Raw genomic sequence first — 57,671 nt, 5'->3', positions numbered from 1 at the left:
CGAATTAGTAACAACTCATGATGCAATGGGTTATTATGCCAAAGCATACGGTCTTTCTTATACATCTGCTCTAGAAGCCATAAGCGATAGAGAAAAACCGAGTGCAACACGAATAGAATCACTGGCTACATACATTAAAGAATCTAAGATTCCTACGCTTTTTACAGAAACAACAACAAACAACTCTAATTGGATTAACTCTGTGACTCAAAATACAAAAGCGAAAGTGTCACAAAGAAAGCTATTTGTTAATAACTTAGGTGCGCCAGGAAGCGAAGCAGACACTTACCAAAAAATGATGGTTGCTAATACTCGCACAATTGTGGAAGGATTAGGAGGGACGTATCTGATTTTTGAACCAACACTCTCAAGTAGCCAACAAAAAAGTGATACCCAGAACCAGTAACTATTAAGGATTCGGTAATTGGTAATGGATAATGGGAAATAAACCCACCATTACCATCTTAACTGGAGTTATTCATGTATGACATGGTAAAGCCCATAGTTCATTCCCATGTCATACACCGTATAGGTTTGTCTTCAAATGTTAAGTAATGTTTCGCCAACAGTATCTTGACCGCTCACAATAGAATGATAACCTAGATGTTGAGCGAAGCAGTAAAAAAAGTAAGCAAGCTAGGCAAATAGACCTCAAGAAGGGACTGGACTCTATGAATAACAACCCTCCTACCAATCCTGCACAATGTCCTTTCCGTGGAAGCCGCATTGGCGGTGCGCTCGGCTCCAAGCCGCAAACTGATGATTGGTGGCCGAACCGACTTCAGGTCGAGCTACTTCACCAAAATTTGCCCCAAGCTAACCCGCTGCGAGATTTCGATTACAAGGGAGCCTTCGCGAAAATTGACTTCGAACAGTTGAAGAGCGATATCAAAGCGCTGCTAACCGATTCGAAGGACTGGTGGCCAGCCGACTATGGTAATTATGGACCTCAAATGATTCGCATGGCGTGGCACGCCGCAGGCACCTACCGGATCGCAGACGGTCGGGGCGGAGCGTCTCAGGGTATGCAACGCTTTGCACCAATCAATTCGTGGTGGGACAATGGGAACACAGATAAATCACGACGGCTGCTCTGGCCAATCAAGCAGAAATATGGTGCGGCACTAAGCTGGGCTGATTTGATGACTCTGACTGGCAACTGCGCGCTCGAAATCATGGGGTTTAAGACCTTCGGTTTTGGTGGCGGTCGCATTGATGCCTGGGAGGCAGATCGCGCGATCTACTGGGGACCGGAGTTCTGGAACGGCGATCCGATTGACGATATCAAGGAATACCCTGGTCATCCTGACGAGATGGTCACTCGCACGATTCGGTGGGTTGGGAAGCCGAACGAGGAATACTACGACCTTGAGAACCCGCTAGCAGCTTCGCACCAAGCGCTAATTTACGTCAATCCAGAAGGTCCAAACGCCGAAGGCGACCCCCATGGCTCAGCGCGAGACATTCGCGAGACGTTTGCGCGTATGGGCATGAATGACGAAGAAACTGTCGCGCTCATTGCAGGTGGTCATGCCTTTGGCAAAAGTCACGGCATGGTCTCGCCGGACAAGATCGGTCCAGCGCCGGAAGCCGCGCCGATTCAGGCTATGGGCTTGGGGTGGCAGAACCCTGAAGGCACTGGGTTTGCCCAATATACGATGACGAACGGGATTGAAGGATCATGGACTCCAAACCCAACCCAGTGGGACAACAGTTACCTAACCAATCTTTTTAAGTACGACTGGGAACAGACAAAGAGTCCAACAGATGCCATTCAGTGGAAGCCGAGCAATCCTGATGCGCCAAAGACACCGGATGCCCATCAACCGGGCGTCGAACACCCGTTGATGATGATGACTTCGGACATTGCCTTGAAGGTCGATCCGGTCTATCACGAGATCTGTCAGCACTTCTTGGATGATTTCGATTACTTCAGCGATGCGTTCGCACGCGCCTGGTATAAGCTGATCCATCGAGATATGGGTCCGAAAACGCGCTATCTCGGTCCGGAAATCCCAGCGGAAGATCTGATTTGGCAAGATCCAATTCCAGCACTGGATCATGAGGTTGTTGATGTCGCCGATATCAATTTTCTCAAGGATAAGATTTTAGCGAGTGGAATCTCTGTTTCGGCGCTCGTGTCAGCCGCTTGGTCAGCAGCATCGAGCCACCGCCATTCCGACAAGCGCGGCGGCGCAAACGGGGCGCGCGTTCGCCTCAATCCCCAGAAAGACTGGGAAATGAACCGGCCGCAGGAACTCGGCGAGGTCCTATCGACCCTTGAGGCAATTCAGGCGGACTTTAACAGCACTCAGTCGGGCAGCAAAAAAATCTCGATGGCGGATCTTATCGTCCTCGGTGGCTGTGCTGCGATCGAGAAAGCCGCGCAAGACGCTGGGGTTTCTGTTGCCGTCCCGTTTACGCCAGGTCGGATGGATACAACTCAGGAACTGACAGATGTTGAAATGTTTAATTGGCTGAAGCCAGTTTCGGACGGTTTCAGAAATTATCACAATGAGGCGGTTGGCTATAAGGTGAAGCCGGAGCGAATCTTCCTTGATCGAGCGCAGCTTCTGACGTTGACTGCGCCTGAGTGGACGGTTCTCGTCGGCGGACTTCGCGCCCTCGATCAGAATTGGGACTATTCAAAGCACGGTAGCTTCACTGATCGACCTGGTGTCTTGACCAATGACTTTTTCCGTGTCCTGACAAGTATGGACTATGAGTGGAAGCCGATAGACAATCGCGAGATGCTTTTTAACATCTGCGATCGCAAAACGGGTGAAACGAAGTTCACCGCGACACGTTGCGATCTCATCTTCGGTTCAAACGCGGAGCTTCGTCAAATTGCTGAAGTCTATGGCGCTGATGATGGTAACGAGCGTATGGTCAAGGACTTCGCCGCAGTCTGGAACAAAGTGATGATGCTTGATCGCTTCGACGTTGGCGCTTAACAGACTAGTGCAGCCTCACAGCTTATTTTTAGGGTAGGCAACCTGAGTTCGGGATAAGGAAAGGGACAGGTAGTAAGCTGAAAATAACGTCAAATCCAGCACCTGTCCTATGTTTAGTTTCTGGAGTTTAGACTAGTTAGGAGTGCGAAACTCTTTTTGACCCAAAGTTGACTTTCATTAAGCTGAGATAGTTGAGAAAAAGCAACGTTTTTTTTGCGAATAGCTTCTAAGTTTCGACTTGGCTGGGTCAACATCATGATAGTGCATTTGTTCTATTTTACGTTTAGCACCGCGAACTAGTCTAAACTCCAGATCTTAAGTCTAATTAAGTAGAGTGGACATTCCAATACCCAACGCCCTTCGGGTTCGCCAGTCGCCTACGGAGGGAAACCCTCCTGCAGCGCTGGTCTCACCAGATGCCTAGGGAGGGAAAACGCCAGGTGCTACAACGGGGCGGCAGCTTTTCGGGGGAAACTTCCCCCGAAAACGTGCCTTGGGAACCCCCCCCAGTCGCCACAACGGTCAAAGCTCGTCGGGGGAAGCTTCCCCCGACAGACTTTGGGGGAACCCCAACGCCAGGTCCCTACGGAGGGAAACCCCTTCGGGTGTGCGCAGAGCGCACGCCAGAAGGCGAACGCCAGATGCCTGCGGAGGGAGACCCTCCCGCAGCACTGGTCTCACCTCCTGCAGGACTGGCTCCGCAAGGCGCTGGCTCCCCTCCTGCAGGACTGGCTCCCCTACAGTACATGTGTATTTCACTCAATTGAGAAGCGCTATAGCAGCTACGCAGTACGAAAACGCGCCAACTCCTCACCTGTCTTGGCATCATGCGCGTGAACAGTACAAACTAAACAAGAATCAAACGATCGCGCCACATGACCGACTTCCACTGGATCGGTCGAGTCAAAAATCGGTGTCCCGACTAAAGCTTCCTCAATCGGTCCGCGTATTCCTTCTGCATCACGTGGTCCGATATTCCAAGTACTCGGTGCCATAATTTGGTAATTCTTAATCTTACCACCCTCAATCTCCAACCAGTGACACAGGGAACCGCGCGATGCTTCTGTTGCACCCCAACCGCGCCCATCTTTTTCTTTGGGTTTGATATACCAGGTGTCATTCAGGCGGAACTCGCGCAAGCAGCGTTCTGCTTGTCTGTATAGCTTGACAATTTCGTGGACTCGTGCTAGCTGTCGTATATGAATACTGGCACCACCCAACTCTTTGAATGCATCTAGGATAAACCCATCGTAGTGCTGCCAAGACTCGCCATGTTTACCACCAGCCACTAACTGACGTGCGAGTGGTCCTGCTTCCAAGCGTCCTAAGTCTTTGTGACGTACTGCTGTTGACCAAGTGTATTGTCCATTGAAGTCTTTGACATTATTTTTGCTTGGTTTGGTTACGCGGTCAAAGGGGTGAATGTCTGATGTCAGTTCCTCATACCAGGAGTAAGTTGTATTTTCCCGGACAAAAGTCTGATCCATGAGAGTGTGGGTGTCGCTGAAACTGTCGTAGACTCCACTCTTCATAATCAAGGCTGCATTTCGCCCTTCTATTGTTGGTTTCTGGTATTTTGCTTCATGAGGTAAATATCCCCAAGTAACATATCGACCTACACCAGCACCATATTTATCTAGACCTATATCTAAACCCATGCGCCAATAAAAACCTAAGTCAGAGTTTGCATGACTTGGGCTTTCGTCTAGCCAGACCATGAAGTCTTCATAAGTCTGAATTTGTTCGTAGCGTTCTAAAGAACAACCTAACCACAGGGGTTCTAACCAATTGGTGCGGAAGTATTCTAGAATTGACCACGCGCGAGTCACGTCTGTTAAGGTGGGGGCGCACATCACGCCACCAGGAACCATATAACTGCTGTGGGGCCATTGACCGCCAAATAGGGCGTAAATTTCGACAGGTTTAGCAGAAATTGTGATGCCAAGTTCGTAAGACTTGCCTGTGAAAGCGGCAAAGCGTCTGCAAGCTTCTAGATAATAAGGGCTGTATTGGTACTTTTTATTGGTTAAATCTATTGCAAATAGACCATAAAAGTAACGAGGTATGCTTTGGATTGTTTCGACAATTTGACCTAAGTTTCTTGCCAAAATTGCATTACGCGGGACTTCTGTTTCCCAAGCGGTGTCTAATGCCCAAGCTGCACTAGTCAGGTGAGAAGCGCCACAAATACCGCACACGCGAGGTGTGACAATTAATCCTGCTTGGGGGTCTTTTCCGCGTAGGATAACTTCAAATCCTCGAAAGAGTTCGGCATGTGTCCAAGCGTTGACGACTTGCCCGTCTTCTATTTCCACTCGGACATCTAAATCGCCTTCTACTCTCCCGACTGGGGAGATGTCTAATGTTTGATTTCCCATTTGTTTTTTGTCCTGTGTCATTTGTGCTTTGTGCTTTGAATGCTAATGACTAATGACCAAGCCTAAGCGCCCTGGGCGGCTGCGCCAACGGGGTGGGTGTAGGGGTGTAGGGGTGTAGGGGTGTACGGTGTAGGGGAAAAGATTAGAACTATTTTGCTAACAGATTGTTTAACTTTTCATCTCTTACCCCTTACACCCTCATACCCTTATACCCTTACACCCAGTGCGAAGCACTTTGACTAAACTGTAAAAAAGTCATCTTCTGCCCAGTGAGGCATTGTGTCTTTCGCCACAATGGAGAGTAGGGCATAATCTTTCTTATTCACTCCTGTGGGTAAGTCTTTGGGAACTCCCATGACGGTTTGTGTCTTAAATACGGTTCCTGGTTTGAGGTCGTAGAAGGGGAATTCGGGTTCGGTGCAACCTAAACAAGGCATCCCGGCGCGGGTTTTGGAGGAGACGCGGTTCCACAAGATGCGGTTGCAGGAAGAACGAGTCATTGGTCCGCGACAACCTAAGTCGTAGAACAAGCATCCTTTACGTTGACCAAAATCGGTGGTTGATGCTTTGTAGGCAAAGTGGATGTTGCGGGTGCAGCCTGTTTGGGTATAGGTGTTGAAGAAGGTTTGTGGACGATGCAACTCGTCAAGGACAATATCGCCAATTCTATTGGTGGCGATCGCCACTAATATTTGTGTGATCCAGTCGGGATGGGCGGGACATCCAGGAATGTTGATCACGGGTAATCCCGATTTTGTCCGGAATTCTTTTCCTAAAAAGCCCCCTTCTTTGCGTTTGAGAAATTGCAATCCTGTCGATTCACTAGGATTAGGTGCCATTGCGGGAATTCCTCCCCAAGTTGCACAGTCTCCCACTGCGACTATATAGTTAGCAACTTGGGATAGGTCGTTTAACCAGTCTTTCATGGGGCGATCGGCAAAACGGTTCCATTCTCCTGTACCATTAGGTGCGTTAATAACTGTGCCTTCAAAAACCAGGATATCCAAGGGAATCTTGCCCAAAAGACAGTCCCACAGCATTGTCTGCAAGTTTGTACCTAATTCCAGTCCTAAAGATGGATGCCAAAGGACGTTTATGCCAAAGTCAGTAACTAAATCACAAGCTGTGGGTTCTTCAGCGTTAAGAAATGACATGGTGTTGCCTGAACATGCACCACCTTGCAGCCATAGTAAGTTAGTCATCAGCTATCTTTTTTTTCTATTGTTTAGCCTGCATGATTCAGGTGACGTTATTTGTCGCGTCTCAACTGTTTTTCATCCTTTATTTTTTATATCATGTATTTTTTAATTCAATTGTTTATGTTTTACAGAAAGAGTTAGATATTTTGAAACGAAATCTCATCTATTTTTGAGAAAACAGTTAACCAATAACCTTTATTTGGAAAGATGATAGATAAAATAACCGTCAGATTATGTTAATATAAACTAAATCAGAGTATGGAAAAAATCATTTTTGAAAAAAAGTGTCATATAAATAATTTTTCGCTACAAAATGAAAATTTCCAGTATAAAGTAAAATTGAATATAAGTTAAGATATTTTTATCAAAATCCAACAAAAAAATATACTTTTTTCAATTGAAATGTTTTATCTTAAAAGAGCATAGATTTATTCAAACAGTGAACAGTGAGTCCAGTGCGCATGAGGAGCGTTTCCGCTCTCACGGCATCTGGCGTTCGCCTTCTGGCGTGCGCTCTGGGCACACCCGATAGCCGTAAGGCGTGGCGTTAGCCATAGGGTGAACAGTGAGTCCAGCACTGCAGGCGGGTCTCCCGCCGTAGGGGACGGGCGTTCCCGGAGGGTGAACAATTGATAACTGGTAACTGCTAACTGTTAACTGCAACGGGATTTACCAAGACATAACTCATTATCTGCGTAAATAAGCTTGGTTGGTACAACCCAAAAATGCAAGAAATATGCATCTTAAAGGTGTGCGAACTTGAAAGACTCAATTGTCCAACCTGCTATAGGAAGATGGTAATGACCCCCAGCATGACAGATTCTGCGGTGAAGGCGGCAATGGATATGATTGCTTCTTCCCCAGCAACGACACAAGAAAAAATCGAGATGCTGATTGAAATGGCGCAAGGCTTTCAAAAAAAGCCAAAAACTGCCCAAGATTTATGGAATGCAGTTTCGCTATGTCAGCAAGCGTATGATTTATGTGGTGAGGATAATTTACTTTGGCAAGCTAGGGCAAACGTAGGAATGGCACTTGCTTTGAAGGCTATTCCCGATGTTGGGGAACAACTGTTATTAGAAGCGAAACAACGATTAGATGAAGCCCTACCTGTTATACAACAGCTTGCAACACCGGTGGAAGTAGCAGAAACCCAAATGAATTTTGGGTTAGTGTTGCAGTCACTTGTGCCATTCAATTTAGCGCGGGTGACAGATAGCATCCAAGCTTATCAGAAAGCTTTGCAGGTGTTTACCTGGCAGAAATACCCGCAGGAATATGCGATTTTACACAACAACATTGCAATTGCTTACCTCTCGACGCCTTTGACAACACAAACAGAATACCTGCGTCAAGGGTTAGCAGTGCAGACATTTGAGGAGGCGCTGAAGCATATTGAGTTAATCAGCCATCCCAGGGAATATGCGATGTTGCAGAATAATCTGGGCAACGCTTTGCAATATCTACCGAGTTCTCATCCTTTGGAGAATGTTGTGCGGGCGATCGCCGCTTATGAGGAAGCGTTAAAAGTGCGTAACCCCAAAGACACACCCTTAGAATACGCCAACACAATTTCTAACAAAGCCAACGCCTTATTGAACTTACCAGACGACTCAGAAAAACCAGAAGCTGGGAATCTCAAAAATCTCTTGCAAGCGCGTGCCTATTATCAAGAAGCTTGGGAAATTTTTACTCAACATGGACAAATAGAACAAGCGCAAATTGTAGCACAGGTACTGCAAGAACTTGAGACAGAAATTGACAATGGTTAGTAGTTGGTAGTTTGAAAAAAAATAACAACTAACAATTTTCGTGCAGGAGATAAGAATGACAGACTTTTTGACAAATCCTGTTTTAAAAGATTTTTTCACAAGCTTAATGGCTGGCGACTTAAATCTGATGACGGGATTTGTGTGGTTTTTAGTAGCAACAGCCTTATCTATGATTGGCGGTGCAATTGGCGGAATCCTTTTAGCCAAAGAATATTTAGGCTATGAGTTAGCTGCACTACTTGGTGGATTCTTTGGTCCGGCTGGCGTCATTCCTGGAATAATCTTAGGGCTAATAGTCTTGAATGCGTTGAAAAATTTTTAGGAGGAATCATGTTAGAAATAGGATGGTTCAGCGCTAGGCTATTTTTTAAGGGAAAGCTACTGCGCGACCCCATGAACTTTGTCAAGCAAACTGCAATTGGTATTAGTATAAGTGCATCGTTGTTGTTTTTGCTTGCACAAACTCAAGTTAGCCTTTGGATACCAGTTACTGTCTCTAGCTTTTTGACTGGTATCTTAATGCCATTTCTACATAAAGAACTCAAGATGAAGTAAATGTCAGACAGAAAGCTAAAAAATTATAAAGTTTTCCGTCTCTTAAAATTAACTGAGGCTATTATGAGCCCGGAAGTTTAGTTCTAAACGGCTGAACACGCAAACACATTTCAACTCAGTAATTGCTTTTCGTCTCAAATTTTTTTTAGGCTTTTCAAACAGTAAACAGTAAACAGTAAACAACGGGACACGACACTGATAAACCCTAACTGTTAACTGATACCTGTTTGGAACCCAACGGAACACGACACTGGTAACTGATAACTGATAACTGGTAACTGATAAAACCAGCATTTCTTTATTCCAAAATCACCGATGAACACAGCAACTAAAATGACTCTTACACCTAAAGATGCAACAGAATCGGTAAAAGTTTCCCAACTTTCACCTTTTTTGTCTCAAGGTGCAGAAGTTATTTTAGGAACGACTCTTGATGTGGGTGAACTAGCAACACCTGTCTTACCCAGCAGTAGAGAAATGTTTGGTCCTCGTGGTGCTTGTTTGATATCTGAAACTGGACCATTGTGGGTATCAGACACAGGACATCATCGTTTATTAGGATGGCGGAATGTTCCCACTCAAGATAGTCAACCTGCTGATTGGGTGATTGGACAACCAGACTTTAACCATGAAGGACAAAATGCCAAAGGTAGTCCTGGAAGGACAACACTCAGTGTACCAACTGGAATTTGTGCTTGTGGTGAAGGTTTAGCAGTTGCAGATGCTTGGAATCATCGCGTTTTGATTTGGAAAAAATTGCCAGAAGATAGCAATGTTCCAGCAGATTTAGTATTAGGTCAAACTCATTTCACTGACAATGAACCAAACAGAGGAACTCAACAAGCAGCAGCTAATACTCTCAACTGGTGCTATGGAGTTTTCTATCATCAAGAAAAGCTATTTGTTGCTGACACAGGCAATCGCCGAGTTTTAATTTGGCATCAATTACCTGAAGAAAATGGTCAACCGGCTGATGTTGTTTTGGGACAAAAAGATATGATGTCCCGCGACGAAAATGGCGGTGATACTGCTTCAGCATCGAGTATGCGTTGGTGTCATGACATCACAGTTTGGGAAGAAAATTTAGTTGTCACTGATGCCGGTAATAACCGTGTGATGATTTGGCACGGAATTCCAACAGAAAACAATGCCCCTTGTGCAGTAGTGTTAGGACAAAAAACTTTTGATTTAGTTGAAATAAATCAAGGAGTTTATTTTCCTAGTGCTAATAGTTTGAGTATGCCTTATGGTGTCACTGCTGCTGGTGAGTGGTTACTTGTTACTGATACAGCTAATTCAAGGCTATTAGGCTGGAAAAAGCCAGAATCAATTTTGTCTTTGCACGGAAGCGAAAGTCATGCACTGGTTGGACAAAGAGATTTTAAAAGTAAAGGTGAAAATCGTGATTTTGGGTTAGCCAAACGAGATAGCTTGAATTGGTCTTATGGAATTAAAGTGTGTGGAAATACTGCGGTTATAGCAGATTCCGGAAATAACCGAGTTTTACTTTGGAAGATAACTACCAAATAATGGGCTGCGCCCTTGCACTCTACAGTAACTCCTGAAACACACAAGAAGCTTACGTTGTGTTAAGTCAAATACACAGTTTCCAAATAGATTGTACAAAGCCTTTATCTCAAGACAAGAAATCATTCTGTATTCTGAGTTCTGAGTTTTGAATTCTGTATTCTGAGTTCTGAATTCTGTCTTTAGCATCTACGAAATTAGTTCAAATATCATGTTTACTGAAGAAATCATCAGGGTTCGCGGTATCGTTCAAGGAGTGGGATTCCGCCCCACTGTATATAGACTTGCAAAAGCATACGGATTGCAAGGCGAAGTTTGTAATGACGGTCAAGGTGTCCTCATTAGGGTATCTGGCTGTGAAGAATTTATAGAAGAATTTGTTCAAAATTTACAGAAACAGTGTCCGCCATTAGCGAGAATTGATGAAGTAACGCGCAAGCGTTATGAAGGCAAATCTACCTTTGGTGATTTTGTCATTTCTGACAGTCTCAGCAGTGCAGTGAAAACAGAAATTCCTGCGGATGCTGCGACTTGTCCAAAATGTAAAGCAGAAATTTTTGACCCCCTCAACCGCTGGTATCGTTATCCCTTCACGAACTGTACTCATTGCGGTCCTCGCCTAAGTATCACTCGCGCCATACCTTATGATCGCGACAACACAAGTATGGCTGCTTTTGCTATGTGTGCAGAGTGTGGTCGGGAATACAACGATGTTGAAAACCGTCGCTTTCACGCCCAACCCGTAGCGTGTCAAATTTGCGGTCCTAAAGCCTGGTTAGAACGTTCAGATAATCAACCAATTACATCTTATATGTTTTCTATGCTTGACGATGTTGACGCCGTTTGTACCTTATTACAAAAAGGCGAAATAGTTGCTATTAAAGGGTTAGGTGGATTTCATCTAGCTTGCGACGCCACTCAGGAAAGTGCTGTACAAAAACTACGCAGCCGTAAACAGCGCAATCAAAAGCCTTTTGCTTTAATGGCAAAAGACATATCAGTTATTGAAGAGTACTGCACCCCCAGCGCCAAGGAAAGAGAATTATTAGAAAGTCCCGCCGCGCCTGTTGTGTTGATTCAGGCAAATGCGGGAGACGACGATGAAGAAAGGGGAAGTGGGAGAATACAATTCAAAATTCGTCTTGAAAAGTTTGCTACGGAGGGAAACCAACGCCAGATACCTACGGAGGGAAACCCTCCTGCAGTACTGGCTCCTCCTGGCAACTTTTCGCAAAATTCAAAGTTCAAAATTCAAAACCCAAAATCCAAAATCCAAAATCCAAAATCCAAAATTCAAAATCAAATTGCGCCTTCAGTTGCACCAGGGCAAAACACTTTGGGTTTCATGCTACCTTACACCCCCTTACACCACCTCATTCTGAGGCGGATGAATCGCCCGATTGTTTTGACAAGTGGTAATCTTTCTGATGAACCGCAATGTATTGATAATGTTGAAGCGCGTGACAAGTTAGGAAAAATTGCAGATTATTTTCTTCTGCACAATCGGGAGATTGTAAACCGAGTCGATGATTCGGTGGTGAGGGTTGTTGGTGAAAAAGTGCTAACAATCCGTCGTGCTAGAGGATACGCACCAACATCTATTAATTTACCATCTGGATTTGAAAGCGTTCCTCACATTTTAGCAATGGGCAGCCAGCTAAAGAATACTTTTTGTTTATTGCGAGATGGGAAAGCTATTCTATCTCAACATATAGGAGATTTAGAAAGTGCAGCGACTTTCAAATCTTATCAAGATACGCTCAATCTCTACTTGAATTTATTTGAGCATCAACCCGAAGCGATCGCTGTTGATTTACACCCTGAATATTTCTCAACAAAACTTGGAAAACAACTTGCACACAATCAGTACGGACACGGCACAGCCGTGCCCCTACTTCACATCCAACATCATCATGCTCATATTGCTGCTTGCATGGCAGAAAATGATATAAATATTAATTCACCACCTGTTTTAGGTATTGCATTAGATGGCTTGGGTTATGGTGAAGATGGAACACTCTGGGGCGGAGAATTTCTCTTAGCAGATTATCGCCATTTTAAGAGATTGGCGACATTTAAGCCAGTACCAATGATTGGCGGAACACAAGCAATGAGAGAACCTTGGCGTAATACCTATGCCCAGTTAATATCTGCCTTTGATTGGGAAGATTTAAAACAAAAATACAAATACTTAGATATTTTAGAATTTATTGAACAAAAGCCGCTGAAACTTCTCAATCAGCTTGTCCAAAAAGGAATTAACGCTCCTCTAACTTCATCCGTTGGGCGTTTATTTGATGCTGTCGCTGCTGCAATTGGTATCTGTAGAGAACAATGTAGCTATGAAGGACAAGCAGCAATTGAAATGGAAGCTTTGGCTGATACGCATTTATTAAATAAAAAAGAATATTTCAATTATAAATTTAAATTTTATTGGTCAGATAATATTTATTATATAGATTCATATCCAATGTGGCAAGCTTTGCTGAATGACTTACAGCAGCCAACTCCTCAAGCAGTTATCGCTGCCAAATTTCATACAAGCTTAGCTCATACCATTGTAAAAATGGTTAATAACCTGCTTCAAAAAAACGATATTTCTCAAGTTGTCCTCACAGGAGGAGTTTTTCAAAATTGCATTCTGTTAGAGCAAGTTACTCAAGGCTTAAAAAAATTAGGAATAAATGTACTTACTCATAGCTTAGTTCCAGCTAATGATGGTGGTTTATCACTAGGACAAGCTGTGATTGCAGCTGCTCAACTAATGAGTCAATAGTTACTGATTTTCGAGCGTAATTTGTTATCAAACACTACAAAATTTATTTCAAAAAAATGTGTTTAGGAATTCCAGGTAAAATTATCGAAATCACTGACGTGAAACAAAAACTAGCTGTTGTCAATGTTGGTGGTGTGAAGCGTCAAGTCAATATTGCTTGTATCGTTGATGAACAGCATTCAGTGGAATCATGTGTCGGCGATTGGGTGCTAGTTCATGTTGGCTTTGCGATGAATCGAATTAATGAAAAAGAAGCTATGGAAACACTGCAACTCTTGGAAGAATTAGCAGAAGCAGTAGCAATAGATTCATATAGGAATCCGGTTTGATTTCTGAATTTACTCGTGGAGGTAGGGAACGCTTAACAGGGAACAGAAAGTGTACTGAGTTTTTTTAAAAAATCACATATTATACTATATAGCAGTCCTAAATGATTCGTGAAAAAACAAGAACCACGACAACTTTTGCGAAGTCGGGGATCTGAACGCAATCAAATTTTTCTTCTAATTTTAATATGAAATACGTTGATGAATTTCGAGAACCTAAAAAAGCTGATGCTTTATTCCGCGCCATAGAAAAATTATCTCAACGGCTCAAAAAGCCTATCAAAATAATGGAAGTGTGTGGTGGGCACACTCATTCTATTTTCAAATATGGAATTGAAGAAATTTTACCTGAGACAATTGAATTAATTCATGGTCCAGGTTGTCCTGTATGTGTGATGCCAAGAGGAAGGCTAGATGATGCTATCTCTATCTCCCTAAAACCAAACGTTATCTTCACGACTTTTGGAGATGCCATGCGCGTTCCTGGTTCTAAAACAAACTTGTTGCAAGCGAAAGCACAAGGGGCGGACATTCGTATGGTTTACTCTCCCCTCGATAGTCTACAAATTGCTAAGGACAACCCTCATAAAGAAGTTGTCTTCTTCGCCTTGGGTTTTGAAACAACTGCCCCCAGCACTGCTTTGACTATCTTGCAAGCAGCATCTGAAAAAATTCAGAATTTCAGTATGTTTTCTAATCACGTCCTCGTGATTCCTGCCTTAAAAGCACTTTTAGATAATCCGGATTTACAGCTCGATGGATTTATTGGTCCGGGTCATGTCAGTATGGTGATTGGCAGTGACCCTTATCAATTTATTTCCCAACAATATCAAAAACCTATTGTGGTTTCTGGCTTTGAACCTTTAGATATTATTCAATCCATTTGGATGCTGTTGCAACAGATTGTCGAAAATCGTTGTGAAGTTGAAAATCAATATAACAGGTTGGTAGAGAAGACAGGAAATCAGGTGGCGATCACCACGATGAATAAAGTCTTTGAAAACCGAGAAAGTTTTGAGTGGCGCGGTTTAGGTGAGATTCCCAAGTCTGGATTAAAAATCCGTGCCCAATATGCTCAATTTGATGCAGAATTAAAATTTATCCTTCCCAACCTGCAAGTTGCTGACCATAAAGCGTGTCTTTGTGGAGAAATCCTCAAAGGAGTGTTGAAACCTTGGCAGTGTAAGGTCTTTGGAACAGCTTGCACTCCAGAAACACCGATTGGAACTTGCATGGTTTCTTCTGAAGGTGCTTGTGCAGCTTATTATAAGTATGGTAGCTTTTCTCACATGACTAAAAAAATGATGCTTGACAAAGAAAAACTAAGAGCATAGCAAAATCACAAGTCAAAAACCAAAGCTGAAAAAATCATTAGGGAATGCATATGCCATCTGTTACCGTCAAAATTGCTGAATGTGATTCTATTAGACTTAAGCGGAAACTGGCGCAAGCAGTTACTCACGCACTTGTTTCTACTTTGAACACTAAACCTGAATGGGTGACAGTTCACATAGAGAAATTTGAAAGCGAAAATTAGGCTGTTGAAGGTCTACTACATTCAGATAAGCATAGTGGTAGATACCATCACAAAACCACAAGATAATTCACGCATTCAAAAATGGGATTCTTGATTTTGAATTTTGAGAGAAGTTTGAGCGGAGAGCAGCGCCTTGCGGGGGTTCCCCCCGTTGTGGCGACTGCGGGAGGTTTCCTCCGTTCAAATCTATGCCCTAAGTCCTTACGGACACGCGCAAGGGACGCCCTTGGCGTGCGCTTGCGCTTACGGGTACGCGCTCGTCCCAAGGGGACACGCGCAAGGGACGCTATCGGTGATGAGCGAATTTTGAATTGGAGCGTTTGCGCAGCGCCAAAGTCTGCCGGGGGGATACTCCCCCCGGCGAGCTTTGCCCCTTAGGGGCTAGGGAGGGTCACTATCAGTGGTAGAGTCAAACCTGTAGACTTTAAGCAAGTGATAAAACTCTACAAAAGCATCTCCATGCAAGTCAAAGCGGACATCACACAACAAAACTCACAACCCCTCCGTGTGCTTATTGCAGGTGGTTCAATAAGTGGTTTATGTGCAGGCTTGGCGCTGCACTGTATTGGTTGTGATGTAGAAATTTTTGAGCGCGCCTCGTACCAAGGGGTAGCGCCTACATTTGGTGGTGTCCAAAGTCACGGTGCTGCTTTTGTTGTGCAGATGGAAATCAATCGGTTTCTGGCAGAACACGGTATTAGTACACCAGAAACGGTGGGTATGACTTCGTGCAAAAGACAATATATCAGCGGAGATGACAGCATCATTTGGGAAGAGTCAACACCCCAAGTCATGATTTCTTGGGATATGCTGTATCATCAACTGCGGAAAGTTTTCCCAGATGAACGTTACCATCAACGAAACAGTGTTATTGGTTTTCAACAGAGTGATAACTGCTTGGTGGTGCACTTTGAAGACGGACGCGAACAAAAGTGTGATTTACTGATTGGGGCTGACGGTATTGATTCAACCATACGTCAGCAACTGATATTGGATGCTATACCTCAGTATGCAGGCTATGTTGCATGGCGAGGGTTGGTAGACGAAAATGTATTTTCATTAGAGGTTGCAAAATTCTTTGCCGAGAAATTCACCTTCTTTCACGGACCTAGCATGCAGACACTGTGCTATCTGGTACCTGGACTAAACGGGGAGTTAGACGAAGGAAAACGCCGCCTCAATTGGCTTTGGTATTTTAATGTCCCAGACGGCGAACAGTTGAATGCAGTCATGACTAACCACCAAGGACGAGTACGAAAGTTTTTCATGCCTCAAGGAGAGGTTCGAGAAGAAGTTGTTCAACAGATGAGAGTAGTAGCAAAGAAATATTTACCAGAAATCTTTCAATATTTGTTTGAACTGACAGACAAACCCTTCATTCAACCCATCTACGACTTATCTGTACCACGTATGGTTTTTGGACGGGTGTGTTTAATTGGTGATGCTGCATTTGTCGTCCGTCCTCACACGGCTGCGGGAATTTCTAAAGCTGTGATGAATGCTATTGAACTCGCGCAAGGGTTACAGGAATCTGGCGGTGATGTGCTGGCGGCGTTAAAACAATGGGAACCAATCCAGTTAGCGATGGGGAATTACCTCAAAGTTTTGGGCGTAACTCTAGGAGATCGTTTTAGATTAGGTCATCCCTTTGGGGAATTCAAAATTATCAATTCCACGGATGAATCCGCTAAAATAACTAAGCAGAATTTGAGATGAACTTTTCCAATTCTCACTCAACACAGTATTCCTTATTTCAAAAAATCGAAAAAATCCGCCGTCAGAAAAATAAAGTGCCAGACACTCATATCACCCTCGCACATGGTAGTGGCGGTAAAGCAATGCGCGATTTAATAGATGATATTTTTATTCAGAATTTTGATAATCCAACTCTCTCTCAATTAGAAGACCAAGCCCGTTTTGACTTAGCAAGTTTTATAAAACAGGGAGACAGACTTGCTTTTACAACTGATTCTTATGTTGTAGACCCGTTATTTTTTCCAGGTGGTGATATTGGAACATTAGCCATCAATGGCACGGTTAATGATTTAGCAATGAGTGGTGCCAAACCATTATATCTTAGCTGTAGTGTCATTTTAGAAGAAGGTTTGCCTGTAGAAACTTTGCGGCGTGTTGCGCAAAGTATGCAAGCAGCAGCTCAAAAAGCTGGCGTACAAGTTGTAACTGGTGACACAAAAGTCGTCCATCGTGGTGCAGCAGATAAATTATTTATCAACACTTCTGGTATTGGTATTATTCCAACAGGAGTAAATGTTTCTGCCCACAATATTCAACCAGGAGATGCAATTATTATTAATGGTGAGTTGGGCAATCATGGTACAGCAATTTTAATTGCCCGTGGAGAATTAGCATTAGACACTGATATTGAAAGCGACTGTCAGCCGTTGAATAATTTAGTTGAAACTATTCTAAATGTTTGTCCTGAAGTTCATGCTATGCGGGATGCAACACGTGGTGGTTTAGCCACAGTATTAAATGAATTTGCTCTAGGTTCTGGTGTGGGAATTCGCCTAGATGAACAGTCTATCCCAGTGCGTGAAGAAGTTAAAGGTGTTTGTGAACTTTTAGGTTTAGATCCATTGTATTTGGCAAATGAAGGTAAGTTCGTCGTCGTGGTAGGACGCGAAAATGCTGACACTGTTGTCTCAGCTATGAAATCTCACCCAGCCGGAAAAGATGCTTGTATTATTGGTGAAGTGATTCCCTCACCTTCTGGTGTTGTCTTTTTAAAAACTGCTTTTGGTGCTGAACGTATTGTTGATATGCTTGTTGGTGAGCAATTACCAAGAATTTGTTAATTCACCGGAATGCACCTCATCCATAGTATGCCTTGAACTCAAGTTCAAGGCTAACAGCTTAAGTCCGTTAAAACGGACTCTTGTTAGTCTTTGAGTCTGTTATAAATATACTAAAAAATATTTCCAGTTTGAGTCCATTTTAATGGACTTCGCCTATTAGCCTGGGACTTACAGTCCTAGGCGGACGAGAACCAAGTGAAATAAAATGTAATTCTTTTGACATTTATGACCAGGTGCAAGTTTTAACGGACTTGAACTTTAAGCCAAGAAATTTATTTCTTGGCGGACTAACATTATGGTGCAAAATCCGAGTTAATTCAATAATTTGTTAATTATGGTACGTTACACTCCAAAAATTGCCTCTACCATTGAAGACTGATGAGGCATTCACTCAACACTTCAATGCATGAATTAGGAATTACTCAAAATGTTGTGGCTATTGTAGCTGAATATGCCAATGGCACAAAAATCAAAAGAGTATTACTAGAAATTGGTAAGCTTTCAGCTATTATGCCAGAAGCTGTACAATTTTGTTTTGATATTTGTACTCAAGGAACTGTTTTAGAAGGGGCAAAGTTAGATATTTTAGAAACCCCAGGATTAGCAAAGTGCCGTCAATGTGGTGCAGAAATTCCTTTAGAAAAGCCTTTTGGAAGTTGTCCGTGTGGGAGTGTGCATTTGGATTTAATAGCTGGAGAAGAACTGAAAATTAAGGAAATAGAAATAGAGGAACTATGTGTGTAACTTGTGGTTGTTCTGATGATGCTGAAGTGAAAATGACTAATCCCGAAACAGGCGAAGTCGCAACAATGGACTCTTCAAATAATACCGACCATCACCATCAGCATCACCATACTCATACTTTACCAGATGGTACTGTCATCACGCATTCCCACACTCATGATGATGTCACAGAATCATCTCATATTCATGCCAAAGTACATAACACAACTTTGGCTTTAGAGCATGATATTTTAGCAAAAAATAACCTGATAGCTGCCCAAAATCGAGGATGGTTTAAGGGTCGAAATATCCTTCCATTAAATCTGATGAGTTCACCTGGTTCAGGAAAAACGACTCTCTTAACTCGAACTATCAATGATTTAAAGCATCAGTTGCCTATCAACGTTATTGAAGGCGACCAAGAAACAACAAATGATGCCAAAAAAATTCAAGAAACTGGCTGTAAAGTTGTCCAAATCAACACTGGAACAGGTTGTCATCTAGATGCAGCAATGGTGGATAGAGGGTTACAACAACTCAATCCACCTCTCGATTCAGTGGTGATGATAGAGAATGTTGGTAATCTTGTTTGTCCAGCTTTATTTGATTTAGGAGAACTTTTTAAAGTCGTCATTCTCTCAGTCACGGAAGGAGAAGATAAGCCGATAAAATATCCTCATATCTTCCGCGCAAGTCAGGTGATGATTCTCACGAAAATAGATTTGCTACCTCATGTACAATTTGATGTTCAACGTTGTGTAGAATACGCCAAGCAAGTGAATCCTCAAATTCAAGTTTTTCAAGTTTCTGCAATGACAGGAACTGGATTAGAGAATTGGTATGAGTGGCTACTGGGTAGGGTTGTTTCTAGCGAGTACACGGGGCGCGGAAATAAAGTTACCTTGATGGGGTAAGTTTATGAATAATTTGAGCCATTCAATCCAGTAGTGCGTTGTAATATCACCGAGGGTGATAGTGATTTCGTTAATGCCGACATGAAGATAGGAAGTAATTTCAAAGCGATCAATAGTATAGTTATCGCTTCGGGGATCGTGGTTAGCAGCTACACACTTGTTATTAACCTCAATCTTTACGGGTGAATATCCTTTCTTACCACCTGTTCCGCAAGAGAGATGGCTTAGGTACAGTACTGCAAAAGTAGCTGGCTCTTGTAACTCAAAAATAGCTCGGATAAAACTGCGATTTGCGTACAGCAAACGGAGTTTACCATCGAAGGCTTCGGAGTCATCATTATTAAACGTTACAACTGATAAACCCTCTGCAGCGCTTCTCGTTCCTCCTGAAAACTCACAAGTTAACTGATAATTAGTTGCATCTCGGTCAGCTTGTTCTTGTTGCTGCTCAAGCTGAGCGCGTTGGCGATCGCCTTCTGCTGCTTCATCCGCATCTTTTTGCTCCTGAATTAGTTTTTGCTCCATCTCTTGACGGTTGACTCGTACAAGAGCGTTGATATCTTGCTTTCGTACAATTGCAGACAGATCAAAAGCAGGTTTGCCAGCTATAAGTGACAAAGTGTTCACATAGCTGGAGGCTCTTCCACAAATACCTATTGCCACGTATTCATCAGGTACATACACTTCTACCCATTCAGGAGAACCAAATGTCTTAACATAAGATGGCAGTTGAGGTATCAATGGTTCGCTGATAAGTTCTTCATTAGTCACTTGCCCATTCAACCACCTGCGCCAAATCAGACTAAGGGCATTGATAGCTCCATGTCCGTAGTAATTCACAGTTTGAAAGCGTAAACCTACAAGCACATACCCAAATTGTAGGAAAATATCTCCACCGCCTCCATTGTCTCCCTGCTGCGTCCCAATATAAAGTTCGGATCTAATAGAGCGATCTGCCTCAAGAGGTTGGAAAATTGGCATGACTGCATTAATAATGTCGCCCTTGCGGATTTGCATTCCAGTCATGACACAAGTATGAGAAATTTGTTCAAAATAGTTTCCTGAAGCACCTTGGGGGTTTGGAATTTCCAAGGGTATTAAATTTTTATCAAGCGATTTGTAGTGCATTTTCAATCTTTAAAGATATAGCTTTTATTTAAAAGATAAATTATGCTTGATGTGAATTAGGAGTGACGGGGCGACAAAAGTAAGAAGATAAAAATTACCACTAATATCAAGTCCGGTTGATTACTTATTGTTGTCAAAACCCAAATCTCTTCCTCTGTCCTAATGATAAGTCTTTAGCCGGACACGATATAATTTTACTGCAACTTCCTCATAGTTATGAGCTAGCATTAGTGACCTAGTGCACGCAATCGCGCACTAGATCACCGCAACTCTTGTTTTAAACCGATAAGTTTATTACCCAACGCTTGACTGCTTCCCGTCCTTCGGGAATTTGGAAATACTCGAAGTGATTGCAGTCTAATACTTCAATTGTCAGCTTAGGGTAGGCTTTGCCCCTGACACCGCGCATACTAGATAACCCGACAGCGATATCGTTTTGCTCCCCAAATAAGTTGTCAAGAGTTCGATCTAGCACCTTCTGGGCGAGTCGGTTGAGACGCTTGCTTTCTGCCTCGCTCAACTGATTCTCTCCTGCGAGCACCAAGTATGGAACATTTGACGGCTCTTTGAGGGCGTTGAGCTTATTCAGGATAGCAGAGTTAACTGTCAGGTCGATAGAGCCAACACCTTCCTGGTAAAGCTGCTCTGGCAACCAATTGAATGCCCCCAACGGTGGAATAACCGAAGCCCGATTGGCAAAAACTGTGAGCAGGTAGACTATTCCCCGACCAAGGGTGGCAAGTGTCGAGCCATTGTTGGGAGGACCTGCCATTACCAACTTATCAACAAATTCGTGACCGCCTGAAAGCTCGATCATGCAGCGAGAAACCAAACAGCCCATACTGTGGGCGTAGACGTGAACGGTAATCTGGTCATCAGGACTGAAGCCACATTGCTGCTGTAAGGCTAGAGCTAGCTTAGCACCATTCTCTTCGACGCTCGTACCAAACGTCTCGTAGTCCCAAGTTAGTAGATGCTTGTAAGGCAAAACCTCATCCTGTAGGAAAGGAGCAAAGGTTTCGACCATCTGTCTAGTGTCTGCGGTGAATCCGTGGACAAAAAGAGCTACCGTATCACCTGATTGGAACTGATTTCGCTGAATATCGTGGTACTGAACCTTGCCATCAACCAGTTCTGCACGCCGCAGACCTATCTGTGGGGTGTAACGACCCATCTTTTTATAAACAAAGAGCTGGATGGTGTGCCCGATGCCGCGCTTAGTGGGAGTAACAGAAGGTGGTAGTTTTTCTACGTTCACAGTATTTGCACTGACTGCATAGCCGACTGGCAGGTAGTCTTCACCATCAAAAGCTATGGCCAAAAGGTCTGCCGCTTCCTCGTTGGCAACGGTTGGCAATTTCAAGGGTAGCGGGTTGTTTAGCGTAATACTCTGGCGCGATGTCTCGTCCACATCAAAGGAGATGACAAACGCTGAAGAGCCAAAATTGCTATCAATACTACGTGTTCCCGAACGTCCAATAGGTTGAAAAAGGTCTGGGAATTGATCAAGACCTGGTGGTAACTTTAAACTGGGGTTCCCTTCGAGACTCCGAGTCGCTTGGCTCAATGTAGTTACAGTAACTTCACCCTGAAAACCTTCAGGCTTCATTAGCGTGAGTTCATTGTTTAAGCTAATAGTTTCGGCTGGGGTATTCAGCGTTGTGGTTTGGAAGCCACGCACGACATTAACAAAAAGAGAAGTTGTTGCCCAGTCTTCTAGATTTTCTGTTTCATCAGAGCCAGCGAAGCGCTTGCCAGAAAGAACACAATCTAAGAGTCGTTCTAAAGGTGAAGAAGAAGCAGCTCTGGTTTTTTGCGGAGGTTGAACGTTTAGCCCTTTCTGCTCCAACCACTTGAAATCAGTGGGGTTAGTTGTAACAATAACTTTTAAATAATCCCGGCAGGAATCCCATCCGACAGGCAAGCGGAACTTTAGCCGCTCGTTCTTATTGTCGAGACCTATGGTAAGCTTGCCACCCTTCGGGTTAATAGCATCTTTTTGACCCGACTGCGGATACTGAAGTTTGATACTGTAGTCAGGATTGAGAAGCAAAAGGTGAGCATAAATGGGTTTCGACGATTCGTTAATTACCTCTAGAACGTACCGATTGGAGTCTTTGTCTTCCGGATCTAAGGTAAGGGTGATTTCCCCACCTGTGCCAACAGTGCCCGCCGGAAGTTCTTGCATATGAGAATCATCAGCACCCGTTACATCATAACGAAGTAGGTGGAGTTTTACCTTGCCTACTAGCTCCGATTCCGACTCTTTATTATCAAGGCTCTGGAGAGTGCGGTAGCGAACAATACTCTCTAGGGAATGAAGTACGGCTATCTCATCACCGCCCCCATCTTTGATGTCTTCTGGAACAACTAGCTGTTCACCCGTGGTGTTGTAGATGTTCAACTTCCCATCAGCAGCTTTAACTCGGAAATCAGCTACTTCACTATTTTCTTGCACCTTCAAGTAAGGTGAACCGCTACCGGAATTTGTATCAAGGATTGCTCGCAAATCTGCGATCGCCTTCTGGTTTTCTTCACCAGAATCTGCTTCTAGAGCTACTGTTTGGCGCAGCCCAGCATAAACTTGTTTGGTGATTAGACCACGGGCGAAAATGGGAATAGAAACAATAGGCGCACCCTCCTTGATGCTTGCTTTGGCTGTAGTCGCTGACACTGAGGTCACTTCAACTGTTGTCAGAACTGCTGGTAAATCCTTCTTTGTTTGCACTTGGGGTGGATAAAGAGTTAGTTCAGTTCCTTCATGCAACCCATGTATCAAACCAGCTTCTAGAGTAACTTCATTCTCGTCTACCTTCTGCACGGTAATGAAGGGATCTCGCTCGATCCGCACTCCTCCAAATATCATTCGGTAGCGATCGCCCTCACACTGGGGCATCTGTGAAGGATATTTTGTATTTACCTTAACTGCTACCTGCTCGTAAAGTTCAGCATAGGTCGTCTTTGGGGTGATGTTGCGAAGGGCTTGTAAAGTAAAGTAGGTCAGCGCACCATGCCATACATTATTTTTATCATTATCACTGCTGAGATACTCGTTCGATAGTTCGTTGTCCCGACAACCTGCTAGGAGGACGTGGGTGATACCTTCGGTTTGCCAGCCACTCGCACCCGTTCCTCGACGGGGTGCGCCTTCTAGGATGCCAGTATCCAAGTCAGGTGGTGGGATGCGATTGTCGGGTTCAACATTGCGGGTTTGAGCCAGATTTGGATCGCGAGTCCCCGAACCGGAATGGCAACAGTCGAGAATTACAGTAATATTATTACCCTTGCGCTCTGCAAGTTTATCCAGCAAACCAGCAAGAGTCTTGTCAGGAATATCAAAAACCTCTGGACTTCTACTGTCATGGGGAACGAGAGTTTCGTTTTGTCCGTCAGGCTCTTTCGGATTTGGCATCTGAGAACCATGACCACTGTAATGAAAGAAAATTTGGCTTCCTGGTTGAATGTCTGAATTGTCGATGAAAAATTCCTGAAAGTTTTGAAGGATATTAGCGCGAGTCGCCTCTTGGTTGGTCAAGACACGGATCTGATTTTCGGGAACACCCAGTTGATTTCTGAGGTAAATCCGCATTGCCTCAACATCATTGACGCAGCCATTAAGGTTATTAATATGCAAGTATTCATCAATGCCAATTAGTAGCGCCCATAAGGAAGAATCATTGGTTAGATTCGGTTGTTGTGCAGTCATAATTTCTCTCCTGAAATTTGCAAGTATTTTCCGCTGATTTAAGTTCTTGAGTTTGACCGATTTATTTCTCAAAGGAAATGAATGAACGCATCTGCAATTTATACAGCTTCTTGAAAGATAGATTGCTTTGCTTCGCCAATTAATGTAAAAGCAGCCCACTGCAACGGAGAGGCATATTTTTGCTTAGTAGCCAGCATCGCGTTTCTTAATGCAGTCGCTTTGTCAAGCTTTTGTTGTAAATTTTGATAAAATTGGGTCATCAGGAACGCCGTGGAATCATCTGAAATCGCCCACAATGAGACAATCACACTCGGAACGCCTTTAGAAATAAAGGAGCGAGATAAGCCGATCACGCCATCCCCGGTTAATCGTCCCTGTCCAGTGTTACAGGCACTCAGAACAACTAACTCAGCTTTTGGCATGTTTAAATTCATGATTTCTGTAGCCGTAAGCCAACCATCATCTGTTCCTAACGGCGCTAAAGCGATCGCTCCTGGTATCTTTGATTCGTCAACGTCATTGAATAACCCGTGAGTTGCTAGATGAATAATCCCTGCTGTTGGCATCCGCTCGATAATAGCAACCTTAGTGGCTTTATCGCCTATAAATGCTTTGGTATTCAACAAGGGAGCGATTTGTTTGGCTTCTTGTTCTGCACCCGGAAGAGGACTCAACTGATGAGATTTAAAAAGCGGCATTGTAGGATTGCCTACCACCAATACATCCTGAAGCTCCATCTTTTGGACTTGTTGCTGGTGTTGGCGAGTTAGTTCTAGAACTTGGATGGAAGGAGCGGTAAGGATGGTGTGCTGCTCAATGAGATATTTACCAGAAGCATCTTGGAGGGCTGGGAAAGGAACAAGAAATAGACTGTTTTGGGGGATAAAAATGACCCGCTCATCTGGATCTTTTGGGAGAAGGTTAGCGATAGGTTCAATGAGAATTTTATAAAGTTGCTGTAATTGTTTGTTGTTTCCTTGAACATCCTTATCACTATCGTTTCCATCCGAGTCAACAAAGCGCGTTCCCCAAACACCAATGGATTCACGGGCGATCTCAACCAGCTTTTCTAGAGATGTATTAAATTCCTGTAATAGGGGTTGGAGGTCAACTTGGCGAAAAGCAATTTTATCTTCATCGGATGGTTTGACTACCCAAATCAATAAAGTACTTGACCACAAAATTGAGTATTCAACCAGTGTGGCATTGTGCTGATGGGCGATTTGTATAATCTGCTTAACAGAGGGGAGAGTGTCTATCTTTTGCTCAGCTGATTGTCCACTTAAACCCTTGTTCAATAATTCTACAAGCGCCCTAGCTCGACCCCGTTCGGCAATTTCCAAAGCAGCTAAGGGTTTCTTCTGGTCAATGAGGGCAGCTTGCAGTAGCTGGTAAGTTCTGGCTTGCTGCTCAAAGATTGATACTTTAAAGTCATCACGGTCTTCCAATTTCCCCCGTACAGACTCCCAGAGCTCAATTCCCTCGCTCAGCTTGCGTTGTGCTTCCTCAATTTGACCTAAGTAGAGGAGAGCAACTGCTATATCAGTTAGAGTACTCGCTTCCCCAGAATAGTTTTTGAGTTCCCTCATGATTTCCAAACTCTGGTTGAACTCATTGAGAGCTTCAGTATATCTGCCCTGTGCAAGATAAATGCTTCCCCGAAAGCCAATAGAATTCCCTGTACCAATCTGATCCTGAAGTTGCTGCTTGAGTGTCAAGCTTTGTTCGTTGAAATCCGACGCCTGATCTAATTTCCCTTGGTTATAGTAAATTCCTGCTAGGGGTTGTAGAGCATTAGCCTTTTTCTGCAGAGCCATGTTCCGAAGCGGCTCATTATTTTTGTTACTAGCAATGTCCAATATCTCCTCAGCAATATCCAAACTCTCTTGGTAATATTTTTCCGCCTCGGCTAATTCCCTCTTCCTTGTGTAATAGCTTCCCAGACCTTGCAAACTGTTTACCTTGAGTTCGCCTCCAACCTCAAGATCTAACTTACTAGTGATGTCCAAACTTTGCTGGTAGTGTTTTTTTGCATCTGCTAATTGGTTTAAGGCTTGGTAATCAGTAGCTAGACAAAACAGAGCGCTAGCCTGTAAAAGGTCATTCTTCAAGTCCTGAGCGATCGCCAAAAGCTCCTTGTTTGACTTTATTGCCTCACCATAATTGCTTGTGTAATAATAAGAATCCTGTAAATGATACAGAGCATCCACCTCTTTTTCGAGGTCGCCTGTTTCTTGGAAGATGTCTTTAGCTTGCTTGTAACACTTAATTGCCTCAGGGAAATTCCTCCACTGTCCCGGAGCCCAATAATGAGCTTTTCCTATACAGGTTAGAGCAACTGCTTCTCCGTGACGATCGCCTATCTGCTGAGCAATTCTTAAACTTTTTGTACAGGTCTCTATAGCTTTGCCTAAGTCCCAGCTATAGGGAGGATTATAAGAGTGTCCTAAAGTATTGAGAATATCTACTTGTAGTTTCTTACTTGCTTCGCTATTTATCTGTTCGGCAATCGCCAAACCCCGCTCGTAATTATTTCTTGCACTGTCTAAATCTCTCAAGCCTTGATAATCAATTCCTAAATGGAACAGAGTTTCAGCCTGTAAAAAGGAATTTTTAAAGCTTTGGGCGATTACCAAAAGCCGCTTGCTTAACTCTATCGCTTTGGCATAGTCATTTGTGTAACGGTAAAAGAAACGTATATAGTACAGAAGTATGATTTCTATTTGCTGATAGCTTTTTTGTTGGCAGATGGTCAAAAGCTGCTCGTAGTACTTTATCGCCTTGGAAAACTCCTGATTTTCAAAGTTAGCATTTCTCAGAGTAACTAACAGATTAACGACAATCTTTATTAAGCGCTCAAAGGTCTGTATGTCGTTTCTTGTTGCCAAATTTGTTGCATAATCTAGCATGATTTGTACCAACCTAGCATCTATCAAATTTTGGTTGGCGCTGATTATTTTTGGTTCTTCACCAGTAAAACAATTTAGCACCGCTTCAATCAGATTGAGATAGGGTTGGCGGCTTTGTTCATTCATGTTAAGTATTAACGAGTTATTCATGATCCTTTGAATATGATTAGAACTTAGACATTGACAAAATATGGCTTGTATGAAAAAAGCCACATTAGATATAAATCACCTGAATTGACTAGGGATTTGAACTTAGAGGACATAAGTCCCTCCTTCTATTTCTTATATAGGTGTAAGTGAAATCAGGTTATACACTTAATTAGAAGGAGGACTTCTATTTCTTATATAGGTGTAAGTGAAATCAGGTTATACACTTAATTAGAAGGAGGACTTTTATTTCTTATATAGGTGTAAGTGAAATTAGCTTATACACTTAATTAGAAGGAGGACTTCTATTTCTTATATAGGTGTAAGTGAAATCAACTTATGCACTTAATTAGGATGAAACGTGGATTGTAAATAGCTAAAACATTTTACATACCAGTCCTTTTCAGCCCCAGATACAGACAATGCTTCCCTGACGAGCACGCACAATCATAATCCGGTCTTTTTGTACAGTGCGTAATTTATAGAGGCTTATTTATAATAAAAGTATTAATAAATACAAGATGTACGCAGATTTGTATCTGCGTACATCTGGAGGACACTTACCTCAACGAGAGAGAACCCCTGAGGTGAGTGTCCATTGTTTATCAGTGGTTTCACATTTATCTAACCTGATAAGTGATCACTGTTGAGTGTTATAACCAGTCCCGATAAGCCGATATTTCATTCACGCTAATTTCAAACGGCGTTCCCTTACCAAATGGAGGATAAACGCGGATTCTAGCGCTACTGGCAAACCGTTCTAGCCTATTTCCAATGGGTGCAATATTGCTGACTATATGCCAGTAACTGACGATGTCAGGACAATCAATGACTAGCATGAGGTAGCCACCATCTGTCGTAATATACCACTGACAGTTAGACAATAATGCTCGTGTAATCTGATCACAAGCTTCAAAAAAGCATCTGCCAGTGGAATGTTCGAGTTGCGATCGCAATATTTTGTCAAGGTGCGTCGCTTCTGTTGAAGGTAAATCCTCTGGAGGAAGGAAGGATTTATTTTTCATAGGAACCCCTTCAGGTTGCAAGGTGGGTTTGGAGGAAGTTGGGTTTACGATTACTGCTATGTTGTCAGCCAATGCAAATCCAACCACAAACGTGGATGTATTCGCTTGACATTCGACATAGGATCGCGCAATAGTCGCGTTGCGTTGAGGAAAACTACCTGAACGAGTCCCATATTTTCTGCTAGTTCTCGCAAAATTTCTTTGTGAGTTTGCACATGGGGCATCATTTTTTCAGAGCAATAAATTCCTATGTATCGCAAGCGTTTAGGAGGTCGTCCCCAGTAAGAGGAGATAACTTTCACATAACAGCCGTCTAGTGATTCTCCGACTTTTGGGTAATAGTGAGTGACGACCCTCATGAATTCTTGTGCTAGGATGTCTTCACTAATCATGAAATACTATCATTATGTAAGGATTGTCACATTATTTAATATAACATAATTTGACTATATTTATGCGAATAAATATCCGAAAATATTATAAAATTAAGGGTTGATTTTTATAACAAAAGTTATGAATTATCCTTTAATATCATTAAAGAAAAACTAATAAAAAAAGCGTAGAGTATACATCATATACTCTACGCTTTTAATTATAAAACCAGATAAAATGAGTAGTTTTTTACCTCATAATAATCATGTATTGTTTCCATAGCTCTCTGTGTCTTAACACAACTTTAGATTGAAGAGCTTAGTTTGTAATCCTCATTGTTATCGAGCATTACGTTCCGAATACAATACCTCTTCTACCATAAATGGTAAATTATTCGTGTCAATCTCTCTGTGTGAACCATGAATTGGTGAAATAAAAGTGTAATTCGGGTCACACGCTCCAGTATCATAAACTTGGACATACCACCTATCAGGAAATCCTCCGATAGCAAGTTCTACAATGTACCAATTGTCACCAGTTAGGCGAGAGTTAACAATGACAAACCATTGTCTGTCTTCTTCTGAAATATTCCACTCGGCCATCAGGAATTCTAACGCTATGTGTCCCGCGTCCGTTGCAGTCAATAACATTATTTACTCCTTTTCTGAAGTATCAGGGTACAGTCCCAGTTCCTTAGATAACTCACGTGCAACATGGATAAGAAACTGAGCTCCATCTGGATTATTGTTGTGTGCAAATCCACTTGCAACTTGTAACATTGTCTGTATCAAACCAGCATCAAGCAATTCTGGCTTAGCTTCTAAAACTTCTGGTTCTTGACCATTCGGACAACGAAGTAGCTGGTCAATGAGGCTGAAATATAAGTTTTCTCTTTGTTCTGTCATAGTTGGTTTATTGTTCAATTCCTTGTTGCCAAAGTCTTTCTAACATTTCTACTTGTTGCTGAAAAACACCTGCACGATAAATGAGATATCTGTCATATAAAAAAACAAGTAGTCCAAGAATTATAGGAAATAATAAAAGGAACCATTGTAAGAATTTGACAGTTTTGTCTGTTTTTTTATGATTTAGAGATTGCTTGACAAAGTTTGTGACAGAAAATTCTACAGAAGAGCTATCTTGATAGGATTTTTTACCTTCTTGCAGAGCTAATCCAACTTGACTCGTACTATTATGATTCGCTTCACAGGTTGAATTATTTGTTTGTGCTAGCTCCATATGGCGCTCCCAAACCATACTAAATACTAATATCTCTGGAGAAAGCACCACTAAAGTGACTGTACAAACTGTGAGTAATTGAACGAGTCTAAATTTCATTCAGCTATCATGAGTAACTGTTAAGTACTAACTGTTTGAGGACTAAGCTACCGCGCATGTAAGAATGTACACTCTTTGAAGTTATAGACCAATTGCTAGCACCCAACTCCGAAAGCAGTTCCTAAGGCATGAGAAACTCTCATTCACCCTATACCTACAGCACGCGCGGAATGAGACATGGGCACGTTGCTTTGAACAACGCTGTCTGACTGCTTTTGTTGCGGATTCAATCAGCGAATGCGTGAATTGTTTAAGAAGCCCCCCCTCATTCCTAGACTCGCGTCTAGAAGTTTGGGGGGTAGAGGGGAATCTCTGCGTAAATCCTATATCTTTTATATCAGTTGTCTTTGCTCAAGAGAGTTTATCCACCCTGGATTAAGATTATTAAATTAATTAAGGTTGTACTCAAAGCCTGTCATTCTTATCTAATCAGTGTTCAAAAAAAATTTTGGGGTAGAGGTGCTAGACTTTTCATGTAGTGGTACTAGTATTTACAGAATGGGGTTCTAGCTTTCGTGTACTCAATATCAAAACTATATATAGAGCTTGCGATAGATAAGTTTTTTTCACTATTTTTAGTAAAATAAAACTTGTACTCAAAAATTGTATTGTTATGCTAAGAGAAAGTTGAGTATTATGAAAATAAATCAAAAATTTGCGATTTGTTGACTTTGTTCAAAGATAACAGAAGATTAAGAATTATCTTAAAATCATCTAAAATGAAGTAGAGTAACTTTTTTAATTTCAAGATAACTATTGATGCACTGATTGGCTACAGCTTAGTTTCTTGTGACCCACCACTAAAAGGTATCTATATTAGGAGTTTAGTATATGCGGATTGCTCGTGACATAACAGAACTGGTTGGAAGAACTCCTTTAGTTCAGCTAAACAAAATCCCTCAAGCTGAGGGGTGTATAGCCAGGATTGTTGTGAAGTTAGAAGGAATGAACCCAGCAGCTTCGGTAAAAGATCGCATTGCTGCAAGCATGATAAAGACGGCTGAGGACGAGGGACTCATTAAGCCAGGAAAAAGCATTCTGGTTGAGCCTACCTCTGGTAATACAGGAATTGGACTGGCGATGGTGGCGGCGGCGCGTGGCTACCGTTTGGTTTTGACAATGCCCGAAACAATGAGTTTGGAACGACGCGCCATGCTACGAGCATATGGTGCTTCTTTGGAATTGACACCCGGACTTGAAGGAATGCGAGGCGCTATTGCCAAAGCTGAACAAATCGTTGCTAGCACTCCCAATGCTTATATGTTGCAACAATTCCGCAACCCAGCTAACCCCAAAATACACAGAGAAACCACAGCAGAGGAGATTTGGGCAGATACCGATGGGGAAGTGGATATTGTGATTGCAGGTGTTGGTACTGGCGGAACAATAACTGGCGTTGCAGAAGTTCTCAAAGAGCGTAAACCCAGTTTTCAGGCGATCGCCGTAGAACCAGCTAACAGTCCCGTCCTTTCTGGAGGTAAACCAGGACCACATAAAATTCAAGGTATTGGTGCCGGATTTATCCCCGAAGTTCTCGACAAGAAGTTAGTCGATGAAGTGATAAGCGTTAGTGATGATCAGGCTATCGCCTATGGACGACGCTTAGCAACAGAAGAAGGTTTGTTATCTGGTATCTCCTCTGGTGCTGCTTTATATGCTGCAATCCAAGTCGCCAAACGCCCAGGAAACGCAGGTCGTTTAATTGTGATGATTCAGCCTTCCTTTGGCGAACGTTACCTCAGCACCCCAATGTTCCAAGATTTGGCGTTGCAGACTGTCCGATAAAGGGAGTTTCAAAAATACGGCAGATCCAATTAACAATTCAAAATTTTGAATTTTGCGGAAAGTGGGCGGTGTCGGTTTCCGTCCCGCCCAACTTTCCAAGACTAATTTTGCGGAAAGTTGCCAGGAGGAGCCAGTACTGCAGGAGGGTCTCCCTCCGTAGGTATCTGGTGAGACAGCGCTGCACACAGAAGTGCCTTGCGCGGGTTAAGCGCGTTGTGGCAACTAGCCCCGATAGGCGTAGCCGTGCCGTTAGGCATAGGGGGCGCTACGCAAACGGAGAGGGTCTCCCGACAGAGGCGACTGCGATCTATGCCTGCGGCACGCCATTCGGCTATCGCAGCGGAACCGGAGGTTCTCCCCGAAGGGCGTTGGTTTCCCGACAGAGCAAACTTTCCAAGACGAATTTTGAATTGTTAATGCTGATAGTTCTCAACAGCCTGGTTGACTAATTTCATAATATCAGGCGAAATTTCCGTCACTAAACGAATCGGAAACGATTTCGTAGAAATATGTTGGGCATACTCTGGTGTGAGAAAGATTTTATATTGGTTAGCTTCTGAAGTTGTTTGTGAAGCAAACGCCAAACTAATAGCTTTCATATATTTACGAATATCAGTAGCTTGCTTACCAACGACTTCAACATCACCAACACTAGAAGGCTGTTTTTTCTCCTCTCGTTGTGCGGTAGAAATAGGGTCTTTAATACTACTGTGGGTAGATCCTACAATACCAATAAGCCATTTCGGTGATGGTATTTTGTTAAAACCAATAACCTGTTCAGTTAAAGCTGGGGTGGTTTTATCTCCAGATGATGCTAGTATTAAAGTCGGAACTTGCACCTTTTCTAACCCAGTTTTAGCAAACATTAAAGAAGTTCTAGGGTTGAGAGCGATCGCCTGTTTAATGCGAGAGTCTCGCAGTTGATAGCGATTTTCCGGTAGACTTTGGGCAAAACACTGTAACCTCACATCTTGCACCTGGAAACATGGATGTCAGAACCGCAACTAAGTGCAAGAGGAATCAATCGCTCAATATGAAGTAAAAGAACAGACACAAGTATTTGCGGGAAGATAAATTCAAGTGCGATTTGTGAGCGATTCCCCCAGTCAGGTAAATCTGTAGTGTTGGTTGATAAATAAGCCCAGTGCGCCAAAATATAAGCAATGAGGGAAAGTAGCAACCAACGATACATACCAAGTAGAGTACCCTGACCCTTCGGGGAGAACCTCCGGTTCCGCTGCGATAGCCGAATGGCGTGCCGCAGGCATAGATCGCAGTCGCCTCTGTCGGGAAACGCTCTCCGTTTGCGTAGCGCCCCCTATGCCTAACGGCACGGCTACGCCTATCGGGGCTAGTTGCCACAACGCGCTTAACCCGCGCAAGGCACTTCTCTGTGCAGCGCTGACTCATCAAAGCGATGTAATCCAAACCGATGTTTTGCTGTTTTAAACCAACCCTCAATCTGCCCTTCGGGGAGAACCTCCGGTTCCGCTGCGCTAACGCCAGTCGCTTTATGCCGGGGAACCCCGAAATTGCCACAACGGGGGGAACCCCCGCAAGGCATTTCTCTCCGTCCACCGCGCTGGCGAACCACCTACGCTTTCCCCACCATTTAATATGGCTCGCGCTTTGAGGGGTCTAGTAGACAAAACGAAGCGTTTTTCGAGCTTGCCTTTATCCCGTTTAAGTTAGTACCAACAAACAGTAACGGTTAGCTTCAAACCAACTAAGCGTACTTGTTGTCCCTGTTTATGTAAAGTCTGCCGGGGGAAGCAACCCAAGCGGCGAGCTTTACGCAGATGCCTTAAAACCCTTCCATCAATTAACTTACGGTTAATGGCTACACCTGTAATTGCATGATATTTAAGCTTGCGTATACCGTGGAGGAATTCCACACTTCCAAAAGCTGTATCTGCTAAAATCATTACCTGAAAGTGTTCAGTTAAAGATTTGGGTAAACGCCTGACTAGCTTTAGCCCTAGCTGCGCGGGTGAGAGAGTACCCTTACCTCTCCAAACACGAAAACTCCAAGGTATGCGCCAGTTTGCAACAACTAAATAAACTACCACCAGATGTAGCCCGCGCTTACCGTTATAAACTGAGATTAAATCCTCAAAGTCTTTAAATTTACCACGTTTTTCCAGAGTCGTTAGGTCAATAATTACCTGTAAAAATGGTTTACGTCCTTTGCCACATTCAGAGAAAACCTTTAAAACCGTTTCCACTACGTGGTTACGAACTGTGCGAATCATGTCCCTTGTTGACCAAGGATTGATATTTAAAAACCGACTTAATGCACTCGGAGATTTAGTTTGACAGTGTTCGGGTTCATGTTGCCCTTGTGCTTCCAAAAATAATCCCAGCATTGCTTCTAGATTATCTTTTTGGTACGAAGTCGGCATCAACTCTTTGAGGGTGTAAACTAGCTTTTGGGCGTGGGCAAGCATTGTTCTTGCTTAAGAAAACGAAGTATATTTTAGGCCCTTTCTCTCATGTTTTGACCTACATTCGCAAACCTAACAATTTCCTAGTTGGCGTTAAGCTAGCTGCGCCTCCGGCAATCGCCCTCCGGGATGAAGCTTTCAGCTTCATCCCAGTATCTTGTTGTTTTTGAAGCTAACTATGTAGTAATGCGATTAATTTTTTTTCAATTAATCACTTTTATACACTTAATATTCACTATTCATCTACTGTGATATTTTGCGCTCTTTATTTGCCTTTTGCGGGTTTACCCGGTTAGGTGCAAGATGTGAGTAGAGCATCTTTATCCAGTTGCAGAACCTTAATTTGGAGGATTAGGCAATAAATAGCGAGGTTTGTGTATTTAAAGCTCTTGCTCTTATTCATAAGATGCATACATCAACCCAAAACACTCAAAGGATCGGGTAATGACTAATCACAGCCCAAAAATTGCACTAGTAAGTGGATCGAGCCGAGGACTGGGCAAAAGTACTGCCTTGAACCTTGCTAAAAAAGAGGTCGATGTTATTGTGACCTACCATAGCAATGCTGAAGAAGTTACAAAAGTCGTGGCCCAAATCGAATTAATCGGGGCAAAAGCCGTAGCATTGCAACTAGATACTGGAAATACCAAAACCTTCGATAAAGTGACCTTTGATGAAAAAAACATGTCGCCAAAGCTGTTAGGACAAGTCGGCGGTAGATGCGATCATTGCGCGTATATTGTATTTAAACCGCATTATTCCTCTCAAAACCCGCGATGCCCTTTGGGCGGGAACTGCGTGCCATCGCAAAGGGAGAGAAATCGAATAATTTCCCGAACAACTACAAGTTAGAGAATTTACACTGTACTATACGTTTTTTAAACAATAATCGGGCTTACAGGTATCCATCACAGAGCGAGCGCAGAACTTTTTGGTCTACTGTCATTACATCTGACATTTTTTTGTCATAAATGTCCAATAAACTATAAAAAAGGTTACCTAGTTTTAAATTTAGTTAAAAAATTCATAGTTAACGGTTTATTGTCCACTGTCAACCGTTAACAATTAACCCTCAACTTCTCAGTAGCTACCATCAACCATTATGGATATTTCTGGAGACCAAGCTTCAATCGTTGAAACCCAGTCAGACAGTTCTGCGCCCTCTGAAGCGCCTACTCGTTCTCGTAAACCCTGGTTCTGGAGTTTGCTGATCCTATTTCTGGCAACTGGTGGCATTATCCTTTGGCGAATACTCGCTCCTGGTGGCGCACCACGTCCCTCTGTTGCCCAACAGCAGAAAGCACCAACTCCAAAAGCGATTGAAACGATCGCCCTGGCAACTGGAAGTGCTACAAAAAGTGTACAGCTTTTAGGACAGGTGGAAGCCAGTCAGCAGTCAACACTCCGCGCTCAAACTAATGGGATTGTTGAGAAAATCTTGGTGCAATCGGGCGATCGCGTCAAGGCAGGAATGCCGATTGCTATCCTAGACGATTCCGATCAGCAATTAGCAATCTCCCAAGCACGGGCACAACTAGCTCAACAGCGTAGCAATTTGGCACGCTTAGAAGTAGGTACTCGTCCAGAAATTATTGCTCAACGTCAAGCAACAGTCACATCTGCCAAGGCGAGAGAATTGGAAGCACAAGATAACCTGAAGCGCACCAGCGATCTTGTTAAACAAGGTGCTCTGTCTCAAAGATTACTCGTGGAAGCTCAAACACAATTGGATAACATCCGGGGAGAACGGTTAGAAGCTGAAGCCCAGTTTGCTGAAGCCAAAGCTGGGCCGATTCGAGAAGAAATCGCCGCTCAACGGGCAAACGTAGAAGCAGCTAGAGCCACCCTAGCTCAAGCAGAACTGGCACAGCAGCGCACTCGCATTGTGGCATCCGAAGCGGGTGTGGTGCAGACTCGGCATATTAGTAACGGTGATTTGGTGCAAAGTTCTGGTCAAATTGTGACTTTAGTAGCAGGCGATCGCTTCGATATTTTTTTGGAGTTACCCGAAGAATTGAGCAGTCAAGTTAATCCCGGCATGACAATTGATCTCACGACTCGTGCCCTACCGCAATGGAAACAACGAGCCACCATCACCGCTGTCGTTCCCTCAGCAGATGCTGCTTCTCGTCGCCAGCGCGTCCGCGTCCAAATCAACAACCCGCCACCAGGTTTGTTACCGGGAATGGCGATCGCAGGTAATCTGAATATGCCCTCGAATCGGTCTAGCTTTGTTATATCACGCGATGCAGTAACAAGACGCCAAAATCAGTGGCTTGTCTTTACGGTTGCTGATGGCAAAGCTAGGCAAATTCAAGTAGAAATGGTTGCTGATATGGGTAAAAATGTTGCAATTTACCATCCCACCTTACGCGGCGGCCAACCCATTGTGCTGCGTGGCGGTGATGGGTTGCAAGATGGTGCGCCTGTGAAGACAGTTAGTGGTATTTGAGTGCTAGTCGCAGACTGGGAACGAGGTAATAGACTTCTTTGCAGAAGATGGGTCAAGGGGAAGGGTCAAAGGCAAAAATCTTCCTTTTTCCTTTCTCCTTTAACCGCTTCTAAAAATCTAGACAAAACTCCCCAAAAATGGATAAATCTGTACAAGACCCAACTCCACGGTATAAGTTCGCTCGATTAGAAGCGCTTTACAGCTTGGTTCCATTGCCCCGTGGCTTTGGTTCCTTGACCACTAATCCCCAGTTAGAGATACTGAAACGAATCTCAGTACGAGACTCAAAAAGTATTCAATTGTTGTTAGCGGCGCACAAGCCCCAGTACGAGCTTTTTAACCTTCACAGTTAATTAGGCGTATCTATCGGATGTGGATAAAGCCACTAATTAAATGATACCACAAACACTTGGACAATTCCGGGAGTAATTTCAGCGTTATTTCCAGATTTTCAGTTACAGTTTCTCACCCTTTCCTAACATTTTGCCAAAGACACTTTTAAGTCCTAACTCACAATTTTAATTATGAACTTTATTGAAACTGCTGTTCGTTGGCGACATGGCACCTTTGTGTTATTTTGCTTGGTAAGCATGTTTGGAGTGATCTCGTTACTGAGGTTGCCCTTGGAATTGCAACCAGGGGGCGATCGCCCGGAAATTACCATCACCACTCCTTATCCTGGAGCAGGACCTACGGAGGTAGAAGACCTGATTACACGCCCAATTGAAGAACAAATGGAAGAAGTGCTGGGCGTCCAGGAAATCAGCAGTACTTCTCGGACGGGACGCAGCAGTATCACGCTGGAATTTGCTCAGGATGCTAACGTCAGAGAGCGGATGGTGGATGTATTGAACCGCTTGCAGCAGGTGGAAAGCTTGCCCCCAGAAGCACAAGAGTCGAGTGTGGAACTCGTGGGTGGCAACAGTTCCCCAATGATGTGGATTCCGTTTGATACTAAGGAAGGATTTCAGCCGAATGCAGACCGCTATCGAGATTTAGCGGACGAAGTGGTGATTCCGCGCTTGCGGCGAATCGAGGGAGCTGGACAATTTCTCTTAGTGGGTGGACAAGAGCGGGAAGTGGAGGTAAAGGTCAATCCGCGAGCATTGTCCGATCGCAACCTTACCATTGGTGATGTGGTGCGGGTACTTCAGGAAAACAACCGCGATATCCGGGGTGGACCATTAATTTTAGGACGCCGAGAATATCGAGTCCGCACAGTCAGCCGATCGCAAGAACTATCGCAAATTGAAGGCTTTGTACTGCGGCGTGACCAATCGGGTACAGTTTACTTGCGAGATGTGGCACAGGTGCAAATGGGACGCAAACCGCAAGATAGTGCGTTGATGTTCAACGGCAAACCTGGGGTAGCAGTCGGTGTGATTCGTGAAATTGGGGCGAATGTGCCAGAGGTTGCTAAAGGCATCCGAGCGGAAATTGCCGCACTCCAAACTGAGTTCGATAGGCAAAACCAGGGGATTCTTTTTGTTTATAACTACGACGAAAGCCAGTACATCAATCAATCTGTAGCGTTTGTACAAGGCAACCTATTTAGTGGGGCGCTGTTAGCCACAATCGTCTTGATTTTGTTCCTCGGCTCCATGCGTACTGTGGCGGTGGTGGCAATTACAATCCCCACAACGCTGATTATGGTGTTCATTGTCATGTCTGCATTTGGACGAACATTGAATATCATCAGTTTGGCAGGACTGGCGTTTGCAGTGGGTATGGTCGTGGATAACGCGATCGTCGTGATTGAAAATGTCTTTACTCACATGCAGCAAGGCAAAAACCCGATCCGGGCAGCAATCGACGGTACACAGGAAGTCTGGGGCGCGATGCTCGGTTCTACCTTGACCAACGTAGTCGTGTTTGTGCCGCTGATAATGGTGACGGGTGAAGCAGGACAACTCTACGCTGATATGGCGATCGCTCTTTCTGCTTCTTCTCTGTTCTCGCTGTTTGCCGCATTGACCCTAGTACCAATGCTATCTGGACTGTTCCTCAAGCAATCAGAAGCAATGCAAATGATGGAGGGCGGTGAATATCGCGGCGGCAATTGGTTTGAGCGCTTAGTAGCAAAAACTTCGGCAATATTCCGTCATTTCCAAGGGAAACTCGAAAACTTTTTGGCATCTACCGTCAGCTGGTCACTCGGACGTAAGCGTGTTGGGCGCAGGTTAATCGTGCTGTCGATTCCCGTTGCTTTACTTGTTATCAGTATTTTTCTACTACCACCTGCGGATTATTTACCTGAAGGAAATCGCAACCAGGTCGTGTTGCGAGCGGAACCATTGCCGGGAACTAGTATACCAGAAGCGATTCGACAATCTGAACAGATTCAGAAATATTTGCGATCGCAACCAGAAGTTGATCGCATCATGTACGTTGATCGTCCTGGGGCATTGCGTGGCATTGCGACAATCCTCAAGTCAGAATTTGCCACCACTACCGGATTAGCTGAGATGGTGGATCGCTTGCGTGCCCAAAGCAGCAACTTTGCCGGATACCGCTTTATAGTACCAACGCGAGTTTCCATCTTCCGCGATCCAGGTAAGGAATTTGAAATAGATATTATAGGCGCAGATTTGAATCAAATCAGCGATTTGGAGCAGCAAATCACGGGCAAATTGCGGGGTATTCCTGAAGTGCAGAATGTGCGATCTAACTTTGTGATGGGAGCTGGCGAGTTACAAGTTATTCCCAACCGGGAACGCATCTCCGAAGTGGGTCTCTCGGAAGCAGAAGTTGGTTCAATGGTGGAAGCAGCATTAGGCGGTCGGGTTGCCTCCGATTACATTGATGGTAAAGAAGAACTAGATGTCTCAGTGGAACTGCAAAATACCGCTGTCGAAACGCCAGAACAATTGCGCCAATTGTCACTGTATGCGCGGGGACGACAAGTACAACTGGGTGATATTGCCGAAGTCAGTGAAACAACTGGAGCCGATACTATTAACCACGTCGATTTGGAGCGATCAATTAGCCTCACTGTTTCCCTTGCACCTACTGCCCCTCTGAGTACACTAGTAGAACGTACCGAAGAGGAAATTTTGGCTCCTCTGCGTGCCAATCTCCCAACAGGCTTTCGGCTGGAACTGTCGGGTTCAGCAGATCAGTTGGCAACAACCGTTGCTCAATTAGCTACTGCATTTACAATTTCGATTTTGATTACTTACTTGTTACTCGTAGCGTTGTATCGCTCATTCCTCTACCCAGTGGTGATTATGGCAACAGTGCCAATGGGTATGAGTGGCGCACTATTAAGTCTGGTAATTGCTAACCGAATTCCGGGAATGAATGTAGCACTAGATATGATTACAGCCTTAGGATTTGTGATTCTTACAGGTGTAGTCGTCAATAACGCCATTCTGCTGGTTGATCGCGCCTTGCAACTTCAAGAAGCAGGTGAAGATTATGATGCATCGTTATATAATGCGACAAGCGATCGCCTGCGTGCTATTTTCATGTCTGCTGGAACTAGTGTGTTGGGGATGTTACCGCTAGCAGTTTTACCAGGTCAAGGTTCAGAGTTATATCAAGGATTAGGCATTGTTCTGACTGGCGGTCTGGCATTTTCTACGATATTGACTCCCACTGTTGTCCCCGCACTTATGGGCTTGCTGCATGATCTGTCTGGACGTAAAAAACCGCGATCGTCAGTCCAAAAAGATAGGGACAAACTGGTTGACGTTAATACCTAAAAAACAAATGGCACGCTTGTAAAGCCGCCGCTCAGACTTTTCGCTGTATCCTAAGGTAGGTTAAAACCCCACCCGCAAGTGGTGTGGCTTGTTTCCCCTACACCCTACACCCCTTTATTTACCCCCTCTTCTGTCACTTTCCGGTTATTCTGAATAAAAGAATAAAAAAAGAAAACCCGCAAAGGTAAGTAGGGCAATGGATGTAGAATTACAAATCTTGAAACATTTGCCAATCTTATGCTCACCCAACAGTTGCCACCATAGATGAATATTGTGCAGAGCTTACTATTTTGGTTGATTTATCCCTGGATACATATTTTCCCTAATTCTAATTTATTGCTGGGATTCAATCAATTAATTAGTGCAATGAATCAATTTAAACCCTGTTATGCTTCTGGATAATTTCACGCACGTTACTACTTGCTAACTCCGGAAAGTGACAGAAGAGGGGTAAAAACCATAAGAAAGTGTTCTACAATGCCCAAAAGAAAATGATTGAATGAGGAAAATGACCAATTAATAAATAGCCAATACCCATTAGCCCAAAAACTAAAGACAGAAAAGTGATGAACTCTATTCGCTGCTTCATTTTGCCATAGATGACTGAGGCGATGGTGCAGAGCGCCCGCTTCGCGATCGCACTAAACAATGTACAAAAAGCGATCGCCATCCCACTTTAAGAAGGTACAAACTGCACCAAATTCTCTAGGAAAAAAGGCAGCTGAACTGGAATTAGATAAAAGGCAATTTGACTGAGTAATGAGCGAACCGGGAGTGATAATTTGAGAATTGTCAAGTTGCTTCTCTACGAGACGCGCAAGGGACGCTCCAATTCGTAATTACTAATGACGCTCCTCCGTCGTTAACGTAATTCGTCACATTGCTCAAGCGATGCGTAAACGTTCAATATCTGTGATCGGTGGCGCACCAAACAGACGGGAATATTCACGGCTGAACTGTGAGGCACTTTCATACCCCACCCGATAAGCAGCACTGGACGCATCGGAATCTTCAGTAAGCATCAGGCGACGCGCTTCTAATAGTCTTAACTGCTTTTGATATTGCAACGGACTCATTGAGGTCACTGCTTTGAAGTGGTAATGGAAAGAGGAAGCAGACATACTGGCGTGCCGAGCGAGATCCTCAACCCGCATCAGTTTTGTAAAATTAGCGTTAATGAGTTTGATGGCTTTAGCGATGCGCTGCATCGTACTGCCCGATGTGGCAATCTGTCGAACTGCTTCGCCTTGTTCACCCATGAGAAGGCGGTAATAGATTTCGCGGATAATCATCGGTGACAGGATCGGGATATCCTGTGGCGTATCCAAGAGCCGGGTTAGTCTGAGCGCGCAATCGAGCAACGGTGCATCAGCATTGCTGACGAATAAGCCTTTGACAGAGTTTTCTTTGTTACTAGCTATCGCCTTAGTCTCTGCGAGAATATCACACAGTTGGCGTAAGTCTAATTTCAGTTTGAAGGCTAAATAGGGCTTTTCTGGAGTCGCCTCGACAACAAACGCGCTCAGTGGCAGATCGACTGAGATCACCAGATATTGAGCCACACCATAAGGATAGGTTTCTTCCCCTAACAATACTGTTTTTTCGCCTTGAACGATAATGACCAAGAGAGGTTCGCAGACTTGATGTAGTGGTGTGGAGACAAAAGATTCTCGTCTAAGTGGTGTGGAGACAAAAGATTCTCGTCTAAATTCCAGCTTGTCGATCGCGGTTGGATGAGAACCATTCCCCTGACCATTGGTGTGCCGAGTGATTAATGCTGCTAATTTTTCACACTCATTGTCTAGTGCGCGGTGGTTAACGATCTCAATCGCCATGCTAGTTCTTCAACTCATTTGAGGATTGTCTCAATCAGCATAGCGCAACTTCATCAATTCATAAAATCTTGTTTGGAGGATTAGGCAATTCAAGGCGAGGTTTAGGCATTGAAAACCCTATGTATGGCTCATAGTATGAGCATAACTAGCTACAAAAGTTAAAGCTAATGGGGTAATGACTAACGGCTTGCCGCAAGGTAATACAATGCACAATAATAATTCTCGTCCAGCAATTAAGCGAATTGTTTCCCGTCGGTCTGCACTTGGGTTGTTAGGATTTGGTGCTGCTGCTGCCTTGACACCTACTCTTTCCAAGATGGCACAGGCACAGAATCAAACCCAAAATCAACCATCGTCACCTGCTCAAAACCAACCATCGCAGATCATCACCAAAGAGATCCCGCGCACAAAGGAGAAATTGCCTGCGATCGGTCTAGGAACATTTATGACCTTTGATGCTTTGTCTAATCAGCCCCGCGCGAGTCTTGGGCAAGTGATGCGCCGCTTTTGGGATGCAGGCGGACGGGTGGTTGATACCTCACCACTCTACGGCATGTCGGAGGTGAACGTGAGTGAATTTGCCAGAACCCTCGGCTTGACCAATGATCTGTTTGTTACTAACAAAACCTGGGCAACTGGCGAGTATCTGGGCGATCCCAGTCAGGCACAGCGCCAGTTTGAACAATCACTGAAGCGATTGTCGCGCGATCGCATTGATGTTATGCAGGTTCATAGTTTGGTGAATGTAGATGCGATTTTGCCCCTGCTAAAGGCATGGAAAAAAGAAGGTAAAATTCGCTTCGTGGGCGTTACCCACCACGATCCGTTGTATTTTGCTGCGCTTGAAAAGTGGATCGAGAACGGCGATCTGGACTTTGTTCAACTTCGCTACTCAATTCGTCAGCGTGAAGTCGAAGAAAGAATTCTCCCGGCGGCGGCGGCGCGAGGAACAGCAGTCTTAGCCAATATGCCCTTTGAGAAAGCCCGTCTTTTTGAATTGGTGAAGGGGCAATCACTACCCGATTTTGCCAGCGAGATTGGCTGTCAGAACTGGGCGCAGTTTTTTCTCAAGTATGTGATTTCTCACCCTGCTCTTACCTGTGCGATTCCCGCGACTACGAACCCAAATCATGTTGTTGAGAATATGGGGGCATTAAGAGGATCGCTACCAGATAAGTCAATGCGTACCCGGATGGTGAAACATATGGAAAGCCTTCCTGGTTTTGAGAAACTTCTCCAAACGCCCTGGTATCCTGGCAAGACGTTCAACGGGTTGGTTCGCCTGCCAAATCCACGTCCAATCGGTTGAGTCTGGTGCATTCAACTTAGCTTAAAAATATTCGAGTAATGGAGTCTGTATTATGCCATTTAGATATCTGCTTTCCCTGTCGATCCCGATCTTTGCGGTCATTACGCTATGGTCGCCCGTACTAAGTCAAGCGCAAAGCCAGCTACCGTATTGGACCGAAGCTGCACCGCCAACAATAGCTCGGCAAGAGCTTTATCCAGAAGTTTTGAACGGAAAAATTTACGTAGTCGGCGGTTTACTCAGCCCAAACACTGAGTTTTCAGATCATTTCGAGTCTTATGATCCTGTCAATGATGCGTGGACAGTATTGAGACCGCTACCTGAAGCACGCCATCACATTACGCTGTCGGCAGTCAATGGTTTGCTCTACGGTGTTGGCGGTTTCACAGGAGGATTTCCGGACTGGCGCGCACAGCCTACGATGTTTATATACAATCCTTCCTCTAATACTTGGACCAAAGGCACTGACCTGCCAGCGGCTCGCGCAGAGGGCGTATCCGCAGTAGTTGACGATAAAATATACCTGATTGGCGGACGCGTTCGAGCCACTGAGGACGCTCGGCTTTTCAATGACCACATCGACAGCGTGCGAAACGAAGTATTTGATCCGACGACGAGGCGTTGGTCAACCCGCGCCAATGCACCGACACCGCGAAATAGTGCAGCGTCAGCTGTAATTGATGAAAAAATCTACGTAGTTGGTGGTCGCAAGTTTATCAAGAATGCGGATGGCACTACGCGGTTTGTCAATGTGCCAAATCTTGAGGTTTACGATCCGAAGCTTGATCGTTGGGAGACGCTTGAGCCTATGCCTCAAGCTCAAGGTGGTCTTGCTGCAACCTCGCTGAACGGCAAGCTTTACGTTTTTGGCGGTGAACAGTGGGTTCCAGAGCAGAAAGTTTTCGCCGAAAGTTGGGTATACGACCCCAAAACCGATGTCTGGAAAGCATTGCCGCCCTTGCCCACCCCACGACATGGATTGGGAGCATCGGCTGTTGGTGATCGAATTTTTGTTTTTGGCGGGGGAACCCAAACAGGCGGAAATGCAGCTACTGCGATCCACGAAGTGCTAGTATTGCCCACCGAAAGTATAACTATAACGAAGAAACACAAGCCCAAGCGGCAACTAAAGAGTTTCAATCCCGACCGTATTTACACTTAACGCTAAACGGCGATCGCAGAAAGTCAAACCAAGGCACACAACCCCTAGTGGATGATATGCAGCAAGCACAGTTATGGCAGGTGTTACAAGAAAAAGCACCGGATAGAGGATTATGGAACGGAAGGAAGGTGGCAGATTGGTTAAGTGAGGTGACGGGTACTAATTACTGTACGTTCGCTCCTGCATTGAAGGGTGAGAGGAATTAATGCCTTGAAGGGAAAGGAATAAGGCGATCGCTGATGGTGCACCAAATTCCTCTAATCTGTAAGACATGTTGTGGAGAGGGGTGTGCGTATGGTGGTAAGCGAATAGGTAAAAATTAATTCTCTTACGAATCGATGTCCAAGGAAACAACCTGATTGTGCATGTACCGTGTAATACTTGGCGAAAACTTTTAAATTAACGGTGTATTGCACGCTACAAGGGAAAAAAGGTTTTTCCGTGTGTTACATGCAAGGAAATTGAATTCACTCAGAGGCGGTTACATGATCTCAGGCTCAGCCGTGTCATACATGGTAAAAAAGCGATATTCAGGTTAAACCTACGGTGTAATACACGGAAATGATGTTGAAACGGGACATTCAATCAGATGATTATGGTCAAAGAGGGCTTATTTTACAGCAATGAGAGGTAATTATGTCAAGCAATGCACCGAATCTAGCTGATAAAGGGACTCAGGCATTTTCATTAATGAAAGAATCTGTTTTTGAAGCTAACTATGTAGTAATGCGATTAATTTTTTTTCAATTAATCACTTTTATACACTTAATATTCACTATTCATCTACTGTGATATTTTGCGCTCTTTATTTGCCTTTTGCGGGTTTACCCGGTTAGGTGCAAGATGTGAGTAAATAAAATCCAGCAAAACCAACTTATGCACTTAGAGTTGATTTATAAAGTAAATCTTAAGTAGGGGAGGCAGATGCGCGCTTGTGGATGTTCCTCCCCACCGAACTTCAGATTGGCCCAAGCCGCCGCTCTGAGTTCTGGCTTTATTGCCGTTGCGTTACGGTTAGTGCCTAACGCACCATGTTATATAGCAATGCGTTAGGCGCTTTGAACATGTTTTTCGCTACAAATCTTACATAACAAAAGGGCTTTGGTGCCTTGGCGATCGTCGCAAAGGACACTGGAGAGTTCATAAAATGTTGCGGAATTATCTATGATCCGGAGCGAAGCGAGCCGGAGATCATCTATGGCTTCGGGCAACGTTGGTGGGGGGCAAGGCTACGCCAAGTTGTGCCAGCCATGCTTGCTTACGGTCTCAAGCAATGTGGGCTGAGGCGAGTACTCGCAACTATCGCGCCGGAGAACCTGGCATCTGTGCGTGTCGTGCAGGAAGCGGGGATGGTGTTTGACTGGGAGGAAATCGAAACGGATGGATATCCTAGCTTCGTGTACTTCATCGAGCCAAAAACCCCGGCTCCTGCCGTTCAGACATCTAGTCTGTGCACCTCAGTAATTACACCAAATATCTAGTATTAGGTACAATTGGGAAAAATGCATACTCATACCATGTTGTCCAAATAAAACTGCGAATCCATCGCTGACGCTTTTCAGTATTTAATTGATAGTCAAACGCTCCCAGTGACATATCAATAGAAGATAAGTGGGATTCACAACCACAACCGTGCTGATATGTCAAACCGTATTTAGAAGCAATACTTTGTATCTTCATCTGCACAGCGAATACTTTTCCAGCATGAAGGACAGCATCCCAACCGCGCTTATGTTCTGTATCACGGGGATCAAATCGTAAAGCCCGTTCTTCAAAAACAGTCTCTCGGTAAATAGGAGCAAGATGTACCAGGTAAAAGCTGGCGGGAAGTTCATAATCGAACTCATTAAACAGTTCCAGACAAATACGAGCAACCTTAACTTCGTTAGAGTACTCTACTCCCTTTGACTCAAATTCACGTAAAATTGCTTCAAAATTTGGATATCTCTCAACTTTAAAATCTTGCCCGTAGAACTCAAGTGTCTCCCGCGCCAACAATCCAAACAGCTCTTTAAAGCATGGCTTGAGGTGAGCAAGTTCCGGGCGTTCGTTGAATAAGTCAACATCTCCCTGCTGCAACTTGTATTGAAACAACTGCGCCATCTCAACATAAGTCTGTGGATTTGCCAGTCCGACACCAGCCTTTCCTTGTGCAATATCTTGCCATACTTTTGGCAGTTGAGAAATATGAACCGCATTTTCTCCAACGATGACTTCAACTTGAGGAGCATCGAGAATAAGCATACGCAGACTCCAGATTAATATCCGCAGTTGAGTTTACCGTAAGTGAGTAAGTTACTGTATGGTGGGTGACACCCATCAGTGACTTAGAGTCTATCAGTTGACTCTATGGCTGCTTGCTTATTCGGGAAACAGCAGGCGCAAAGGAACCATATCAGAAAGCGTGAAACCATGTCGCTGGTAGAAACGAATCGCTGAGGAGTTGAGGCGATCGCTTAGCAAAGTGATACGTGAACAACCAGATGCTTGTGCAAGCGCGATCGCCTCCTTCAAGAGAGTAGATCCAGCACCACCGCCACGCCAGTCTGGATGAACGATCATATCCTCCAGGATAGCAACACGTGTTCCAAGAGCCGTACTGATAGTGAACAGAAGGTTAACCATACCGATTACAGTCGAACCATCGTGGAGAACAAGGATACGTCCGACTTCTGGGTGTTCGATGATTTGGCGTAATCCCTGTGATTGCTTGGCGCTGTCTGGTTGAAAGTCTGCTTCCTGAGTAAACAAAATAGTCAGCAAATCACAAAGCTGCGGGATGTCATCTAATGTTGCTTCTCTAACGTGGGGCATTGTCATTATTTCAAATATAGCAGGGAACACTTCGACTACGCTCAGTGCAGTGCAGGGAACAGTCTTGAAAGTTTTGTGGTGTCAGTATTTTCTCATTAGTTCATGTCCTAATCTACCTGGCAATTGCTATATTTGCATAATTCAAAGGTACTAAGTAAAAGCTGGCGGGAAGTTCATTATAGTGGGCGTCACTTATCAGTGGCTTAGAGCTTACCCGATTCTACAGTGCATAAGTTCTATCAGCGGACAACTATATAAAAATAAAGCAGAAAGTGCCAGAATTTTCATGCGTAACTTGATTTTCAATTCAATCCGCCTGTTGGTAAAGTCAAAAAACACCGTTATCTGAGCTGTTAATTGAGACGTGATAGTTTTAGGAGACAAAAAGAATCATGATTCGTCATTTCTATGCTTTATTAGTTGGTATCGACAATTATCCCAATCCAAATCACTGTTTACAAGGCTGCGTTAATGACATTACAGCAATAGAAGAGTATATAAAAGAACGCTTTGATAAGCAAGAATACCAACTCCATTTACAAACGCTCAAAGATGAACAAGCAACCCGTAAGGGAATTATTGATGGCTTCCGTTCGCATTTGAATCAAGCTGGGCAAGATGATATAGTTCTCTTTTATTACAGTGGTCATGGTTCCCAGGAGTTAGCACCAAAAGAATTTTGGCAACTAGAACCAGACCATCTTGATGAGACTTTAGTCTGTTATGACAGTCGTACTGAAGGCGGTTGGGATTTGGCAGATAAAGAATTGGCAGCATTGATTGCAGAAGTAGCACAAAAGAACCCCCATCTGACCATTATTATGGACTGCTGCCACTCTGGTTCCGGCACAAGAGACCCAATGCAACAGACGAAGGAACGTCGTTTGCCTGCAGACAAGCGAGAACGCCCACTTGATAGTTTTATTTTTACGCTGGATGATTTGAATCGACTTTTAGGGACTCGTAAGGTAAAACCTGAAGATAACCCTACAGGCTGGAATATACCCAAAGGTCGTCATGTTCTTTTAGCAGCTTGTCGAGACTACGAAACAGCAAAAGAGTATAAAGGAAATGGTCAACACCGGGGTCGTTTCTCTTATTTTTTAATGGATACATTGTCCAAAGCGAACGGAAAGCTGACTTATCGAGATTTGTTTGGACGCACAAATGCCTTAGTACGCAGTGTGAATGGGGATCAGTCTCCTCAGTTGGAAGTGAATTATCCAGAGGATGACAACAAATTTTTCCTAGATGGAGCGATCGCCGAACTTGAACCTTACTTTATTGTTAAGAATGACAAAAGCTATGGTTGGGTGATTGAAGGCGGTGCTGTCCACGGAGTTCAACCACCACGAGACGGCGAAGCGACGTTACTTGCACTATTTCCCTTTGACGCCAATATCGACAATTTGCGTGATCCGTCAAAGTCTGTTGGTACAGCAAAAGTCACTCAGGTATTACCAACCAAGAGTAAGATAGATATCGAAGATGTGCAAACCCTGACTGCTGATCGCACTTTTAAGGCAGTTGTTACCAGTTTACCGCTACCCCCTTTAGGAGTATATTTTGAGGGAGATGAAGCGGGAGTCACTCAAGCTCGTGACGCACTCAAAATAGCTGGACCTAATAATAACCAACCCTCACCCTATATCCGCGAAGAGCAAGAACTTACCAAAGCCCAGTTTCGCCTGTTGTGTCGCAATGAGCAATATTTGATAGCCAGACCGACAGATGACCGACCTCTTGTAGAGCAAATTGATGGTTATACCCCAGAAAATGCAGAAAAGGCAATTAAACGCCTAGAACATATTGCCCGTTGGACAACAATTGCCCAACTCTCAAATACCGCAGCAACTCAGATTAAAGCTGGTGACGTGAAGATGGAACTCATCTTTAAGGATGATGTATCTCTATCAAAACAGATGCGTTTGCAGTACAAGTATAACGACGCTTATTGGCAACCACCTGAATTTAAACTCAAACTCACCAATAATAGTCAAAATCCACTTTACTTTGCCCTGGTCAATCTTTCAGACGATTTCGCTATTAGTGCCCCATTTTTTGAAGAAGTAGGTAGCGTCAGGCTGAAACCAGGAGAACAAGCTCTGGCTCTAGATGGACAAGACTTGATATTAGAAGTCCCAGACGAGTTATGGAAACAAGGAATTACCGAGTACAAAGACATTATAAAATTGATAGTTAGCAACGAAGAATTTGACGCCAAATTCCTAACTCAGGAGAAACTTGATGCTCCTCGACCACCTGCATCAAGAGATATCGATTCCTCAAATCAAAGTAGCCTTGATCGTTTGATGAATCGCACTCAAAATCGTAATATTCGCAAAAGTGCCGCAGTTAGGTTTGACGATTGGTACGCTGAGGAAATTACAATCACCACAGTCCGCCCCTTAGAATCTACCCCAGTTTCTCAGAAACAAGAACAACAATTAGACGCAGGCGTCAAATTACAGCCGCATAAGAGTTTAGTAGCGAATGCTCGCCTCACAACCACACCGCAAGTCAGCCGAGATTTGGGAAATAAAATTGTCCCTCCGATCCTGCGGGAAAACCCAGAAGTGACTCGACCTTTCCAATTTACGAAAAGCCGGGGTACTGACCCTGGATTAAGTGTACTGGAACTGACTGATGTTGCAGACCACAAAGTTGTCACCCCAGATGAACCTTTGAAATTATTAGTTGATGTTCCTCTAGCAGACAATGAATACCTTCTTCCTATCGGCTATGACGGTGAGTTTTATTTGCCCTTAGGTAACGGTACAACGAAAGACGGCAAAACAGAAATTACCCTAGAACAATTACCAGCACCAGTTAGTCAGGGAGAACGCAGCCTGAAAGGAGCTATTCGCATCTTCTTTGAAAAAGTTATCAGCCAGAATTTCGGGCGGAAATTTCAGTATCCCATTTTAGCTGTGGCTCTTGTGGGAGACGACAAAAAAGTAACTTATAAACGGGATGCGACTGATGTTCAGCAGCGAGTGGCGCAAGCAAAACGGATTGCCCTGTTCATCCACGGCATTATTGGCGATACTGAGAGTTTAGTGAACAACATTAAACAACCGGTATCGCAAGCGGATGGACAAAAGCATTCTATCAGTGAACTTTACGACGTAGTTCTCACCTTTGACTACGAAAACTTGAATACTTCAATTGAGCAAAATGCTCAATTTTTGAAACAGCGACTCATAGATGTGGGTTTGGGAGAAAATCACGGTAAAGAACTGCACATCATCGCTCACTCAATGGGTGGTTTGGTATCTCGTTGGTTTATTGAGCAAAAAGGAGGAAATAAAGTCGTCCAACACCTGTTTATGTTGGGTACACCAAATGCAGGTTCTCCTTGGTCAGTTGTGGAAGATTGGGTAAAACTCACTTTGGGTATCGCGCTTAACGGTCTTTCTACAGTTGCTTGGCCTGCAAAAGTCGTGGCTATGCTGATGGGCGCTTTAGAAAAAAATATTAGGATCGCTTTAGCCGAGATGAACCCTGCTTCTGATGTTATCAAATCTCTCGCCGCAAGTGACGATCCTGGCATTCCTTACTCAATTATCGCTGGCAATACCTCTATCATTCCGGCAGCATTAGAGCAACAATCAGCAAAAAAATCGAATGTACTAGAACGGCTACAAAAAAGTTTATTTAAGAAAGTTGTAGCTTTGCCTTTCTTTGGTGTACCAAATGATGTTGCAGTGACTGTGGATAGTATTACGAGTATTCCATTTGGAGGCAAGCGCTCGCCCTTTATTCAAGAAGTCGCTTGCGACCACATGAGTTACTTCGGTACTGAATTCACAGAAGTTGGTTTAGAGGCTTTGGTTGCAGCTCTTAGACAACACAAGTAAACAGCAAAAAGGCAAAAGTAGACATTCTATTGTTTTACTTTTGCCTTTCTCACCTTTGCATTCATAGGCTTAAAAGGTATACTTATGTCAAAAAATAATTTCAACCGTAGTTTCGCTATTATTCTCGGTATTAATAATTATGAAAATGACATCCCAAAGCTGGAAACAGCAGCTCCAGATGCTTTAAAACTAGCTCAAATTATCCAAGATCAACATACACATCTCAAACAGCAATATCAAGCGCAAAATCAGTATGAAGTCCAGTTGCTGTTGAATCAACGCGTTACCCTCAAAAAGCTTAGGGAATTAATTGAAAATTTTAAAAAAGGACAGATATTTCTGGACAACAAAAAAGTCACGGTAACTAAAGACGATCGCGTCCTCTTTTACTTTGCTGGACATGGAATAGCTGACAATGCTATGGATAATGAAGATGGACCAGTAGGTTACCTCATCCCTCAAGATGCCACTGATGATAAAAGCACCTACTTGCCGATGCAAGATTTACATGATGCTTTGAACGCACTTCCGTGTCGGCATATGTTAGCAATTCTAGATTGCTGCTTTGCTGGAGCTTTTCGTTGGGGAAGCCTCAAGCGAAACATTGTGCCCAAAGTCACAGTTTATAAAGAACGCTACGATCGCTTTATTAGTGATGCAGCTTGGCAAGTCATTACTTCAGCGGCTGACGATCAAAAAGCTTTGGATTCTTTGGGACAGCGCGGGACAGTTATCGACGGGGATGAGATTCACTCTCCCTTTGCCAAAGCTCTTTTTGATGCTTTACGTGGGGGACCTGATGAAGGTCCCGACTTTAATAAAGATGGTATCATCACCGCAACTGAGCTTTACTCATATTTGCGGGATCAGGTTGAAATTCTTACAGAAAAACACTACAAGCGACAAACCCCTGGTTTTTGTCCGCTCAAAAAACATGATAAAGGCGAATTCATCTTTTTGTTGCCTAATTTTGAGCGAGATAAATTGGCTGATGCACCACCACTTAACGTAGAAAATAATCCCTACCGAGGATTGCAATCTTACGACGAAAAAGATAGTAGCTTATTTTTTGGAAGAGAAAATCTGATCAAACAGCTTTATCAGCATGTGGTTTCTGAACAGCACGCTTTGACAGTGGTATTGGGTGCTTCTGGAACAGGAAAATCTAGTTTAATGAAAGCTGGTTTTTTACCGCGCTTGCGTCATTGTCAGGAGTATCAGTTTCAGATTTTACAACCGATGCGACCAGGGGAAAATCCCTTGCAAGCACTAGCACAAGTGTGTTCACCAATTGCAACTGCAATCACTGCTGAGGAACTGGCAAAAGATGAATACGCTTTAGCAACTATTGTTGAAAACAGGTGTAAGGCTGACCCCAAAACTCAATTATTACTGCCAATTGACCAGTTTGAAGAGTTGATAACTCTGTGTAATAATGACCAAGAACGAGAACAGTTTCAGAAATTAATTAAAAATGCAATTGCCAAATTTTCAAAACATATCGATGTAGTTGTTACCCTGCGACTCGACTTTGAAGCGCAGTTTCAAAATTCTGTTCTCAAAGACTTTTGGAATGATGCTCGGTTTGTTGTACCACCCATGACTCAGGATGAGTTACGAGAAGCAATTGAGAAACCCGCATCAGAAAAAGTGGTGTACTTTGATCCTCCCAGCTTGGTAGATGAACTTATCAATGAAGTCGTACAAATGCCAGGTGCTTTACCTTTGCTTTCTTTCACCCTTAGTGAATTGTACTTGAAGTATTTGGAACAACGAAGAGATAATCGTGCCTTAACAAAGGAAGATTACAAAGAATTGGGAAGAGTCGTTGGTTCTTTGACTAAGCGTGCTAATCAAGAATATGATCGCTTAGTTGCAGAAGATGTTGCTTATCAAAATACAGTGCGTTGGATCATGCTGCGGATGATTTCATTGCAGGGTAGGGAGTTAGCACGGCGACAGGTTCCCAAGTCGGAACTGGTGTATCCTGATAAGGATGAAACTGAGCGAGTAAATACGGTCATCCAACGTTTGTCTGAAACTCGCTTAATCGTTGAAGGTTCTAATTCTCAAGGTGAACCTTATGTAGAACCAGCCCATGATGCTTTGGTGCAGGGTTGGGATAAGATGCTGAAGTGGAAAAAAGATGAGGAAGAAAATTTAATTTTGCAACAGCGGCTAACGCCTGCGGCTAATGATTGGCACAATGAGGAACGACCTGAAAGTTATCTGTGGAATACTAATCCTCGTCTCGATTTGCTACAAGAGGTGATTAAGAATTCACAGGAGAACTGGCTTAATCAACTAGAGATGGAATTTGTCAAAAGCAGTATTGTCAAAAGAGACGAAGAAGATATTAAGGATAAAAAACAGATTATAAGAATACTCTATAGAGCCGCTGAAGCTCTTTTGGCTGCAAATCAAAAGTTGGAAGCACTAGTTGAAGCTGTCAAGGCGGGAAAAGAACTCAAGAAGTTACAACTTAAGTATTCATTTTGGAAAGATGCTGAACTATGCGCTCAAGTGAGACGAACACTACAAAAGACGATGTATGGAGTCAAAGAACGAAATCGTCTCAACATTCCGAATGATTCAGATAAAGTAGTTTTTAGTCCCAATGGTCAGCTGTTAGCTATAGCTCAAGTTGATGGTACAGTTAGTTTATGGGATCGAACCGGTAAACAATTGTCTGGATTTAAACCATTTAATGTAGGAGGGCAGGTTTGGAGTTTCAGCTTTAGCCCTGATAGTCAGCAGCTTATTACTGTTAGTACTGATGAAGTAGTTAAATGGTGGAATTTGAACGGACAACAAGTAGGAAAGGACTTAAAGCAACCTGGAATCATTAACCAGGTGATGCTCGGCTCAAATGGGAGGTTGATGATATTCAGTGATAATAAATTGAGAGATTTAGAAAGTGGAACTCAGTTAGCTGAATTCCCTGACGAAGGAATAGGTTATGACACGTTTAGCCCCGATGGTAAGCTCATAGCAACTGGTACTGCTGGTGATACTATCAGCATATGGAACGTCGATTCCAAAAAGAAAATAGTTGAGATCAAAGATTTTCCCTTCTTCAACTCAAATATTCCTGTCAGCATAAGTTTTAGTCCAGATAGCAAATTTCTCGCTGCTGCTGGATATCAAGACGATACTGTTTATTTATGGGATTTAAAGGGTAATCAGTTAGCTAAATTCAACGCTAACCAAAATGGAATTAAAGATATCAGTTTTAGTCCTGATGGAAAGCAGTTGGCTACTATCGGTATTGATGCTACTCTCAGAATCTGGCAAAACCTAGAAGGAAAACAGTTAGCAGAACTTAGCCTAGATGATGTTAGCGAGATCAGCGTTAGTTCAGATGGTCAGCTACTAGCAGTTAGCGATAGTCAAAGAATTATTCTATGGAACTTGAGAAAGCGACAACAAGTATCACAATTTCCACAACAGTTTACTGATATATCAGAACTTCATTTTAGTGCTGATAACCATTTACTAGCTGTTAGTGAATACAAGGGCACTATTCATTTGCTGGATTTAGAGAATCAGCAACAGTTAGATACATTTAAAGGAAATGACATCGGATACAGTCAGGGTACGTTCACTCAACAAAACTACGGTCTTTTTTTCCAAGGACTCAGTTTAAGTAAAGATGGTAATTTGCTAGCTATTGGTGGCGATAACACTATTACTGTTCGCAGTCGTAATGGAGAGCAATTAGTGACATTTCCTGAAGGTCCTGCCCCGGAAGAAGGGAACATAGTTCCCAATTGGGTGCAAGCTACTGCTTTTGACCCCAGTGGTAATCTACTTGCTAGTTCTACTGTGGGTGGAACGGTTCGCCTATGGAATTGGAAACAACGTAAAGAAATTTTGCCAAATCCAATTGAGGCTAATACAACTCAGACTTTCAGTGTGGTTTTCAGTCCTAAAGGAAATCTAATCGCGACTGCTGGTTTAGATGGCTCAACTAATGGAGTCCGTTTGTGGAATCTCTCAGGCGAGAAATTAGCAGAGTTTAAAGGTCATCTAGGAAAAGTCAATCAAGTTATTTTCAGCCCAGATGGAAGTCTTCTTGCTACTGCTGGTAACGATGGTACTGCTCGTATATGGGATTTATCCGGTCAGCAGCTAGCAGAATTTAAGGGGTTTGATTGGGTTGAAAGCATGGCGTTTAGCCCAGATAGCAAACAATTGGTAACTGTGGGATTTACTTATGGAACCAATGATTCTCCAGGATTGTGGCGGGCAGCACTGTGGCAAATTGAAGACCTGGATGAATTATTGGTGCGAGGGTGCGAATGGGTAGGCGACTATCTGAAGAATCACCCCAACGTTGATGAAAGCGATCGCCATCTGTGTGACGATGTACCATCAACCGCCGCAAATCCCGACAAGTAAGTTGCAGTAAAAGCGATCGCATGAAAATCTTGATAGTCACGGAACTGTATTAAAGTACATTTATGTCAAAACATGATTTTAACCGTAGTTTCGCTATCATTCTCGGTATTAATAATTATGAAAATGGCATCCCAAAGCTAGAAACGGCAGCTCCAGATGCTTTCAAACTAGCTCAAATTATCCAAGATCAACATACACATCTCAAACAGCAATATCAAGCGCAAAATAAGTATCAAGTCCAGTTGCTATTAAATCAACGCGTTACCCTCAAAAAGCTTAGGGAATTAATTGAAAATTTTAAAAAAGGACAGATATTTCTGGACAACAAAAAAGTGACGGTAACTAAAGACGATCGCGTCCTCTTTTACTTTGCTGGACATGGAATCGCTTTGGAAGCTTTAGACAATCAAGAGGGACCCGTGGGTTATCTCGTTCCTCAAAAAGTATTACAAAGAAATCGATGCGAAGAATGTGCGATTACAAGCCTCAGTTTTAACCAAGATGGCAGTCAACTTGTGAGCGTTGCCCAAAACGGTATTACCCATTTATGGAATTTATCTAACAACCAATCTCGGCAATTTCAGATACCTCAAAACAAAATCATCAAAGCAGGTTTCCAACGCAATGGTCAGTTATTGTTCTTTACTACAACTCCAGATGGTAAAACTGTGAGTGTATTTGACTCCTTGTCGCGAAAGTTAGGTCAAACCAAAAAACTGGAAGCAGAGGTTGATGGAGTAGTCCTGAGTCCCAATCTTGAGCAAGCCGTAATTGTCTACGGTTCATCTACAACCACCGTGGCTAGTGAAAGTTCTTTGTGGAATTGGCAAAAAAACGAGTTGCAAAAGTTGCCAGGTCAGAACTTCGAGACTCACTTTAGCCGAGATAGTAACAAGCTTGCTGCTACAGGATTCAATGACGGTACTATACGCTTATGGGACTTGAACACTAAGAATATGAGGGAAATCAAAGCACATAATGGTAATATCAACAGTCTCAATTTTCGCTCAGATGGTAAAGTTTTTGCTACTGCGAGTGCTGATGGTACTCTTCGTCTTTGGACTTTGCAAGAACAACAGCCAGATCAATTGCAAGAACTTGCACAACTTCTACCCAAAGTTAACAGTCTCACATTTAACCGAAATGGCACACTCATAGCAACTCAAGCTGTAGATAGAACTATCCACTTGTTAAATGTGTCTAACAAGCAAGAAAAGCAGTCATCCCGATCTTTGTAAGAATCTATCAGATTTAGCACCAACCGCCGCAAATCCTAACAAGTAAGTTGCACTAAAAGCGATCGCCCTCTGAAACTCCTGATTTTACAAGATCGCAATTGTCAACAATCAATAGGATTTGATTTGACACGCACTTGTATGATCACGAGCTAGTCCTAAGCCGCCAATAACCTCGACAAGACTAGTCATTCATTGGCAGCTATCTCCCACATCATCTATTAATTCATCAACAAGTTTTCTTAGCCGTTCTTGCCAGTCAGGGATGGCTTTCAGCTTTTCCTTGACACCTTTACGCACACAGAATGACACTGGTGACTTGTCAAAAGGTTCCTCATTAAAAGATTTTGCACCAAGTTTATTATTTTTCTGGAATGGCATACTTCAATGTTTTATATGTTACTATCTTCACGCATAACACAAGTATTGAGGTGACGCATCGGGACAAAGAAATGAGCTTTTTATCCAGCAGCATCACTACCTAAGAAATACCAAACCACCCTCCCGTATCACCTCCCGCCCAACACTCTCCCTCACAAACGGAGAAATTTTCGTCTGCCAGTCGCTT

Annotated in this window: 43 protein-coding genes and 3 pseudogenes (2 of these 46 cut by a window edge); 27 read left to right on the top strand and 19 right to left on the bottom strand. The window is 43.5% G+C overall.

The genetic code is table 11. The features are described from left to right. The 3 genes from DP114_RS10980 to DP114_RS10970 all read left to right on the top strand — a co-directional run. On the top strand, positions 1–406 hold the 3' end of the coding sequence (locus DP114_RS10980; protein ID WP_169266034.1) for a metal ABC transporter solute-binding protein, Zn/Mn family. The gene continues 629 nt to the left of window position 1, outside the view; only the last 406 of its 1,035 coding nucleotides appear in the window; its start codon lies off the left edge, out of view; its stop codon occupies positions 404–406. A gap of 265 nt (positions 407–671) precedes the next feature. Continuing rightward, complete coding sequence (gene katG, locus DP114_RS10975) at positions 672–2,954, top strand: catalase/peroxidase HPI (protein WP_171976087.1); 2,283 nt, start codon at positions 672–674, stop codon at positions 2,952–2,954. A 488-nt stretch (positions 2,955–3,442) separates the two neighbouring features. Beyond that, the gene (locus tag DP114_RS10970; RefSeq protein ID WP_171976086.1) at positions 3,443–3,721 is read left to right on the top strand and encodes a hypothetical protein; all 279 of its coding nucleotides are present in this window, start codon (positions 3,443–3,445) and stop codon (positions 3,719–3,721) included. A gap of 15 nt (positions 3,722–3,736) precedes the next feature. Here the strand turns inward: DP114_RS10970 and DP114_RS10965 are convergent, their stop codons facing one another. Beyond that, entirely contained in the window at positions 3,737–5,332 is a 1,596-nt protein-coding gene (locus DP114_RS10965; RefSeq protein ID WP_171976085.1) for a nickel-dependent hydrogenase large subunit, read from the bottom strand. Positions 5,333–5,571: 239 nt separating this feature from the next. Then, positions 5,572–6,534, bottom strand: coding sequence for a hydrogenase small subunit (locus DP114_RS10960; RefSeq protein ID WP_169264960.1), 963 nt, complete (start codon positions 6,532–6,534; stop codon positions 5,572–5,574). Positions 6,535–7,331: 797 nt separating this feature from the next. Between DP114_RS10960 and DP114_RS10955 the strand changes: the two genes are divergently transcribed. The 12 genes from DP114_RS10955 to hypB all read left to right on the top strand — a co-directional run bounded on the left by DP114_RS10955 (position 7,332) and on the right by hypB (position 19,477). Then, the gene (locus tag DP114_RS10955) at positions 7,332–8,303 is read left to right on the top strand and encodes a tetratricopeptide repeat protein (RefSeq protein WP_169264959.1); all 972 of its coding nucleotides are present in this window, start codon (positions 7,332–7,334) and stop codon (positions 8,301–8,303) included. Positions 8,304–8,358: 55 nt separating this feature from the next. Further along, positions 8,359–8,625 (top strand): asr0689 family protein, encoded by a 267-nt coding sequence (locus DP114_RS10950; RefSeq protein ID WP_169264958.1) that lies wholly within the window; start codon positions 8,359–8,361, stop codon positions 8,623–8,625. Positions 8,626–8,633: 8 nt separating this feature from the next. Further along, on the top strand, positions 8,634–8,858 hold the full coding sequence (locus tag DP114_RS10945) for a hypothetical protein (protein ID WP_169264957.1): 225 nt from the start codon (positions 8,634–8,636) through the stop codon (positions 8,856–8,858). Positions 8,859–9,191: 333 nt separating this feature from the next. After that, positions 9,192–10,388, top strand: a complete 1,197-nt coding sequence (locus DP114_RS10940; RefSeq protein WP_370460719.1) for an NHL repeat-containing protein — start codon at positions 9,192–9,194, stop codon at positions 10,386–10,388. Between the two features lie 208 nt (positions 10,389–10,596). Continuing rightward, positions 10,597–13,161, top strand: a complete 2,565-nt coding sequence (gene hypF, locus DP114_RS10935; protein ID WP_171976084.1) for a carbamoyltransferase HypF — start codon at positions 10,597–10,599, stop codon at positions 13,159–13,161. A 56-nt stretch (positions 13,162–13,217) separates the two neighbouring features. Continuing rightward, on the top strand, positions 13,218–13,490 hold the full coding sequence (locus DP114_RS10930; protein WP_169264954.1) for a HypC/HybG/HupF family hydrogenase formation chaperone: 273 nt from the start codon (positions 13,218–13,220) through the stop codon (positions 13,488–13,490). Positions 13,491–13,675: 185 nt separating this feature from the next. After that, the gene (gene hypD / locus DP114_RS10925) at positions 13,676–14,821 is read left to right on the top strand and encodes a hydrogenase formation protein HypD (protein WP_169264953.1); all 1,146 of its coding nucleotides are present in this window, start codon (positions 13,676–13,678) and stop codon (positions 14,819–14,821) included. A 50-nt stretch (positions 14,822–14,871) separates the two neighbouring features. Then, positions 14,872–15,024, top strand: coding sequence for a tautomerase family protein (locus DP114_RS10920; protein ID WP_169264952.1), 153 nt, complete (start codon positions 14,872–14,874; stop codon positions 15,022–15,024). Between the two features lie 459 nt (positions 15,025–15,483). Beyond that, positions 15,484–16,740, top strand: a complete 1,257-nt coding sequence (locus DP114_RS10915; protein WP_169264951.1) for an FAD binding domain-containing protein — start codon at positions 15,484–15,486, stop codon at positions 16,738–16,740. Continuing rightward, complete coding sequence (hypE, locus tag DP114_RS10910; RefSeq protein ID WP_171976083.1) at positions 16,737–17,840, top strand: hydrogenase expression/formation protein HypE; 1,104 nt, start codon at positions 16,737–16,739, stop codon at positions 17,838–17,840. The genes DP114_RS10915 and hypE overlap by 4 nt, the downstream gene beginning before the upstream one ends. Positions 17,841–18,242: 402 nt before the next feature. After that, entirely contained in the window at positions 18,243–18,584 is a 342-nt protein-coding gene (gene hypA / locus DP114_RS10905) for a hydrogenase maturation nickel metallochaperone HypA (protein ID WP_169264962.1), read from the top strand. Continuing rightward, on the top strand, positions 18,575–19,477 hold the full coding sequence (hypB, locus tag DP114_RS10900) for a hydrogenase nickel incorporation protein HypB (RefSeq protein WP_171976082.1): 903 nt from the start codon (positions 18,575–18,577) through the stop codon (positions 19,475–19,477). The genes hypA and hypB overlap by 10 nt, the downstream gene beginning before the upstream one ends. Here hypB and DP114_RS10895 read toward each other — a convergent pair. From DP114_RS10895 to DP114_RS10860, 8 genes are all read right to left on the bottom strand, one after another. Beyond that, positions 19,412–20,605 (bottom strand): hypothetical protein, encoded by a 1,194-nt coding sequence (locus DP114_RS10895; protein WP_171976081.1) that lies wholly within the window; start codon positions 20,603–20,605, stop codon positions 19,412–19,414. The two genes, hypB and DP114_RS10895, sit on opposite strands and share 66 nt — an antisense overlap. A 277-nt stretch (positions 20,606–20,882) precedes the next feature. Further along, positions 20,883–24,311, bottom strand: a complete 3,429-nt coding sequence (locus tag DP114_RS10890; protein WP_171976080.1) for a caspase family protein — start codon at positions 24,309–24,311, stop codon at positions 20,883–20,885. 98 nt (positions 24,312–24,409) lie between these two features. Next, positions 24,410–27,370 carry a CHAT domain-containing protein gene (locus DP114_RS10885; RefSeq protein WP_171976079.1) on the bottom strand — a complete coding sequence of 987 codons (2,961 nt, stop codon included), beginning with the start codon at positions 27,368–27,370 and terminating at the stop codon, positions 24,410–24,412. Positions 27,371–28,020: 650 nt separating this feature from the next. Further along, entirely contained in the window at positions 28,021–28,392 is a 372-nt protein-coding gene (locus DP114_RS10880; RefSeq protein WP_169264946.1) for a hypothetical protein, read from the bottom strand. Between the two features lie 56 nt (positions 28,393–28,448). Next, on the bottom strand, positions 28,449–28,784 hold the full coding sequence (locus DP114_RS10875) for a hypothetical protein (protein WP_169264945.1): 336 nt from the start codon (positions 28,782–28,784) through the stop codon (positions 28,449–28,451). A gap of 318 nt (positions 28,785–29,102) precedes the next feature. Further along, positions 29,103–29,414, bottom strand: a complete 312-nt coding sequence (locus DP114_RS10870; protein WP_169264944.1) for a hypothetical protein — start codon at positions 29,412–29,414, stop codon at positions 29,103–29,105. Positions 29,415–29,417: 3 nt separating this feature from the next. Beyond that, positions 29,418–29,669, bottom strand: coding sequence for a hypothetical protein (locus DP114_RS10865; RefSeq protein WP_169264943.1), 252 nt, complete (start codon positions 29,667–29,669; stop codon positions 29,418–29,420). A gap of 7 nt (positions 29,670–29,676) precedes the next feature. After that, the gene (locus DP114_RS10860) at positions 29,677–30,102 is read right to left on the bottom strand and encodes a hypothetical protein (protein WP_169264942.1); all 426 of its coding nucleotides are present in this window, start codon (positions 30,100–30,102) and stop codon (positions 29,677–29,679) included. An 831-nt stretch (positions 30,103–30,933) separates the two neighbouring features. On the opposite strand from DP114_RS10860, the gene cysK reads away from it, so the two are divergent. Then, the gene (gene cysK, locus DP114_RS10855; protein ID WP_169264941.1) at positions 30,934–31,887 is read left to right on the top strand and encodes a cysteine synthase A; all 954 of its coding nucleotides are present in this window, start codon (positions 30,934–30,936) and stop codon (positions 31,885–31,887) included. 413 nt (positions 31,888–32,300) lie between these two features. Here cysK and DP114_RS10850 read toward each other — a convergent pair whose 3' ends face one another. The 3 genes and pseudogenes from DP114_RS10850 to DP114_RS10840 form a co-directional block, all read right to left on the bottom strand. Then, entirely contained in the window at positions 32,301–32,855 is a 555-nt protein-coding gene (locus DP114_RS10850) for an alpha/beta hydrolase family protein (RefSeq protein ID WP_169264940.1), read from the bottom strand. A gap of 401 nt (positions 32,856–33,256) precedes the next feature. Further along, positions 33,257–33,481 carry a hypothetical protein gene (locus DP114_RS10845; RefSeq protein WP_169264939.1) on the bottom strand — a complete coding sequence of 75 codons (225 nt, stop codon included), beginning with the start codon at positions 33,479–33,481 and terminating at the stop codon, positions 33,257–33,259. Further along, a pseudogene (locus tag DP114_RS10840) lies at positions 33,478–34,334 on the bottom strand (IS701 family transposase); the annotation flags it as partial. The gene DP114_RS10845 and the pseudogene DP114_RS10840, both read right to left, overlap by 4 nt. Positions 34,335–34,775: 441 nt before the next feature. On the opposite strand from DP114_RS10840, the gene DP114_RS10835 reads away from it, so the two are divergent. The 4 genes from DP114_RS10835 to DP114_RS10820 all read left to right on the top strand — a co-directional run bounded on the left by DP114_RS10835 (position 34,776) and on the right by DP114_RS10820 (position 40,487). Continuing rightward, positions 34,776–35,183: an SDR family NAD(P)-dependent oxidoreductase gene (locus tag DP114_RS10835; protein WP_169264937.1), complete on the top strand. Its 408-nt coding sequence runs from the start codon at positions 34,776–34,778 to the stop codon at positions 35,181–35,183. Positions 35,184–35,433: 250 nt separating this feature from the next. Beyond that, positions 35,434–36,783 carry an efflux RND transporter periplasmic adaptor subunit gene (locus DP114_RS10830; protein ID WP_169264936.1) on the top strand — a complete coding sequence of 450 codons (1,350 nt, stop codon included), beginning with the start codon at positions 35,434–35,436 and terminating at the stop codon, positions 36,781–36,783. Positions 36,784–36,920: 137 nt separating this feature from the next. Beyond that, positions 36,921–37,136 (top strand): hypothetical protein, encoded by a 216-nt coding sequence (locus tag DP114_RS10825; RefSeq protein WP_172195191.1) that lies wholly within the window; start codon positions 36,921–36,923, stop codon positions 37,134–37,136. A gap of 171 nt (positions 37,137–37,307) precedes the next feature. After that, positions 37,308–40,487, top strand: coding sequence for an efflux RND transporter permease subunit (locus DP114_RS10820; RefSeq protein WP_169264935.1), 3,180 nt, complete (start codon positions 37,308–37,310; stop codon positions 40,485–40,487). A 472-nt stretch (positions 40,488–40,959) separates the two neighbouring features. Here the strand turns inward: DP114_RS10820 and DP114_RS34365 are convergent, their stop codons facing one another. Both DP114_RS34365 and DP114_RS10810 read right to left on the bottom strand, forming a co-directional pair. Then, positions 40,960–41,157: a hypothetical protein gene (locus DP114_RS34365; RefSeq protein ID WP_211178422.1), complete on the bottom strand. Its 198-nt coding sequence runs from the start codon at positions 41,155–41,157 to the stop codon at positions 40,960–40,962. Positions 41,158–41,371: 214 nt separating this feature from the next. After that, a complete protein-coding gene (locus DP114_RS10810; protein ID WP_169264934.1) occupies positions 41,372–42,322 on the bottom strand; it encodes an AraC family transcriptional regulator in 951 nt (316 codons plus the stop codon). Between the two features lie 175 nt (positions 42,323–42,497). Between DP114_RS10810 and DP114_RS10805 the strand changes: the two genes are divergently transcribed. The 4 genes and pseudogenes from DP114_RS10805 to DP114_RS10790 form a co-directional block, all read left to right on the top strand. Continuing rightward, positions 42,498–43,631, top strand: coding sequence for an aldo/keto reductase (locus tag DP114_RS10805; RefSeq protein ID WP_169264933.1), 1,134 nt, complete (start codon positions 42,498–42,500; stop codon positions 43,629–43,631). 52 nt (positions 43,632–43,683) lie between these two features. Next, the gene (locus tag DP114_RS10800; RefSeq protein ID WP_169264932.1) at positions 43,684–44,793 is read left to right on the top strand and encodes a Kelch repeat-containing protein; all 1,110 of its coding nucleotides are present in this window, start codon (positions 43,684–43,686) and stop codon (positions 44,791–44,793) included. Between the two features lie 8 nt (positions 44,794–44,801). Then, positions 44,802–44,951, top strand: a pseudogene (locus DP114_RS10795) (IS630 family transposase); the annotation flags it as partial. Positions 44,952–45,899: 948 nt separating this feature from the next. Beyond that, a pseudogene (locus DP114_RS10790) lies at positions 45,900–46,274 on the top strand (GNAT family N-acetyltransferase); the annotation flags it as partial. On the opposite strand, the gene DP114_RS10785 reads toward DP114_RS10790, so the two are convergent. Further along, positions 46,258–47,037 carry a hypothetical protein gene (locus DP114_RS10785; protein ID WP_171976078.1) on the bottom strand — a complete coding sequence of 260 codons (780 nt, stop codon included), beginning with the start codon at positions 47,035–47,037 and terminating at the stop codon, positions 46,258–46,260. The pseudogene DP114_RS10790 and the gene DP114_RS10785 overlap by 17 nt on opposite strands. A 117-nt stretch (positions 47,038–47,154) precedes the next feature. Beyond that, on the bottom strand, positions 47,155–47,607 hold the full coding sequence (locus DP114_RS10780) for a GNAT family N-acetyltransferase (RefSeq protein ID WP_171976077.1): 453 nt from the start codon (positions 47,605–47,607) through the stop codon (positions 47,155–47,157). 392 nt (positions 47,608–47,999) lie between these two features. Here DP114_RS10780 and DP114_RS10775 point away from each other — a divergent pair, with 392 nt between their 5' ends. From DP114_RS10775 to DP114_RS10765, 3 genes are all read left to right on the top strand, one after another. Beyond that, positions 48,000–51,467 (top strand): caspase family protein, encoded by a 3,468-nt coding sequence (locus tag DP114_RS10775; RefSeq protein ID WP_171976076.1) that lies wholly within the window; start codon positions 48,000–48,002, stop codon positions 51,465–51,467. 84 nt (positions 51,468–51,551) lie between these two features. Next, positions 51,552–55,868, top strand: coding sequence for an nSTAND1 domain-containing NTPase (locus DP114_RS10770; protein WP_171976075.1), 4,317 nt, complete (start codon positions 51,552–51,554; stop codon positions 55,866–55,868). Positions 55,869–55,930: 62 nt separating this feature from the next. After that, a complete protein-coding gene (locus DP114_RS10765) occupies positions 55,931–57,106 on the top strand; it encodes a WD40 domain-containing protein (protein ID WP_169264926.1) in 1,176 nt (391 codons plus the stop codon). A gap of 189 nt (positions 57,107–57,295) precedes the next feature. Here DP114_RS10765 and DP114_RS10760 read toward each other — a convergent pair whose 3' ends face one another. Further along, positions 57,296–57,484, bottom strand: a complete 189-nt coding sequence (locus DP114_RS10760; protein WP_169264925.1) for a hypothetical protein — start codon at positions 57,482–57,484, stop codon at positions 57,296–57,298. Positions 57,485–57,584: 100 nt separating this feature from the next. Beyond that, positions 57,585–57,671, bottom strand: partial view of a hypothetical protein gene (locus DP114_RS10755; protein ID WP_171976074.1) — the final stretch only. The gene runs 291 nt beyond the window's last position; 87 of the gene's 378 nt are visible here — the last part of the coding sequence; the start codon falls outside the window, past its right edge; it ends in the stop codon at positions 57,585–57,587.

It is taken from the genome of Brasilonema sennae CENA114 (assembly GCF_006968745.1).
GTDB lineage: Bacteria > Cyanobacteriota > Cyanobacteriia > Cyanobacteriales > Nostocaceae > Brasilonema > Brasilonema sennae.
This window is presented reverse-complemented; position numbering and strand designations above follow the sequence as displayed.

Bases quoted from the DNA above. Each gene is read 5' to 3' on its own strand.
- katG (WP_171976087.1), top strand. From the start codon at position 672: ATGAATAACAACCCTCCTACCAATCCTGCACAATGTCCTTTCCGTGGA.
- DP114_RS10965 (WP_171976085.1), bottom strand. From the start codon at position 5,332: ATGGGAAATCAAACATTAGACATCTCCCCAGTCGGGAGAGTAGAAGGC.
- DP114_RS10960 (WP_169264960.1), bottom strand. From the start codon at position 6,534: ATGACTAACTTACTATGGCTGCAAGGTGGTGCATGTTCAGGCAACACC.
- DP114_RS10955 (WP_169264959.1), top strand. From the start codon at position 7,332: ATGACCCCCAGCATGACAGATTCTGCGGTGAAGGCGGCAATGGATATG.
- DP114_RS10950 (WP_169264958.1), top strand. From the start codon at position 8,359: ATGACAGACTTTTTGACAAATCCTGTTTTAAAAGATTTTTTCACAAGC.
- DP114_RS10945 (WP_169264957.1), top strand. From the start codon at position 8,634: ATGTTAGAAATAGGATGGTTCAGCGCTAGGCTATTTTTTAAGGGAAAG.
- DP114_RS10940 (WP_370460719.1), top strand. From the start codon at position 9,192: ATGACTCTTACACCTAAAGATGCAACAGAATCGGTAAAAGTTTCCCAA.
- hypF (WP_171976084.1), top strand. From the start codon at position 10,597: ATGTTTACTGAAGAAATCATCAGGGTTCGCGGTATCGTTCAAGGAGTG.
- DP114_RS10930 (WP_169264954.1), top strand. From the start codon at position 13,218: ATGTGTTTAGGAATTCCAGGTAAAATTATCGAAATCACTGACGTGAAA.
- hypD (WP_169264953.1), top strand. From the start codon at position 13,676: ATGAAATACGTTGATGAATTTCGAGAACCTAAAAAAGCTGATGCTTTA.
- DP114_RS10920 (WP_169264952.1), top strand. From the start codon at position 14,872: ATGCCATCTGTTACCGTCAAAATTGCTGAATGTGATTCTATTAGACTT.
- DP114_RS10915 (WP_169264951.1), top strand. From the start codon at position 15,484: ATGCAAGTCAAAGCGGACATCACACAACAAAACTCACAACCCCTCCGT.
- hypE (WP_171976083.1), top strand. From the start codon at position 16,737: ATGAACTTTTCCAATTCTCACTCAACACAGTATTCCTTATTTCAAAAA.
- hypA (WP_169264962.1), top strand. From the start codon at position 18,243: ATGCATGAATTAGGAATTACTCAAAATGTTGTGGCTATTGTAGCTGAA.
- hypB (WP_171976082.1), top strand. From the start codon at position 18,575: ATGTGTGTAACTTGTGGTTGTTCTGATGATGCTGAAGTGAAAATGACT.
- DP114_RS10895 (WP_171976081.1), bottom strand. From the start codon at position 20,605: ATGCACTACAAATCGCTTGATAAAAATTTAATACCCTTGGAAATTCCA.
- DP114_RS10890 (WP_171976080.1), bottom strand. From the start codon at position 24,311: ATGACTGCACAACAACCGAATCTAACCAATGATTCTTCCTTATGGGCG.
- DP114_RS10885 (WP_171976079.1), bottom strand. From the start codon at position 27,370: ATGAATAACTCGTTAATACTTAACATGAATGAACAAAGCCGCCAACCC.
- DP114_RS10880 (WP_169264946.1), bottom strand. From the start codon at position 28,392: ATGAAAAATAAATCCTTCCTTCCTCCAGAGGATTTACCTTCAACAGAA.
- DP114_RS10875 (WP_169264945.1), bottom strand. From the start codon at position 28,784: ATGATTAGTGAAGACATCCTAGCACAAGAATTCATGAGGGTCGTCACT.
- DP114_RS10870 (WP_169264944.1), bottom strand. From the start codon at position 29,414: ATGTTATTGACTGCAACGGACGCGGGACACATAGCGTTAGAATTCCTG.
- DP114_RS10865 (WP_169264943.1), bottom strand. From the start codon at position 29,669: ATGACAGAACAAAGAGAAAACTTATATTTCAGCCTCATTGACCAGCTA.
- DP114_RS10860 (WP_169264942.1), bottom strand. From the start codon at position 30,102: ATGAAATTTAGACTCGTTCAATTACTCACAGTTTGTACAGTCACTTTA.
- cysK (WP_169264941.1), top strand. From the start codon at position 30,934: ATGCGGATTGCTCGTGACATAACAGAACTGGTTGGAAGAACTCCTTTA.
- DP114_RS10835 (WP_169264937.1), top strand. From the start codon at position 34,776: ATGACTAATCACAGCCCAAAAATTGCACTAGTAAGTGGATCGAGCCGA.
- DP114_RS10830 (WP_169264936.1), top strand. From the start codon at position 35,434: ATGGATATTTCTGGAGACCAAGCTTCAATCGTTGAAACCCAGTCAGAC.
- DP114_RS10825 (WP_172195191.1), top strand. From the start codon at position 36,921: ATGGATAAATCTGTACAAGACCCAACTCCACGGTATAAGTTCGCTCGA.
- DP114_RS10820 (WP_169264935.1), top strand. From the start codon at position 37,308: ATGAACTTTATTGAAACTGCTGTTCGTTGGCGACATGGCACCTTTGTG.
- DP114_RS34365 (WP_211178422.1), bottom strand. From the start codon at position 41,157: ATGGCGATCGCTTTTTGTACATTGTTTAGTGCGATCGCGAAGCGGGCG.
- DP114_RS10810 (WP_169264934.1), bottom strand. From the start codon at position 42,322: ATGGCGATTGAGATCGTTAACCACCGCGCACTAGACAATGAGTGTGAA.
- DP114_RS10805 (WP_169264933.1), top strand. From the start codon at position 42,498: ATGACTAACGGCTTGCCGCAAGGTAATACAATGCACAATAATAATTCT.
- DP114_RS10800 (WP_169264932.1), top strand. From the start codon at position 43,684: ATGCCATTTAGATATCTGCTTTCCCTGTCGATCCCGATCTTTGCGGTC.
- DP114_RS10785 (WP_171976078.1), bottom strand. From the start codon at position 47,037: ATGCTTATTCTCGATGCTCCTCAAGTTGAAGTCATCGTTGGAGAAAAT.
- DP114_RS10780 (WP_171976077.1), bottom strand. From the start codon at position 47,607: ATGCCCCACGTTAGAGAAGCAACATTAGATGACATCCCGCAGCTTTGT.
- DP114_RS10775 (WP_171976076.1), top strand. From the start codon at position 48,000: ATGATTCGTCATTTCTATGCTTTATTAGTTGGTATCGACAATTATCCC.
- DP114_RS10770 (WP_171976075.1), top strand. From the start codon at position 51,552: ATGTCAAAAAATAATTTCAACCGTAGTTTCGCTATTATTCTCGGTATT.
- DP114_RS10765 (WP_169264926.1), top strand. From the start codon at position 55,931: ATGTCAAAACATGATTTTAACCGTAGTTTCGCTATCATTCTCGGTATT.
- DP114_RS10760 (WP_169264925.1), bottom strand. From the start codon at position 57,484: ATGCCATTCCAGAAAAATAATAAACTTGGTGCAAAATCTTTTAATGAG.